Here is a 56,546-nt window from a genome sequence, read left to right on the forward strand (position 1 = left end):
ACGGGCAACCGCCGAGCATTTGGAACTGGTCCGGGCAGTGGCTCAGGACCACCCCGAGCGGGCCCAGAAACTGGCACTTGAACACATCAGGCGAAACATCTTCCACCTGATTGATACGAAACTCGTCCTCGGCTATGCCCAGTCGAGATCGAGAACCCCCCCAGCCACCCCCGATATCAGTTCCTCCTCTCAGGCATCGGCATCGTCCACTAGGCCAACAATTCAGGAGGGCCAATGAACTCCACCACTGAAGTCGCGCATGCTGCCGATGCCCTCACTTCCTGGATCAGCGGCGTTTCCACCGAGATCAAGAACTTGGCCACAGCCGTCGCCGCGTTGCTTGACCGAAATCTCGCGGGGAAGTCCAAGGTCAGCCGGGCGGCGCTGACCGGATTGGACGAACTCTCACAGAAGTTCCTGACGAAGAACACTTTCGCTGTCGGCGCCGGAACTTTCTTCGCCGCGGCCTCCGTCGAGGAGGGCGGCCACGCTTTCGAATGGTGGTTCCGCAAGGCATCCGGTGACCTTGGAAGACTGGATTTTGACATGACTCCAGGCAGCGCGCGGTACTACGACTACGAGAAGCTACCGTTTTTCTCGACCGCCGCTTCCACAGGTGAGCAGACGGTGTGGGGCCCGTACATCGACTACTCGGGCTTCGAGGAATACATCCTTACGTTCATGGCGCCGTTCTCGGTCCATGGACACTTTACGGGGGTGGCAGGGTGCGACATCCGGCTCACGGACCTGGAACCCATCATCATGCCGAATCTGCTTCTGATTCCAGGCGATGCCGCCCTCGTCAACGCCAGCAACCGTGTCATCCTCGGCAACTCCGGGATGTACCTGGTGGGTGAGCGAATCAAATCCGGATCACCGGACCAGCATCGAGTTACTCTCGATGTTCCGCACCTGGGGCTGTCACTGATTTACACCGCCAACCGTCAGACCCCTTGAACACAGAACGAGGCCGCTGGTCCCCAAAGGGCCCGGGTCAGCTCAGCCGAACAGGAATGCAGCTTCGTCGTAGCGTTTCTGCGAAACGGCCTTGAGGCCCCCAAGGGCTTCTTCGAAGCTCACCTGCTCGATCTCAGTGCCTTTCAGCGCCACCATGGTGCCCCAGAAGCCGTCAACCACAGAGTCGATGGCCGCCATACCCAGCCGGGTGGCCAGGACTCGGTCGAAGGCTGTGGGCACGCCGCCGCGCTGAATGTGGCCCAGGATGGTAGCGCGGGTTTCGATGCCGGTGCGGCTTTCGATCTCCGGGGCCAGCTGGTCTGCGATCCCACCGAGCCGGGGACGGCCGAAGGCGTCCAGCCCACGCTCGGAATGCGGGGATTCCATGTGCTCCGGAACAAACCCTTCGGCCACCACTACCAGCGGTGCCCGCCCGCGGGAGTGGGCTCCCTTCACCCACTGGGTGATCTGATCGATGCTGAGCTTCTGTTCCGGTATGAGGATGGCGTGGGCGCCGGCTGCCATGCCGGCGTGCAGTGCGATCCAGCCGGCGTGACGGCCCATCACTTCGGCGATGATGCATCGGTGGTGCGATTCGCCGGTAGTGCGCAGCCGGTCGATTGCTTCCGTGGCGATCTGCACTGCGGTGTCGAAACCGAAGGTGTAATCCGTGGCGTCAAGGTCGTTGTCCACGGTCTTCGGGACGCCCACGATCTTCAGGCCCGCGTCGGTCAAGCGCTTTGCGGCAGTCAGGGTTCCCTCACCGCCGATGGCGATGATCGCGTCGATGCCCAGCCGGTCCATGTGCGCTTTGATGACCTCGGGGCCGCCGCCGTTTGCGAACGGGTTGGTGCGCGAGGTGCCAAGAATGGTGCCGCCCTGCTTGGCGATACCGCGGACCATCGTGCGCGGGATATCGATGATGTCGCCCTCTACCACGCCGCGCCAGCCGTCAAGAAATCCAACGAACTCGAGACCGTGGACGGCAATGCCTTTAATAACGGCGGCGCGGATGACTGCGTTCAATCCGGGGCAGTCGCCACCGCTGGTGAGGATTCCGATTTTCATGTTTCGTCTCAGATCGTAGGAGAGGGTTTACAGGAGCGCGTCACGCCCCACGATCATCACGCCAGCGGCGGGCAAAATCTGTCTAACGTCAAGGGAGGCCGTGCGGTAACGAATGATGGCATCTTCGCGCCAGTAGCGAGATTAGGTCGCGTCGTCTTCCCCTCGTGGGGAAACAGGAGGCGCCGGTGCCCTACGGTGATCCCAGTCGAGCTTGTCAGGCCGGGGGCGTGCCCTCCGGCCTGACAAGCACTTTGACTAGGCCGCGTAGACCACGAAGAACTTGCGGATCCGCTCCTGGATCTCCCAGGTTCCCTTCCACCCGATGGGGAAGAAGGCAGCAGAGCCAGCCTCGAGGGTGACGGGCTCGCCGCCATCCTGAGTAACGATCATGCGCCCTTCGAGGACGTGGATGATTTCACCCCGCTCGACAAACTCCCAGCGAGACAGACCCGGCTGGGCCTCCCAGACGCCGGAACGGATGCCGTGGTCTTCGTCGATGAAGGGGACAGAAGAACGCACTCCGATCGGGTCGCCCAGCACCTCAGCGGAGGGCTGGCCGAGCAGAGACTCTTCGAGCTTCTCCTCGAAGCGCTCGAGGGGCCGGAAGGTTACGGTCATTGAAACTACCTTTCTGTTTTCTATTTTCTGTATCCAGGCATGGATCCCCGCGGCGATCCCCATCGCGCACCGTCAGGCCCCGGGGTTGCTCCCCTGGGCCTGACAGTGCACTTGACTAGGCCGCGAAGATCACGAAGAACTTGCGGATCCGCTCCTGGATCTCCCAGGTTCCCTTCCACCCGATGGGGAAGAAGGCAGCAGAGCCAGCCTCCACGGTGACGGGCTCGCCGCCATCCTCGGTAACGACCATGCGGCCTTCGAGGACATGGATCGATTCGCCCCGGTCCAAGAACTCCCAGCGTGAGAGACCGGGGTCGGCCTCCCAGACGCCGGAGAGAATGCGAGCATCGTCGCTCTTGAAGGGAATGGCGATTCGTGTCGGGATTTCGTCACCAATCACCTCGGCCAAAGGCGGGGCCAGCAGGGCTTCATCGAGTTTCCCCTGGAAGAGTTCTGCGGGCCGGAAGGTTTCGGTCATTGGGTTCGGCTTTCTGCTGAGAACATGAGGTGTGTGGGGGCTGTCAGGGTTGGGTCATTCGAGGTTGGCGTGGCGCGTCCAGAGTTCCTCGGCCTCGATATCGGTGTGATCCCACAGCGACTGGAACACGGCCTCGGTAACGATGAACAACGCCTGCTCAAACAACGACCCCGCGTACTGACGCGAAATATGCGAGCCGTGATCGGTCTTCTGCGCGGCCGGAATGATCACCAACGCATCGGCGAGCTTACCCAGCGGCGAATCCGCATTGGTGGTCAGCGCAGCGACACGCGCCCCGGCCTTCTTGGCGGTCTCGGCCGACTTGACCACACCCGAGGTCGTTCCCGACCCCGAAGCCACGATAAGCAGATCACCGGAACCGATCGCCGGGGTGGTGGTATCTCCTGCAACATGCACCTGCAGACCAAGGTGCATCAGCCGCATTGCGGCCATCCGCAGGACCAGCCCGCTACGACCCGCTCCAGCGAAGAACACCTGACCCGGCTGGGCGATGTTGCGAGCCAGGATAGCCACCTGCTCCGCGTTGACTTTGGCCGTAGTACTCGTGATCTCGTCCACGACCAGGGACAGGTTGCCAGCGATACTTTCCCGGTTAATTTCCGAGGCGATATGGGTGGTGCCGGACATGATGTTCTTCTCCTCCTCTAGAGGTGGGGCCTGACGTTCAATCGTCCTGTCATTTGCGGGTCGGAGGAACGCCAATTTGGGATGGTTTGATCTACCCGTTTGAGTAGGCTGCTACGTGGATCGTCCCGCACTTTACTGGAGGAACGAGCTCGCAGCGTTCGTTCTCCCCGCAAAAGTGACCATCGCCGCGAGCCTGACTCCGTGATCACCCGAAAGCCGCGGGATCCTCCTCGAATCGAACGCCGAGTTGCGTCAGCGCGTCTTCCAGTGCCCGCTGCACCGCCAGCGTGTCATCGAGTGGCATGACCGCACTCTCGGTGCGCCCAGCTTTGATCGCCTCGGTGACTTCGATGAGTTCGTGTGAAAACCCGTCTCCTAGCGCGGGAAGATCGAACTGTTCCGATTCGTGACCTTGTCGGTGCAGCACAAAAGAATTCGGGTGGTGAAAACGCGGCAGGATATCGATCCACCCCGTGGTGCCGAAGATCCGGGCGTGCCCGGGCATCGGGCTGTGCAACGAGCACATGAGTGTCGCCGTCCCACCCTCGTCGAAACCGAGCAGTAAGGTCGCGTCGGCATCCACCCCCGACGGTTCGAGCGAACCCAACGCCGAAACGGACGTCGGGTCTCCGAGCACCATCTGAGCAAACGACACCACGTAGACACCCAGGTCAAGGAGGGCGCCACCGCCCAGTTCGTGGGCGAAGATCCGGTCGGTGGGATCGAAGGATCGCGTCACGCCGAGATCGGCCTGCACCGACCGAACCGTGCCGATCGCACCGTCGGCAAGCAATTTGCGTGCGGCCACCACCGCTGGCTGGAAGCGGGTCCACATTGCCTCCATCGCGAACACATGGTGCTCGCGCACCGCGTCCACCAGCGATTCGGCTCCGGCGAGAGTGGCGGTGAAGGCCTTTTCCACCAGCAATGCCTTGCCGGCGGATGCAGCAGCAAGCCCGATGGCGTGGTGGTGCGTGTGCGGGGTCGCGATGTACAGCACATCGACATCGGGGTCGGCAATCATGTCCCGGTACGACCCGTAGCTACGTTCGATGCCATGTTTGGCGGCAAATGCCTTTGCGCGATCAGCGGATCGAGATGCGACTGCGAGGACTGTCGCGTCCGGCACGTGGGCAAAGTCGCCCACCATCTTCTCCGCGATCCGACCCGGCCCGACAATTCCCCAACGTATCGACATTTGATATCCGTTCTGTGTCAAAGAGCTTGCGAAGAATTATGCGCGATGGTTGCGCGCGCCGCGGAACGACCACGCCACGATCACCGCGGCGGCCAGTGAAAGCGCCATCGCGATCAGCGCTGTCGGCGCGATGCCGGAGTCGAACGCCGTACGGGCCGAATCCAGCAGGTGCGTTCCCGTTTCCGCTGGGAGCTCGGCGGCAACCGATACGGCGCCGCCGACGCTCTCGCCGGCCGCGCCGGCCTGCTCCGCAGTCAGCCCAGCGGGAATCTCGACGTTGCCGCGATAGAACGCGCTGAAGATAGTGCCCAGCGTCGCGGTGCCGACCACCGCCCCGAGCTCATAGGCAGTCTCCGAGACTGCCGACGCGGCACCGGCTTTCGTGGCCGGGACCGAGGCGACAATGGTGTCGTTGGACACCGTCTGTGAGACACCGACGCCGAGTTCCAGCACCACGAACGACACGATGACCGCGACCACCGTCAGATCGTGGCGGAACAGCATGATCATTCCGAACCCGGCCGCGACGAATACCAAACCGCTCACCATCAGCGACTGCGCGGAAAAGTGTTTGGCCGCCTTGACCACGGCGATGCCGGCGATCATCGACATCAACGCACCCGGCAGCGTGACCAGACCGGCTGCAAGTGGCGACAAGCCGAGCACCAGCTGCAGATGCTGAGAGACGAAGAACACGAACCCGATCAAGCCCACGATGGACAGGAAGTTCGCCAGCACCGATGAGCTGAACGGGCCGTAGGAGAACAGGCTCATGTCAAGCATCGGTGTGGCACTGCGGTTCTGCCGGCGCACGAACAACACGCCCGAGGCGATGCCGACCGCGAAGGCAAGCCCAACCAGCACAGAAAAGCCGTCGTGTGCAACGGTTTTGACGGCCCAGACGAACGGCAGCATCGCCGTGAACGACAGCGTCACGCTGAGCAGGTCGACGGGACCCGGACTCGGATCACGGGACTCGGGCACCAGGCGCGGGCCGAGCACCAGCAGGGGCAGCAGGAGCGGCACGGCCACCAGGAACACCGAACCCCAGTGGAAGTGCTGCAGCAGAGCGCCACCGACGATCGGACCCAGTGTGGTGCCGGCCGTGAAGCAGGACGCCCAGATGGCGATGGCGAGCCGGCGGGGACCGGCGTCAGTGAAGATGTTGCGGATCAGCGACAGCGTCGCGGGCATCAGCATCGCGCCGAACACGCCGAGGGCGGCGCGGGCGGCGACGAGGTACGCAGCGCTCGGGGCGAACGCGGCCAGGACCGACATCACGGTGAAGCCGCTGGCCCCGATCAGCAGGATCCGGCGCCGGCCGATCCGATCACCGAAGCTGCCCATGGAAACCAGCAGCGCGGCGAGCACCAGCGAGTAGATGTCCACGATCCACAGCTGGACCGACGCCGCGGGCCGGAAATCCTCGGCGATCATGGGTAGCGCGAAAGCCAGCACGGTGTTGTCGATGGCGATCAGTAGCACCGGCAGCATCAGGACCGCCAGCGCCACCCAGGCGCGTCTCGGGGTGGTGAGTGGCTGCGCCGGCGTGGCGTCGAGGAAGGCGGACATGAGGGGTAACTCCGATAGCCGAGAAAGAGGAAAAGCGTTGTGGTGGAGTGATATTCAGCTGCGCGGCAGGTGAATGGTGCCGGCGGTGAGGCTGTTCATGATGGCATCGACGATCTGGTGGCGCGGGGTGCCGTCCTGCTTGATGGCCTCGTAGCCGGCCAGTAGCAGCGCCCAGAACACCCGTCGGGCCCATCCGGGGGGATATTCGGGCCGCTGCGCCGACGCTCGCTCCAGTACCTCGGTGATCGCTTCGTCGCCGGTGTCCAGGTGGGCTGCCAGTTCTCGATCGGCCTGAATGGTCGGTTCGCTGTAGATGTAGAGCACGATGGGGCCGAGGTCGAGCTGGCTCTCCACCACCCGGCGCAGTGCCGCTTCGGCGGGTCCGTTGGTGGGCTCGGCGAGCTCGATCGCGGCGCTGCTGAGTGCGTGCACGTGATAGGCGACCGCGCGAAGCAAATCGGAGCGTTCCGGGTAGTAGCGGTGCAGCGTGCTGCGCCCGACATCCGCGGCCGCGGCGATTTCGGCCATGCTGGCGGCCGGGTGGTCGGCCAGCATGGCCATTGCGGCGTCCAGGATCGCCCTGCGGGTGCGCTCACGCGCTCCGCTGTGGGGGGCCACCTGGGTGTTCATGCATCAAAATATAGCACTATTGATCCGAAATGGGACATGTGTGTCCCATCACCGTGGGTGGTCAGTTCGGCGGGGCGAATCCGCCGGACTGGGGCGGTGGTGGCACGTACTGCGGCGCCTGCGGAGGTGGATATGAGGCCGGCGTGGGGGGAACGAGGCGGGCGACCTCGCGGCGGTGCCGTTCGGCGAGGACCGCGGCCAACACGTACTGCGGCGGCACGCCGGGTGGCGGGGGCGGCGAGATCCGGGTCGCGATCTCGTGTAGCACCCGGTGCCCCATCTCCTCGCGGATACGCGGATCCAGTTGATGCGCCCGCGACAGGAATTGCCGGGCCAGCTCGACCTGCTCAGGACCGAGCCCGGACAACTGCAGTGACGACGCCCACCATGCCAGCGTCGGCGGCATGGCCGGCGGCGGTGTCAGCTTGGGACCGCGCTCGCTGATCACCAGGGTGCCCGCGAAGATGTCGCCGATCCGCTTACCTTTGGGGGAGAGCAGGCTGCAGATCACCGCGGGACCGCCGGTGAACATGAAGATCTCGATGAAGCCGGACAAACCGCGAAACAGGGCCTGGCGGAAGCGTTCCGGGCTGCCGTCCTCGGCGACCACCCGCAGGCCCATCGCCATTTTGCCCAGCGAGCGGCCGCGCGTCGTGGTCTCCATGATCACCGGATAGCCGACCAGTGCCAGCAGTGTGAAGATGATCAGGATCGCCGCCGAAAGCGCGTCGTCGAGCTGGGTGAGGGTTATCGCCCACAGCACCACGCCCACGAGGTAGCCGGCAAGGATCACCAGAACGTCGATGATCGAGGCCAGGGCGCGCACCGGCAGCTGCGCGATCTGGACGTCGAGGATTACCGCATCCCCGGTCACTACCGGTCCGTGCTGGAAGGCCGGTTGGTAGGACATAGCGTCCCAACCTACCGATTACCATCGGCCGGGTGGATGTCGATGCGTTTGTGCTGGCCCATCGCGCCACGTGGGACCGGCTGGAGCAGTTGGTCAAACGTCGCAGGCGGTTGACCGGCGCAGAGGTGGACGAGCTGGTTGATCTGTACCAGCGGGTGTCCACTCACCTGTCGATGGTGCGATCGGCGTCGAATGATTCGGTTTTGGTCGGCAAGCTGTCGGGGCTGGTGGCCCAGGCCCGCTCCGTGGTGACCGGTGCCCACGCTCCGCTATGGCGGGAGTTCGTGCGGTTCTGGACGGTGTCGTTTCCGGTGGTGGCCTACCGCTCGTGGCGGTGGTGGCTCGGTACGGCGGCGGCGTTCATGCTGGTGGTGTTCAGCCTGGCCTTCTGGGTTGGCGGCAATCCCGAGGTGCACACGGCCGTCGGAACCCCAAGTGAGATCGACCAATTGGTCAATCACGATTTTGCGTCGTACTACAGCGACAACCCGGCGGGCTCATTCGCCGTGCAGGTGTGGGTGAACAACTCCTGGGTGGCCGCGCAGTGCATCGGGTTCGCGATCCTGCTCGGGTTGCCGATCCCGTACCTGCTGTTCCAGAACGCCGCGAATCTGGGCGTGATCGCCGGGCTGATGTTCGCCGCAGGCAAGGGCCATCTGTTCCTGGGCCTGATCCTGCCGCACGGGCTGCTCGAGCTCACCGCGGTGTTCCTGGCCGGTGCGGTGGGAATGCGGTTGGGCTGGACGGTGATCGCACCCGGGGATCGGCCGCGCGGGCAGGTGCTCGCCGAGCAGGGGCGGGCGGTGGTGGCGGTGGCAGTGGGGTTGGCGGCGGTGCTGCTGTTGTCCGGTCTGGTCGAAGCGATGGTGACGCCCTCGCCGCTGCCGACCGCGGTGCGTATCGGGATCGGTGTCGCCGTCGAGATCGCGTTCTTGACCTATGTCATCTACTTCGGCCGCAAGGCTGTGCGGGCCGGCGAGACCGGCGATATCGACGACGCCCCCGACATGGTCCCGGTCGGCTGATTTTTCTCCGCGAGCAGACGCGCAAGTACCCCGACACGCCGCGTCTGCGGGACCCGCATGTCTGCTCGCGCAATGAAAACTAGAGTTTTCCCGCCGCCTTCATCGCCAGATAGTGGTCGGCGAGCATCGGTGCGAGCTCTTCGGGCGCGGCGTCGACCACGTCAACTCCATTGCGCCGCAACCGGGTTGCGATGGCCCGACGATCGTTGCGGGCCCGTTCGGCCGCTGCGGCGTCGTACACTTGCGCGGCGTCGTCACGGCCGGCGGCCAACCGCTCGATCCGGGGATCGGCCACCGCGGCCACCAGCACCTGATGCTTTGTGGAGAGCTGTGGCAGTACCGTCATAAGCCCTTCGTCGAGCGCCGAGGAGTTGAGGTCGGTCAGCAGCACCACCAGCGCCCGCTGACGCACCCGCCGGATCACCGCGGCCACCATGGCCGCGGCGTCGGATTCCACCAGTGCCGGTTGCAGCGGAGCCATCGCCTCCACCAATTGGGCCAGCAGCCCCGTGCGCGACGCGTTGAACACCCCGGCGCGGGTAACCCGGTCGAAGGCAAGGAAATCCACATGATCGCCAGCCCGCGAGGCCAGTGCGGCCAGCAGCAGCGCGGCATCCATCGACCAGTCGAGCCGGGGCCAGCCGCTCGGATCGCCCGCGGTGGGATCCACCCCGACACGGCCCGCCGACGTGCGCCCGGTGTCGAGCACGATCACCACCCGGCGGTCGCGTTCCGGCCGCCAGGTACGCACCACTACGTCAGCACGGCGCGCGGTGGCCCGCCAGTCGATCGAGCGGACATCGTCGCCGACGACATACTCACGCAGGGAATCGAATTCGGTACCCTGGCCACGGATCAACACCGGTATGGCGCCGTCCAGTTCACGCAGCCGGGCCAGCCGTGACGGCAGATGCTTACGGGACAGGAACGGCGGCAGGATGCGCACCTGACCGGCTACCGACAGTGTGCGTTGACGGCCGGCCAGCCCCAGCGGGCCGATCGAACGCACCGTGACGAACTCCGATCGTTGATCCCCGCGCCGCACCGGACGCAACCGGGTGTTCAGCTGAACCTGTTGTCCGGCAGGGATGTCCAGCGGATGCGTGCGCGGTTCGGCGCCCGCACTGGGTGCCCACGCGTCGCGCAGACGTCCGCGCAGCCGATGACGTCCCGCATTGTGCACCGTCAATACCGCATCCACACTCTGGCCCAGCCGCCCCGTGCTGTCCCCGCTGCGTTGCATCCTCACCGCAGCCGGACTGCCGGCCAGCACCACATCGAGTGCTACCGCGAGCACCAGAAGCACCAGAAGTGCCGCGAAAACTGTTGCCGGCCATGGTGCCACCGCGATCGGCACAGTCGCGATCAGCGCGACGACACCGGCCCGGCGGGTGAGGATCATCAGCGCGGTACCGGGACGGCCGCGAGGATGCCGTCGAGCACACCGTCGGGTGTGGCGCCCTCCAGTTCGGCCTCGGGGCGCAACGCGATCCGGTGCCGCAGTGTGGAACGAGCCATGGCCTTGACGTCGTCGGGGGTGACGTAGTTGCGGCCAGACAGCCACGCCCAAGACCGCGCGGTGGCCAGCAGTGCGGTACCGCCGCGTGGGGACACCCCCAGTTGCAGGGCGGGGGAGTGCCTTGTGGCGCCGACGATGTCGACGATGTAGCCGAGCACCTCATCGGCCACTCGCACCTGGCGCACCGCCTCGCGACCCGCGGCCAGCTCGGCGGCGCCCGCCACCGGTCGCACAGCGGACAGGTCGCGGGGGTCGAAGCCGTAGGCATGGCGGCCCAGGATGGCGATCTCCTGATCTCGCGGTGGCAGCGGCACATTGAGCTTGAGCAGGAACCGGTCGAGCTGCGCCTCCGGCAGCTGGTATGTGCCCTCGTATTCGATGGGGTTCTGCGTGGCCGCCACGATGAACGGATCAGGCAGAGGCCGGGGGTGCCCGTCTATGCTGACCTGACGTTCCTCCATCGCCTCCAGCAGTGCCGCTTGGGTTTTCGGCGGAGTTCGGTTGATCTCGTCGGCCAGCAGCAGATTGGTGAACACTGGCCCGGCGCGGAACTCGAACTCGGCGGTGCGTGCGTCGTACACCAACGAGCCGGTGACATCGCCGGGCATCAGGTCCGGGGTGAACTGCACGCGTTTGAACTCCAACTGCAGCGCGGCGGCCAGGGTGCGTACCAGCAGGGTCTTGGCCACGCCGGGCACGCCTTCGAGCAGGATGTGACCGCGGCACAGCAGGGCGATGACAAGGCCGCTGACCACCGCGTCCTGCCCCACGACAGCCTTGGATATCTCATTTCGCAAGGACAGCAGGGCGTTTCGCGCCGCATCGGAATCAAGGGCGGGCTGAGTCACGACTGCGCGACCTGCCTTTCGATGTCGTCGAGTTGATGGGCCAGATGTAAGAGATCGGAATCGGTGTCAGGGGGTGGACCGAACAGCGTGTGGCCGACCACGCCGATGTCGCCACCCGTGCGCGCGGCGACTGCCGCGGCCACCGCCTGGGGCGCGGCGCCGGCTGTCAGCCCGAGTCGTGGCAGCAGTCGCGTGACGGTCGCAGACCGCAGAGCCTCGGCGGCGCGGTCGCGGGCCCGCCGGCTGCGGTACAGGCGACCGCGTCCCTCGACCGTCTCAGATGCCCGCACCACCACCGGTAGCGATTCGGAGACCAGAGGGCCGAGGCGCCGCGCGCTGGCCACCGCGAGAAGCGCCACCACCAAGCCCAGCTGCAGCACGACCCACCGCACCTGCGTGGGTAGTAGGGCGGAAATTCCTTTACCGCCCGTGGATTCACCTTCGGGATGCTGAGGCGCGTACCAGATCACCCGGGAGCGGCCGCCGGCCAGGTTCATTGCGAGTGCGGCGTTGCCGGCCTTGAGCAAGCCGCCGTTGGCCATGAAGTCCCCGGTGCCCACGACCGTGACGGTTCGACCACCGTCCTGGTAGCGGACCACCGCGCCCCGGTAGCAACTGGTCACCTGGGCGTCGTCGGCCGGCTGGAATGTGTCGGTCAGGCCGAGTTCGACATCGCCGGAGCGGGTGGCCTCGGCGAGATCACAATCGGGGTCCCCACCGCCGAACGAACTGGCCTTGCCCTGCTTGATTTTCGGGGCCAGCGCCTCCCTGGTCTTGCTGACCGGGGCAATGAGCAGCAAGTCTCCCGGGGCTTGCGCCAATTGATGCAGTTGGTCCTCGTCCGACAGATACAAGGTCTGCGCCGCCACCACGAGGGTGTCGGGCGCGGCTGCCCGCTGCACGTCGCCGATCGTATCGGCGGTGATCACCTCGATACCGTGCTGGCGCAGCAGTGCGACCAGAGCGTGTGCGCCGTCGGGCCCGGTTGCCTCGGGGTCAAGCCGGCCACCTGATCGTGGCGCTGTCAGGTAGGTGCTGGCCGCGGCCACCGCAACGATAGCCACGACCGCCAGCAGCACCCAGCGCGTCGTGCGCCAACGCGGAGTCATCGCACCGGTGTCCAGCCGACAGAGTCCCCGACCGCTGTGGCGGTGGCTGCGGACGCCCGACCGTGGTCGCGCAACCGGACGTCGAGATCGGCGACGGTCCGGTAGGCGGTCTCGCTGCCGGGCTGTTCACCGTAGGTGACGTCATTGAATATGCTCGCTGCGCTGAATAATTCACCCGACAGGTCGCCCAGCATGGCTGAGGCATCCCGGGCCAGCTCGGTGGCTGTGCGTCCGGGCACTGGGTCGAGAATCCCCGTTTCCTCCAAATGACGGGCCACCGCGCGCAATCGATGCCGGATAGCGGCTGCCCAATTGCCTTGCGCCGCATACTGCTCGGCCGTGCGGCGGTGTTCGGCCGCGCTGAGCGCCCGACTGTCGAACAAGGCGTACTGCTCGCCGCGGTTGGTCCGCATGGTGCGCCGTGCCGTCCGCACCGCAACCACAACGGCCAGCACCACCAGGATCGCCAGCACCGCGATGGTGAACCAGCCGCCCGGGATCTTCGAACCCTGCATCGCAAGGCGGTACAACAGGTCGGTCAGCCAGTCGAGGAACTGTTGGGTCGGTGAGGATCTCGGGTAGATCGGCTTGCTGAGCTCGTTTTGCGCAGCGTCGTGCGCGGCGTCGCGGTCGATATCGATGGCGCTCAACTCACCGGGTTCGAATCAGCCAGAGTTGGTCCGTGGACTCCGCGGGACCAACCGCGCCGGTCTGCAGTACCAGGTCGAATGCCTCGGCACGGATGCGCCGGTCGGTGTAGAGCAGGACGACGACACCGGCGTTGAAGGGCGCAGTGATGATCTGTCCGATGACGCCGCCGATCGCCGAGACGATGAGACCGGGAATCGAGATGCCGCCGGGTCCGGTACTCAGCAGCGCGCCCACGGCGCCGAATGGCACGCTGACCGCGACCGCGATCAGGTTGGCCACGATCGTGGCCAGCAGCCAGATGCCGAGCACGCGCCAGAAATCGGGCTTCACCAGAGCGAACGACCGTGCGACGGCGGCGAACACGCTCTGGTGCTCCAGCACGATCAGCGGCGGGGCGAACAGCAGCACGGTGACCGCGTAGATGAGGCCGACGATCGCCGCCAGCACCAGTGGGGCGCCGACGACGAACGCCGCGACGCCACCGCCCACCCCGGCGACCATGACGATGACGAGGGCGATGATCGCGCCCACCAGTCCGAATGCCAAGGCTTCCAAGGCGGTCAGGCCGATCAGCGCCCAGAATCTGCCGCGCAACCGTTGCCAGGCCTGTCCGATGGTGATGGTGCCGCCGAAAACCGCGCGCCCTACCACCACGGTGAGCATGCCGCTGAGCAGCACGCCGGCCAGCGCCGTGACGATGATGCCGGCGAAGCTCCCCGCCGAGACCAGCGCCAGCGCACCCGCGGACGGTGTATCGCCCTGCAGAGTCGAGTCGAAAGTGCTGAAGGTGGCCAACGGCCCGATCTGCAGCAGCAACGAGATGATTTGGGCCACTACGACGACGATGGTTGTCAGACCGAGCGTCGCCTTGGGGTTGGCCCGGATGTAGTTCACCGCGCCGTTGAAGATGTCCGAAAGGCTCAGCGGCCGTAACGGAATGACACCCGGCTTGAACGCCATCGGGTAGCCCGGCGGCGGCCCGTACGGCGGGTAACCGGGCGGGGGGCTGTACCCAGGCGGGCCGTAACCCGGCGGGGGACCGTAACCGTATGGAAGTCCATAACCGGGTGGTGGCGAGTAGCCAAGCGGGGGTCCGTAGCCCGGCGGGCCCGGCGGCGGCGGATACGGCGAATACCCGTCGGCGTCGTTGGTCATCTCTCCATCCTGTCGAGGACCGGCAAAATTGACAACGTGACCCATCGCCCGGCGGCGTAGGTTGTGGCCATGGCCGAACTCAAGGATCGATTGCGCGCGGATCTGACTGCGGCGATGAAATCGCAGGACAAGTTGCGTACCGCGACGCTGAGAATGGTGCTGGCCGCGATCCAGACCGAAGAGGTCTCCGGCAAGCAGGTGCGCGAACTGTCCGATGCCGAGGTGATCGCCGTGCTGTCGCGCGAAGCCAAGAAGCGCGGGGAATCGGCCGAGATCTACACCCAGAACGGGCGTGGTGAGTTGGCGGCCAATGAGCATGCCGAGGGCAGGGTGATCGATGAGTACCTGCCGACGCCGCTGACCGACTCCGAGTTGGCCGATGTCGCCGATTCCGCCATCGCCCGGGTGGCCGAAGACATCGGCGAGCGCCCGAGCATGCGCCAGATGGGACAGGTGATGAAGATCGCGACGGCGATCGCCGACGGCAAGGCTGATGGCGCGCGGTTGTCGGCGGCCGTCAAGTCCCGCCTGTAGGTGGGGGCTTTTCTCACCCCTGTCTGGCGAAGTAGCGCTCGCCGTCGGAAACCAGCCGGCCGAACGTCGCCTTGACCGCCGGGGCCAGCGCCTTGAACGGCAGCGTGAACGTCGGCTTCGGTTCGATCGCCACGATCCAGGTGAACTGTGTCCGCCTGTCACCGGCGGGCTCGATCAGGTAATCCTCGGCGAACCGCTGCAGGGTGGGAATGTTGGCGTGGTCGACGGCGAACGAGTACCGCCGGCCTTCCTCCCACCGGAAGAACGTCTCGTGCACCTTCACCACACCAGGCGCGAGCGCCACTTCGCGGGAGCTGCCGACCCCGAACGGCCGCGGCGAGAGCCAGGTGACCCGGGTGACCGACGGCCCCCAGGCGGCCAGCGACTCGTCGGAGGTCAGCGATTCCCACACCCGTTGCGGCGGTGCGGCAAACCGTTTGACGTAGCGGAAGATGTGCGGCGCCGTGGTGAAGAAATCGGGGTCGACAGATTTCAGCGTGAACCGGGGCATACCAATGAGCATGCCAGCAGCGCGGTCTGCTCGACCGTTGAAAGCAGCAAGGGCCCCGACCGGATTGCCTGGTCAGGGCCCTTGCCTGTCAGCCTAGTCGGCGTCGGCGGATTCGGCTTTCGCGTGCTTGGACTCTGTAGCCTTCTTCAGCGAGTCACGCAACTTTTTGGTCGCCGAACTAACCGGATTGTTGGTCTGCGCGCGGTGCTTGCCGACCTTCTGCGCGTCGACCGATTTCGTCGACTGCGCGTTCGTCGTGCGAGCTGTCGTGCTCTGACCGCTCTGTGTGGCTGCCCCACCGAAGCGGTTGTTGTTGATTGCGACGCCGGGACCGGACTGCGTGGGAGTCCGATCGTCGGCAAAGACCGAACCGGCGAACGCCAGCGGGCCGGGACCCGCTGCCACGGTGTTCCCGGTGCCGAAGACATTGAACCCGGCGTTGAAGTTGCCGGGTGTGGAATCACTCGCACCGGCCCTGATGACGTTCGCACCTCCCCCTACGTTCAGGGCGGCATTCACATTGCTGCCGGGTCCACCCGCAGACAGCTCGTTGGCTCCGCCGAGCACGTTGAGAGCCAGGTTCCGGTTGCTCCCCGGTCCCCCGGACGACAGCTCATTGCCATTGCCGGCAATGTTCCTCGCGCCGTTGAAGGACCCGCCTGTCGCCGTGATGGCGTTGTCGCTACCCAAAAAGTTGAGGGCCACATCCGACAAGCCGACTTGGGTGGTGATGTCGTTGTTGTCGCCGAACAGGTTTCGAGCGAGATTGCCGGAGCCGCCCTGTACCGTCACGGTGTTGTCGCTGCCGAAGATGTTCCTGGCCGTGTTCGCATTACCGGCTTGTATTGTCAGGTTGTTGTTGTCGCCGAAGGCGTTCCGGGCCCAGTTCGCCACACCACCGTTCACCGTGACGACATTGTTGTCGCCGAACACATTTCGCGCCCAGTTCACATATCCGGCCTGGGTGGTGACGACGTTGCCGTCACCGAGGATGTTGGTGGCGGTATTGAACAGGCTGCCTGTTGTCGAGACGGTGTTGTTGTCGCCACCGATGTTTGTGGCCCAGTTCGAGATGGCGCCCTCGGCCACAACGGAGTTGTTGCTGCCAAAGGCGCTGATGGCCAAGTTTAAGATCGACCCCCCGCCGGTAGCGGCCGTGTTGTTCATCCCCAGGGCGAATGCCCCGCCAACGGACCCTTCGGCGTGCGCCGACGCTCCGTCGCCGACGGCGACGGCCCAACTCAACAGATTGCTCGTGCAGTCGGCGCTGTTGCCGATGCCGAAGAATGACGCACAGGTCGCATTCGCGATGGGAACTGCCCCTAGCCCGACGGATGCGAACAACCCGCTTGCGACGGCTCCGGCGGCAATCGTGCGTGATGTTTTCACCGTGCTGTATGCATTCATTCTTATTCCTACCCATGATGAGACTGTCAGAGCGTCACGCTAGCGCGCAGTTGCCAAGACCGGCGCTAGTTGGCCGAAAACAACGACGGAATTGCCGTATCGCACGCTGTGGCTTACCCTCATCTGCCCACGCCGTGCGATACGGAATTGGTTCGTACTGGGCCTGAGATCGCAAATCGTCCACCCCCCGCACGCCGTTAGCGATCTGCGCCTGGTCGCCGTTAGGTGTCCAGTTCCCTGGCTTTGCCAGCGGCAGCTGAATATAGCGCAAGGCGGCGCTCAGCGCTGCGGCGACGACGAACAGCAGCAGGCCGAGCGCCACCAGAACCACACCACCGAAAAGCGGACCAATCCGGAGTAACCCGGGTATTCGAGGCATCGAGGATTCGCTGACTGCGATCCGCCGCCAAGACCGTTCTAGTGCCAACCACGGTAAGGGAATGCGCTGGCGTGCAAGGTATGTCGGCGAATCTGACAATGAGCATGCGAAGGGTTTTGCTCGCAAGGTCGACACGACGGAGTGGCTTGACGGCATTGCATTGTGTCGCGCCTGGTGCGGGAACGGTCACGGTCGGGAAGATGTATACGCAGTGGCTGAAAACACCAGCACACGTGAAGGATTCAACGAACGCCGCCCGGTCCTCGGCGTGGGCGGTGCATGTCCGCGATGCTTGGAAAATACCGCAGTTGCCGAGGTCAGGCGTCGTCGTCGGTGCGCTCCTGGATCACCACACTGATGGAGGGCGGTTCGGAGGCTCCGACGATCGAGGCATATCTCACCCACCAGCAGGTAGGCGTCTGCGGTACGCAGAGATGGCTGCGTTGCGGGTGGGGGATTTCGACATGCTTCGCCGACGGGTGAACCACGAGCGCCGTTCGGTGCCGTTCCTGAAGTTCCTCGTCGTCGAGCTGGCTACTCGGATGGAAGGCAAGGGCCCCGACGATCTGGAAACTATTGCGGACAGAAGGCGAACCAGCCTCGTAATACAACAAGGCCCTGACCGGGTCATTCCTGGTCAGGGCCTTACTTGCACTGTCGGGGTGGCGGGATTCGAACCCACGACCTCTTCGTCCCGAACGAAGCGCGCTACCAAGCTGCGCCACACCCCGCGTGAAGCCACGACAGCGTATCGCACCGGGGCGGTCGAAAGCCAAATCGACGTTCACGGTCCGCCGCGGGATGGATTAGGCGTGTCGGTGGCGTTGTACATACTGAACCCGCCGGCATGACTGGAGATCACCATGACCACCCTGGGCGCCACCTTTTACCTGGGCTTTTTCGCACTTGCAGCGTTGTGGCTGTTCGTGACGGCCGACAGCTCAGGACCAGGAGCCTGAGCGTTCGAACTCGGCCAGTACCGCTGCGGGCCCGGACGGGTCCAGTCCGTGGGCGCTCACCCAGTCGTCGTTGAAATAGGTGTCGGCGTAGCGGTCGCCGCTGTCGGCCAGCAGCGTCACCACCGACCCGCTCTTTCCGTGTTTGACCATCTCGGCGAGCAACCCGAATGCGCCCCACAAGTTGGTCCCCGTGGATGGCCCTACTCGTCGCCCCAGCACAGCGCTGACATGACGGGACGCTGCGACCGATGCGGCGTCAGGCACTGAAATCATGCGGTCCACAACGTCGGGTAGGAACGACGGCTCCACCCGCGGTCTGCCGATCCCTTCGATACGTGACGAGGCGCCTGTGACGATGTCTCTGCCCTGCGCGTAGGACGGGAAGAACGCGGAGTTCTCGGGATCGACTACGCAGAGCCGGGTCGCATGGCGTCGGTATCGGATGAACCGGCCGATCGTCGCGCTGGTGCCACCGGTGCCGGCCCCCACCACGATCCATTCCGGGATTGGGTGAGCTTCCAGCTCCATCTGCTCGAAGATCGACATGGCAATGTTGTTGTTGCCGCGCCAGTCGGTGGCCCGCTCGGCGTTGGTGAACTGGTCCAGGTAGTGCCCGCCGGTCTCGGCCGCGAGTCGTTGCGCCTCCGCATATACCTGGGACGATTCGGCAACGAAATGGCAACGGCCGCCTTGTGATTCGATGAGTGCGATTTTCGAAGCGCTGGTGGAGGCCGTCATCACCGCGATGAACGGCAAGCCCAGCAGCGCCGCGAAATATGCCTCAGAGACCGCCGTCGAGCCCGATGACGCCTCGATCACCGTGGTGTTCTCGCCGATCCACCCGTTGCACAGGCCGTACAGGAACAGCGACCGGGCAAGCCGGTGCTTGAGGCTGCCGGTGATGTGGGTCGACTCGTCCTTGAGGTACAACGCCACGTCGACGCTGTCGCTCCACGCCGTCGGCAACGGGTACCGCACCAGATGCGTGTCGGCGCTGCGGCGGGCGTCGGCCTCGATCAGCTGGACCGCATTGTCCACCCACTCGCGTGGCTGGCTGCGGGACGCCGTGGTCACCGTGCAGAGACGGTCGGTGAGGACGTGCCGGCACGACTGCCGACATGACCACCGCCTGTGGGCGCTGCGACCAGAGTCAGCAGCGTCGCCTCCGGGCGGCAGCAGAACCGCAGCGGGGCGTATGGGGAGGTGCCGATACCCGCCGACACGTGCAGCGCCATGTTGGCCCCCCAACGGGAGGCGCCCTTAGCCCGTGACCGGTCCAGATCGCAATTGGTGACGAGCGCGCCGTAGAACGGAAGGCACAATTGGCCGCCGTGGGTGTGGCCGGCCAGCACCAGCTGGTAGCCGTCGGCGGCGAACCGGTCCAGCACGCGTGGTTCGGGGGAGTGGGTCAGCCCGAGGGTGAGATTCGCGGCCGTGTTGGCCGGTCCGGCGATGGTGTCGTATCGATCCCGCTTGAGGTGCGGATCGTCGACGCCGGCGACCGAGATGTGTAGCCCGGCGACCTCGATGTCGCGATGGGTGTGGGTGAGATCCAGCCAGCCCCGCTCTGTGAAGGCCGCCCTCAGGTCCTGCCACGGCAGCGGCTCGCCGTGCACGCGGTGCTGGGGTTTGATCACGTAGTTGAGCGGGTTCTTCAACCGGGGCGCGAAGTAGTCGTTGCTGCCGAACACGAACAGCCCCGGCACCGAAAGCAGCTCGCTCAGCGACTGGACGACGGCAGGCACCGCCTTGGTGTGCGCCAGATTGTCGCCGGTGTTGACCACCAGGTCGGGCTCGAGCCGGGCCAAGTCGCGCAGCCAGGCCTGCTTACGTTGTTGACCCGGCCGCATGTGCAGATCAGACAGGTGGAGCACCCGTAGCGGCGATGAGCCCGGCGCCAGCACCGGCATGGTCGCTTCCCGCAGGACGAATGCATTGCGTTCGATGACGGACGCATACCCGATCCCGGCCACCAACGAGCCCGTGGCGACAGCGGCTGTCTTCTTGACTACCGAGGCTGCTGACATGGTGGCAGCCTACTGCCCGATGCTGTGCACTCACCGCTTCTTGGCCGGTCGCGGTCGGCAACCGCACATCACGATCTGACTGTCACGGCGGTGGCGGCGGCGGAGGTGGACCGAGCACCGGGACGGTGATCGGTGGCAGTCCGGGGATCTCCACGACCGTCTGGCCGAGGTCGGGCGGCGGGCCGCCGGGCATCGGCGGTGCTACCGGTGGAGGGGGTGGCGGAGGTGGTGGCGGCGGGACGCCGTTGCTGATCTGGATCGTGATGATCGAGCCGGGGATGGTCTGCCCACTGGGAGTCGTGCCGAGGACAGTGCCGTACTTGGCGTTGCTGTTGACCGAGTTGGTGCCGTCGGCGACCTGGAAACCGGCCTCCTTGAGCCGTTGTCGGGCCGAGTTCTCGTCCATCCCGTTGACAACGGGTACCTGCGAACCGGGCCCGCCGTCGACATACCGCGGATCGGTCGGCGGTAACGCGATCGGACCGAAGTTGTTGGCGATGGGCTTCATCGCGGCGAACCATGTGCGGGCCGGCTCGTTACCGCCGAACAGGTTGCCGGACCCGCACTGGCGCAGCGGGAACGAGCACAACTCGCTGGGCGTGGACGAGTCGTCATAGATGTAGTTGGCCGCGGCGTACTGATTGGTGAAACCGAGGAACGCCGACGATCGGTTGTCCTCGGTGGTGCCGGTCTTGCCGGACATCGGCAGATCCCACCCGACCGAGGCCGCCGCACCCGCCGAGGTGCCCGCGCCGCTGTCGTCCTTGCTCATCGCGTTGGCCAGGGTGTTCGCCAGGCCTTCGGGCACCACTTGCTCGCAGGTCTCGGTCGTCACCGACACCTCCTGGCCGTGGCGGTCGACGACTTTGTCGATCGGGTTGGGTGGGCACCACATACCACCGGAGGCCAGCGTGGCAGCCACATTGGACAGCTCCAGCGCATTGACCTCGAGTGGACCGAGTGTGAACGAGCCGATGTTCTGCCGCTTGACGAAGTCGGCGAGACTCTCGTTGCTGTCGGGGTCGTAGTCGCGTGCCGTGCCGGGCATGGCGTAGGACCGCAAGCCCAGCTTCACCGCCATGTCGACCGCGCGCGGCACTCCGACCTGCGATATGAGCTTGGCGAACGCGGTGTTGGGCGAGGTGGCCAGCGCTTCGGTGACGCTCATGGAGCCTCGGTAGTTGCCGGCGTTCTTCACGCACCAGGTTTCCTTCGGGCATCCCGGAGTGTCGCTACTGCCCAGGCCCTTGGCTTGGAAATACCCCGGCACCGGCAGGGTGGCGTTGATGCCCATCCCCATGTCCATGGCTGCCGCCGTGGTGAAGATCTTGAAGATCGAGCCCGCACCGTTGCCTGCGAGAGAGAACGGTTGCGGCTGCATGGTTTCGCCGGCGTCGGTGTTCAGGCCATAGGTGCGGTTGCTGGCCATCGCCACCACCGGGTGCGAGGTCTTGCCCGGCTTGACCACACTCATCACGCTGGCGATGCCGTCGATGCTGGGGCTGGCGATACTGTCGATCGCGGACTTGACCGGCACCTGTACATCGGGATCCAGGGTGGTCTTGATCAGATAACCGCCCTTGGCGACCTGCTCTTTGCTGAGGCCCGCCCGGGCCAGATACTCCAGCGCGTAATCGCAGAAAAACGCCCGGTCGCCTGCGGCGATGCAACCGCGGGGGAGTTGGTTGGGCTGCGGCAGGATGCCCAGCGGCTGCTCCTTGGCGGCCCGCAGCGCCTCGGCCTCCTGGGGAATGTTGTCGATCATCGTGTCCAGCACCAGGTTCCGACGGGCCAGCGCGCCGTCGGGGTTGGTGTAGGGGTTGAGCGTGCTTGTGGACTGCACCATGCCGGCCAGCAGTGCGGCCTGCTGCCAGTTCAGTTCGGAGGCGTTGACGCCGAAATAGGTCTGCGCGGCGTCCTGGATGCCGTACGACCCGTTGCCGAATGACACAAGATTGAGGTAGCGGGTGAGGATCTCGGGCTTGGTGAACGTCTTATCCAGCGTCAGCGCCATCCGGATCTCGCGCAGCTTGCGGGCCGGGGTGGTCTCGATGGCGGCGCGGCGCTCGGCGTCGGTCTGGGCGACGACCAGCAGTTGGTAGTTCTTCACATACTGCTGCTCGAGTGTGGAACCACCGCGAGTGTCGGTGTTGCCGGACAGATAGCCGGAGAGACCGGTCAGTGTGCCCTGCCAGTCCACGCCGTTGTGTTCGGCAAACCGCTTGTCCTCGATGGAGACGATCGCCAACTTCATGGTGTTGGCGATCTGGTCGCTCGGCACCTCGAACCGGCGCTGCGAGTAGAGCCACGCGATGGTGTTGCCCTTGGCGTCGACCATCGTCGACACCTGCGGCACGTCGCCCTCCACCAGTGCGGCGGAGCCGTTGGCGACAACGTCGGAGGCCCGGTTGGACATCAGTCCGAATCCGCCGACGACAGGGAACATGAAGGCGGCCACCAGGACGCTGGCCAGCAGGCAGCACCAGGCGAGCTTGATGACCGTGACCGTGGTAGGCGGTCGCGTCGGCTGGTCCGGCATGGGTATAGAGTAACGACGCTTCCGTGGGGGTTCACCGGCGAGCAGACCAACGGCGTTACCACGATCTCGCTGGGGAAAGGGCGGAAACGGTGGGAAGCCTTGTCAGACTGCACGGCCGTCCCAAAAAAGTGCCTCGCAAACTGTTGCGTTAATACCCTCTGACCACCTAGCTTGGACACACAGTGCGACCCAGGTAACACACACTGGCGCAATGTGGCGTAGATCGCATCAGCGTTCTACACCGGAGGGCTCACCGTTGACCATGACGGTCGAGGGTTGGAACGAAGGGATCGCTGGTGTCGGATTCAGGGGCTGTCACGCGCAAGACGACTACGGCCACGCCCAACCCTGCTCACAGTTTGGCACACGGAGCCGAAGCCGAGGCTCGGATTGCATGGGTGTCGCAGGCGCGTTGCAGGCAGGCTGATCCTGACGAACTGTTCGTCCGTGGCGCGGCTCAGCGCAAAGCCGCGGTGATCTGCCGGCACTGCCCGGTGATCCTCGAGTGCGGGGCCGACGCGCTGGACAACCGGGTCGAGTTCGGGGTTTGGGGCGGTATGACCGAGCGGCAGCGCCGTGCCCTGCTCAAGCAGCACCCCGAAGTAGTTTCCTGGGCCGACTTCTTCGCCGCCCAGCGCAAACATCGCAGCGCCGTTTAGCGCATCCCTCTAAGCGGGCTCTGCGACGCCGGTGATCTGATCGGCGATCGCCCGCAATGCTTCCAGATCCGACACGTCGAACGGCAGTGACGGCACCCCGACGATGGCGACGTGCGGATTCGCTCCGGTGAATCGGGACAACAGTCGCACTTCACGTTTCGCGGTATGGGCCCGGTCGGCGTGGATGCGCAGCACCGCGGCAGTCAACGATTCAGGATCGTCTGCCGCCAAATCCTCGGCAGCCTCTTCGGCCTTGTCGGCGTGCAGATCACACAGTGTGGGGTGGGTCCGGTTGAGAATCAATCCCGCCAGCGGCATGTTCTCCCCGGCGAGGCGGTCGACGAAGAAGGATGCCTCGCGCAGGGCATCGGGTTCCGCGGCCGACACCACGACGAACTGGGTGCCTCGGCGTTTGAGCAATTCGTAGGTACGGTCCGCCTTTTCGCGAAACCCACCGAAGGTGGCATCCAGGGATTGGACGAAACTTGCTGCGTCGGAAAGCATCTGAGAACCCAGCACGGTCGACAAGGCCTTCATGGCCACGCCCATCGCGCCGGTGACCAGCCGGCCGATACCGCGCCCGGGGGCCAGCAGCATCCGCCAAAGCCGGCTGTCCATAAAGCTGCCAAGGCGTTTCGGTGCGTCGAGGAAGTCCAGCGCATTGCGCGACGGCGGGGTATCGACGACGACGAGATCCCACTTGTCCTCGGCCAGCAGCTGACCGAGCTTCTCCATGGCCATGTACTCCTGCGTGCCGGCCAACGACGTCGCCACGGTTTGGTAGAACTGGTTCTCCAGAATGGAATCCGCACGGCCCGGCCCCGAGTACTGGATCACCATCTCGTCGAACGTGCGACGCATGTCGAGCATCATCGCGTGCAGTTCGCCGGTGACCTCGGGGGCCAGCGGGACCCGTTGCGGCATGTTGCCGAGGTCTTTGATGCCCAGTGCCTGCGCCAGTCGTTTGGCCGGATCGATGGTGAGCACCACGACGGTTCGGCCGTACTCGGCGGCACGCAGCGCCATTGCGGCAGCGGTTGTGGTCTTACCGACACCGCCTGCGCCGCAACACACTACGACGCGATTGGACGTGTCAGCCAGGATGGCGCTCATGTCGAGGGCAACTGGTTTGGTGCTCATGGTTATCGGACCCCCTGTTGGGCAAGTGCTTCGGCAAGCTCGTAGAGGCTGCCCAGGTCGATGCCGTCGGACAGCGCGGGCAGCTCGAGACGCGGAACGTCGAGCGCGTCGAGTTGCTCGGCGCTCTCCGCGCGGGCCGCGAGCCGCGTGGCATGCTGGATGGTCTCGGTGAGCAGACCGGCGAAATCGCTGTCGGACAACGTGATTCCAACCTTCGCCAGGCCCGCCCGCACCGCGTCGGCGTCGACGTCACCCTCGGCGGCCTTGGTCAGATCCTCGGGGGACAGGTAGGCGGGGATGGTGCGGTTGACGATGACGCTGCCGATTGGCAAGCCCAACTCGTCGAGCTCGTCGATGGCCTCGAGCGTTTCCTGAATGGGTAGTGCCTCCAACAAGGTCACCAGATGGATTGCGGTCTGTTCGGAGTGCAGCAGCTTGACCACACCGTCGGCCTGCGAGTGCACCGGGCCGCCCTTGGCCAGATCGGAGACGGCCTTGGTGACGTCGAGGAATCGCGAAATACGGCCGGTGGGAGGAGAATCCACGACGACCGCGTCGTAGGCGATGCGCTTGGCCTTCTGGCTCTTGTCGGTCCGCGTCACAATCTCTTTGATCTTGCCGGTGAGCAGCACGTCGCGCAGGCCGGGCGCGATGGTGGTGGCGAACTCGATGGCACCGATGCGGCGCATCGCCCGGCCGGCCAGGCCGAGGTTGTAGAACATGTCGAGGTACTCCAGGAACGCGGCCTCGATATCGATCGCGAGTGCGTTGACCTGGCCACCGCCGTCGGCGGTGGCGATCTTGACCTCCTCGTACGGCAGTGGCGGTACGTCGAACAGCTGCGCGATGCCCTGGCGTTCCTCGACCTCCACTAGCAGCACTCGGCGCCCACCGGCCGCCAGGGCCAAGGCCAGAGCCGCAGCGATGGTGGATTTGCCGGTACCGCCCTTGCCTGACACGAAATGCAAACGGGCCTTGGTCAGCCGCGACGGCCAGCCGACATGCTTGGCCGCGCTTTCTGTGGTTGCCACCAATGCATGCTAACTGGGTTATTTTGCTGCACCTCGCGTGCGCAGTTATTCGTGCGCGGTTGTTCGGTGCTCCTCACGTGCGCCGTTGTTATTGGTGCTCCTCACGTGGGCAGGTGTTGATGGTGCTCCTCGCGTGCGCAAGCTGAAGGGCGCGCCCGATAAGCTCAGGCCATGAGCGAACCAACCCGGTGGGAGTACGCAACCGTGCCGTTGCTGACGCACGCCACAAAACAGATTCTCGACCAGTGGGGCCACGACGGCTGGGAGCTGGTTTCAGTGTTGCCCGGTCCGACCGGTGAACAGCACGTCGCCTACTTGAAGAGGCCTAAGTGAGTGCTTCCGGCGGGCAGCGCAGCGACCGGGGGACCTGGTCGGAGCGGCTGGCCGAGCTGGGCATCGAGCTGCCCCAGGTGGTGGCGCCGCTGGCCGCCTATGTGCCGGCGACCCGGACCGGGAACCTGGTGTACACCGCCGGACAGCTGCCCATTCGAAACGGCGAGCTGGCGGCGACCGGCAAGGTCGGCGCCGAGGTGAGTCCCGAGGAGGCAAATTCGGCGGCCCGGCTCTGCGGGCTCAACGCGCTGGCTGCGGTGCACGCACTGGTCGGTATCGACTCCGTCGTCAAGGTCGTCAAGGTGGTCGGCTTTGTTGCGTCGGCTCCCGGCTTCGGCGGCCAGCCGGGCGTCGTCAACGGTGCCTCCGAGCTGTTCGGTGACGTATTCGGTGAGGCCGGGGCGCACGCCCGCTCTGCGGTCGGTGTATCGGATTTGCCGCGCAATGCGCCGGTGGAGGTCGAGATCATCGTCGAGGTCGCGTGAGCGACGATCAGGCAGGGGTCGCGTGACCCCTGGCGCCGATCCGCAGCACCCGGCGTACGGGCTGTTGAGGCCGGTGACCTCATCGGCCTCGGTGTTGTTGTGCAACAACCCGGGTCTGATGACCCTTGAGGGCACCAACACCTGGGTTTTGCGTGCGCCGGGCAGCGCCGAGATGGTCATCGTCGACCCCGGCCCGGACGACGACGAGCATATTGCGCGCATCGCCGAGCTCGGCCGGATTCCGCTGGTGTTGATCAGCCACAAGCATGACGATCACACGGGCGCCATCGACAAGCTCGTCGAAATCACCGGGGCCACGGTTCGATCCGTGGGCAGCGGGGTCCTACGCGGTCTCGGTGGTCCGCTGTCCGAGGGTGAAGTGATCGAGGCAGCCGGGCTGCGGATCGGCGTCATGGCCACGCCCGGCCATACCGCTGACTCGCTGAGCTTCGTGCTCGATGATGCCGTGCTGACCGCAGACACCGTGCTGGGACGAGGCACCACCGTCATCGACACCGAGGACGGCAGCCTCCGTGACTATCTGGAGTCGCTGCGCCGCCTGCAGGGGCTGGGTGCGCGCACGGTGCTGCCCGGCCACGGTCCGGAACTCGGTGACCTCGCGGCGGTGACCCAGATGTATCTGTCCCATCGCGAGGACCGGCTCAATCAGGTGCGGGGTGCGCTGAGGGAACTCGGTGACGACGCGACTGCACGCCAGATCGTCGAGCATGTGTATACCGATATCGACAAAAAACTGTGGCCTGCAGCCGAATGGTCGGTGCAGGCCCAGTTGGACTACCTACGAGATTGACGCTCGCGCTAGCGCGCTCGGCGGGCGAGGCGCTCGCTGTCGGAGATCAGTACGCTCTTGCCTTCCAGGCGGATCCAGCCGCGGTGGGCGAAGTCGGCCAGTGCCTTGTTGACAGTCTCGCGCGAGGCGCCGACCAGCTGGGCGATCTCTTCCTGCGTCAAATCGTGGGTCACCCGCAGTGCGCCGCCCTCCTGGGTGCCGAATCGCTGGGCGAGCTGCAGCAGCTGCTTGGCGACGCGTCCGGGCACGTCGGTGAAGATGAGGTCAGCCAGGTTGTTGTTGGTGCGCCGGAGACGACGGGCGAGCACGCGCAGTAGTTGCTCGGCAATCTCGGGCCGGTCGGCGATCCAGGCGCGCAGGGCGTCGCGATCCATCGACACCGCGCGCACCTCGGTGATGGTGGTGGCGCTCGACGTCCGGGGGCCCGGGTCGAAGATCGACAGCTCACCGAACATGTCCGAAGGACCCATGATGGTCAACAGATTCTCCCGGCCGTCGGGTGAGCGGCGGCCGATCTTCACCTTGCCAGAGATGATGATGTACAGCCGATCGCCGGGCTCGCCCTCAGCGAACACGGTGTGTCCGCGTGGGAAGTCGACAGGTTGCAGCTGCTTGGTCAGCGCCGATACGGCAGTGGGTTCGACCCCCTGGAAGATTCCGGCCCTGGCCAGGATCTCGTCCACGTTGTTCCTCTTAAGGTGTTTGGTGGTGTTGACCCTCTATTGACAACTCATGATCAGTCTAGAGGTGCGCGGTTTCGCGACTAGCCCACGCTACACACGATTGGCATGCCGAGTCGTGTGAAATCCGGGATTCGTGGTGTGCTGGCTGTACACCCGCGTCGGCAAACGGTCACCCTCGCGGTTGGCGGCCAACGACTCGATGGCCAGCTGCCCCTGTTGGAGCCGTCGCTGCAGACCGTTGATCGTGTCGCGTCGACCGGTCGGACGCTCGGTGGTAAGCCAGTTCTCGAGCCGGCCCAGCCCAATCGCCACCAGCATCAGCGCGGCGGGGATGAGCGCCACCAGCAACCACGACACAAGGGTGTAGTAAACACGGCGTAGGTCTCAGCGAGGTCACGAAATGCCATCAGGTCCGCTGCCTAGTGTGTCGGCCGGTGTCAGTACCCTGGCAAGGGTGAGCGCGGGTGCCGTCCGAACAGGGAAAACAACCCGTCCCAAGAAATGGGACACCGAGACGCACCTTGGCCTGGTTCGTCGCGCAAGACGTATGAATCGTGAACTGGCCCAAGCCTTTCCGCACGTGTACTGCGAGCTCGACTTCACCAATCCACTCGAGCTGGCCGTCGCCACCATCTTGTCGGCGCAGAGCACCGACAAGCGCGTCAACCTCACCACTCCGGCGTTGTTCCTCAAGTACCGCACGGCGCTGGACTATGCGCAGGCCGACCGTACCGAGATGGAGGAGCTGATCCGGCCGACCGGTTTCTACCGGAACAAGACCACCTCACTCATCAAGTTGGGCCAGGAGCTGGTTACCCGGTTCGACGGCGAGGTGCCGGCCACCATGGAAGAGCTGGTGACCCTGCCGGGCATCGGTCGTAAGACCGCCAATGTCATCCTGGGCAACGCCTTCGACATCCCGGGTATCACCGTCGACACCCACTTCGGTCGGCTGGTGCGGCGGTGGCGCTGGACCGCCGAGGAAGATCCGGTCAAGGTCGAGTTCGCGGTCGGAGAGCTGATCGAACGCAACGAGTGGACGCTGCTCAGCCACCGCGTGATCTTCCACGGCCGTCGGGTCTGCCACGCGCGCAAACCCGCGTGCGGTGTGTGCGTGCTGGCCAAGGACTGCCCGTCGTTCGGCATCGGCCCCACCGATCCGCTCATCGCTGCTCCACTGGTCAAAGGGCCGGAGACCGAACATCTGCTGGCACTGGCCGGGCTCTGAGGTCGGTCATGCGAGTCTCGACCCGGTGGACCATCGCGGTGCTGGTGGTCCTGGTGGCGTTGGGAACGGCGTTCTGGATGCAGATGCGCGACGTCCCCGCGACCGGTGTGGCGCCGGCAACCGCTCGCGACCACCGCGACGTTGACACCCCGGAGGCCCTGGCGGGTCCGCGCGCTCAAGCAGACCTGCCGCCGTGCCCGTCGCCCGGCCCGGGGCCGGGGCCGCAGGCGCTGGCCGGCATCACGCTGCAGTGCGCCGGTGACGGCACACCGGTCGACGTGGCTCGCGCGCTCGCCGGCCGCACCGTGGTGCTGAATCTATGGGCGTACTGGTGTGGTCCATGCGCCGACGAACTGCCTGCGATGGCCGAGTATCAGCGTCGTTCCGGGGATGACGTCCTGGTCGTCACGGTGCATCAGGACGAGAACGAGGCGGCCGGGCTGCTGCGGCTTGCCGACCTCGGGGTGCGGCTGCCGACCCTGCAGGACGGCCGTCGGCGCATCGCCGCCGCCCTGCGGGTACCCAACGTGATGCCTGCGACGGTGGTGCTGCGCGCGGACGGTAGCGTGGCCGGAATCCTGCCCCGGTCCTTCGCCAGCCCCGACGAGATCGCCGCGGCGGTCTCGGAGAAACTGGGTCCGCGAAATTAGGGCGAAGCTGACGCGCGAGCAGATAGGAGCAGCGGGTTGACTTCCAGGCTCGACGAGCTGAATCCAGATGCCGCACCGGCGTGGCTGCGACCTCTGGTGGACAACGTCGACGGGGTGCCCGAGGCATTTCGCCGGCGCGTGCCGCCGGACGTGTTGGCGAGCATCGTCGAGTTGGACAAGCAAGCCGTCAGGGCCGGGGCCCGTCGTGATGCCGCGGTGCTGGTGCTGTTCTCCGGGCCGGCGGACGTCTCGGCGCCCCAACTTCCCGGCGACGCCGATCTGTTGGTCACGGTCCGCGCCTCGACGCTGCGTCACCACGCCGGGCAGGCCGCTTTCCCTGGCGGCGCCACCGATCCCGTTGACGACGGCCCGGTGTCGACAGCGTTCCGCGAGGCATGGGAGGAAACCGGCATCGACACCGGACGGCTGCGCCCGCTGGCCACTCTTGAGCGCATGTTCATCCCACCTTCGGGATTTCACGTCGTTCCGGTGCTGGCCTACTCACCGGATCCTGGTCCGGTGGCCGTCGTCGATCCCTCCGAGACCGCGGTGGTCGCGCGGGTGCCGGTGCGCGCGTTCGTCAATCCGGAGAATCGGCTCATGGTCTGTCGGGAATCCAGCACCCGGCGGTTCGCCGGCCCGGCGTTCCTGCTCAACGAGATGCTGGTGTGGGGCTTCACCGGCCAGGTCATCTCGGCCATCCTCGATGTCGCAGGCTGGGCGAAGCCGTGGAACACCGGCGACGTACGGGAACTCGACGAGGCAATGGCGCTCGTGGGGCATCCGAGCGGCTACGGTGAAGCGCAACGTTGAACTGGAAGTAGATGACACCTTCGCTTTGGCTTGACCTCGCCATCATCGGCATCGCATTCATCGCCGCCATCTCCGGGTGGCGTTCCGGTGCGCTCGGCTCACTGCTGTCTTTCGTGGGCGTGGTACTCGGCGCGGTGGCCGGCCTCCTGTTGGCCCCGCACATCGTCAGCCACGTCGACGGGCCGCGGACCAAGCTGTTTGCGTCCCTGTTCCTGATCTTGGCGCTTGTGGTGATCGGCGAGATCGCCGGTGTGGTGCTCGGTCGCGCGGTGCGCAGTGCGCTCCGTAATCCACTGCTCCGGGTGCTCGACTCGGCGATCGGCGTGGCCTTGCAACTGGTTGCCGTGCTGGTCGCGGCCTATTTGCTGGCCACCCCGCTGACCTCGTCGGACCAACCGAACCTGGCTGCGGCGGTTAAGGGTTCGCGGGTGCTGACCGAGGTGGACAGTGTGGCTCCGTCATGGTTGAAGTCGGTGCCGACGCGACTCTCCAGCCTGTTGGACACCTCGGGATTCGATGTGTTGCAGCCGTTCGGCCGCACTCCTATCGTCAACGTCGACGCCCCTGACGCGAGCCTGGCCAACGATGCGGTAGTCGCAGCCACCCGGCCGAGCGTCGTCAAGATCAAGGGCGTCGCACCGAGCTGCCAGAAGGTGCTGGAGGGCAGCGGATTTGTGGTGGCGCCCAACCGGGTGATGTCCAATGCGCACGTGGTGGCCGGGGCGGACAGCGTGACTGTTGAGGTCGAAGGCAAATCCTACGACGCGAGCGTCGTGTCATACGACCCCAACGCCGACATCTCCATCCTGGACGTGCCCAACCTGCCGGCCGCCCCGCTGAGCTTCGCCGAAGAGGCCGCCCCGCAGGGCACCGACGCGGTGGTGATGGGTTATCCGGGCGGCGGCGACTTTCTGGCCACTCCCGCACGGGTCCGCGAGATCATCGAGCTCAAGGGTCCTGACATCTACCGGACCACCACCGTGACCCGTGAGGTCTACACCGTGCGGGGCACTGTGCGGCAGGGCAATTCGGGCGGACCGATGATCAACCGGTCGGGCAAGGTGCTGGGCGTCGTGTTCGGCGCGGCCGTCGACGACGCCGACACCGGATTCGTTCTGACCGCAAAGGAAGTCGAGCAGCAGCTGACCAAGATCGGCAATACCCAGCGGGTGGCCACCGGGACCTGCATCAACCCGTGATCAGCGGTCGCCGAGCTGTGTGAGGAACCTGCGCAGCTGCTCGTTGACCGTGTCCGGGTCCTCTTCGTGACCGTAGTGCCCGGTGCCGGCGAGTGACACGTAACGGCCGTGCGGAGCGTACTGCTGGGTTCGGTAGACCGGATCGGCCAGCACGTACGGATCGGCGTCACCCCGCACGTGCAGCACGGGCACGTTGATCGGTCGCTTCATCGACCGCATGAACCGCCGGCCTTCACCGCGCAACTGACTGCGCACCGCCCAGCGCTGGTACTCCAGCGCCGAATGAGCTGCGCCCGGGATCTGAATGGCCCGCCGCAGGTGGTGTATGGTCTCGGAAAAGTCTTGGCTGGCTTGCCATTTGGCGCCAGCCCGGCTGCGTACCAGACGCTCGAGTCCCTCGCCGTCGTGACGGGTCAACGCGCGCTCCGGCAGCATCGGCACCTGGTAGCGCATGAGTGAGGGCAGCAGGGCCCGTCCCTGGTCGCGGCGGGTCAGAGCCGACGCGCGCAGCGCCACCGGATGCGGCGAGCTGACAAGGGCGATGGCGCGCACCACCCGCGGGTGCAGCACCGCTGTCGCCCAGCACACCAGGCCGCCGTCGGCGTGGCCCATAAGCGTCGCGGTCTTGTGGCCCAGTGCGCGCACCAGGCCGGCGGTGTCACCGGCCAGGGTCCAGCCGTCGTAGCCGCGCGGTGGCTTGTCGCTGTCACCGTAGCCGCGCAGGTCGACCGCGACGACACGGGCGTCGGGCAGTCCGGTGAGCTGATGCCGCCAGGACCACCAGAATGAGCCGAACCCGTGCAACAGGATCACCAGCGGCCGGTCAGCGCCCGCGGTGTCCGAATTGCCCTCGTTCCCACGGTCGGGCTGCGAGCTCTCACCCTCCACCACATGGAATCGAATGCCGTTGGCGTGCACCTGCAGGTGCCGCCATGGCCCGTCGATCCGGGTGATCGACGGGTCGGGCGGGGGCATTACCAGCCCGAGGGGTCGGTCGGGGTCGGTTTGGCCTGTGCCGCCTCGGCCGTGGCCAGCGCTGCGGGCCTGTCGTGCCCGGGTGTCAGCGCCTCACGGGTCTCTTTCACCGATTCGATGGTCTGCTGCGGTCCGCGGATGCGTCGCACCTTGAGGAAGCCGAACAGCGCCAGTGCCACGGTGGTCAGCACCATGATCCCGAATACGATCAGGAACGCCGCCCAGCGGTACAACCAGGTGTCGAGCAGTTCCGCCACGAAGAAGAAGAAAAAGAAGGTCGAGTAGAACAGCACGACCAGCGCGGCGATGAAGAAGATGCTGCCGGTCAGGCCCTTCTTTACGTCGCGGGTGATCTCGGCCTTAGCCAGGGCTACCTCGGCGCGGACCAGTGTCGAGACCTGAGCGGTCGCATCTTTGACCAGATCCCCGATAGACGGGTCGGGCTTGGGCGCATGTGGGTCTACCAGCGGGATCGAAGTCACCGTTGCCGGAATGCCGGTCCTGCGGTCGCCGATGGTCACAGAAGCTTCCTCCCCGGGTCCGACGCCTGGTCGCCGTGATGTCGTCGCGGTTCATGTTGCCATGCGGTGGCTCGGATAACGATGCCGGCCGACATCTGGGCCCAAGCTAGGATGCGGGTATCCCTTGGTGTGCGGGTCGGGCTCGTCGATTGGAGGACACTTGGCGACCAGACGCCGCCGGAAGTTCGTTGTCGGGACACTGATCCTCGCGTTGGTCGCGTTGCTCACACCGGGAGTTGCACACGCCGATCCGGTGGTGCTCGGCGGAGGTTCGGGCATCGTGATCGACGGCGACACATTCTGCACGCTCACCACGATCGGGCATGACAATGCCGGCAGGCTGATCGGCTTCACCTCGGCGCACTGCGGTGGTCCGGGTGCAACAGTTGCGGCCGAGGACGCGACCGGGGCCGGACAGCTCGGCACCATGGTCGCCGGCAACGAGATGCTCGACTACGCGGTGATCCAGTTCGACCCGGAGAAGGTCACGCCGACCAACAACGTGAGCGGTTTCCAGATCGACGGTCTCGGCCCGGATCCGGTGTTCGGCCAGATCGCCTGCAAACTGGGCCGCACGACTGGCTATTCGTGCGGCGTCACGTGGGGGCCAGGGCAGGACCCGGGGACCATTGTCAACCAGGTGTGCGGTCAGCCCGGCGATTCCGGCGCGCCCGTCACGGTGGACAACAAGCTGGTCGGCATGCTGCACGGCGCCTACACCGACGATCTGCCGACCTGCGTGGTCAAGTTCGTGCCGCTGCACACGCCCGCGGTGACGATGTCGTTCAACACGCAGCTCGCCGACATCACCGCCAAGAACCGCCCCGGCACCGGGTTCGTGCCGATTCCGTAGCGGTCGGCGTTACTTGCTGGCGCGGATGGCCTCGAACACGCTGGGGTCGAGCAGCGTCGAGGTGTCGCCGAGTTCGCGGCCCTCGGCGACATCGCGTAGCAGGCGGCGCATGATCTTGCCGCTACGGGTCTTCGGGAGCTCGGGCACCACGTGGATCTCGCGTGGCTTGGCGATCGGTGAGATCTCCGTGGCCACCTGGACGCGCAGCTCCTCGATCATGTTCGCGGCGCCGCCATGGGCGCTTTCCTTGAGGATGACGAAGGCACAGATGGCTTGGCCGGTGGTCTCGTCAGACGCGCCGACGACGGCGGCCTCGGCGACGCCGGCATGCCCGACGAGGGCCGATTCCACTTCTGCGGTCGAGATTCGGTGGCCCGAGATATTCATGACGTCGTCGATGCGGCCGAGCACCCAGATGTTGCCGTCAGAGTCGTAGCGCGCACCGTCACCGGCGAAGTACCAGCCCTGCTCGGCAAACCGCGACCAGTAGGTCTCCTTGAACCGCTCCGGATCACCCCAGATGCCGCGCAGCATGGCCGGCCACGGCTGATCCAGCACCAGATATCCCGTGACGTGCTCGGCTTCGTCGGCGCCGGGCACCAGCTCGTTGCCGTTGTCGTCGACGATTTTGGCCGCGATGCCCGGCAGCGGGGTCATCGCCGAACCGGGCTTGGCGGCTGTCACGCCCGGTAGCGGGGAGATCATGATCGCTCCGGTCTCGGTCTGCCACCAGGTGTCGACGATCGGGGTGCGGTTGCCTCCGATGAACTCCCGGTACCAGCGCCAGGCCTCGGGATTGATGGGCTCGCCGACCGAACCCAGCAGCCGCAGGCTGGCCAGGTCGTGGCTCTCGGGCAGCACCCGACCCCACTTCATGAACGTGCGGATCAGCGTGGGGGCCGTGTAATAGATTGTGACACCGTACTTTTCGATGACCTCGAAATGCCGGTGCATGGTGGGTGACGCCGGGGTGCCCTCGTAGACCACCTGTGTGACACCGTTGGCCAGTGGGCCGTAGACGATGTAGGTGTGCCCCGTGACCCAGCCGATATCGGCTGTGCACCAGTACACGTCAGTTTCGGGCTTGATGTCGAAGACGTAGTAGTGGGTGTAGGCGGCCTGGGTCAGGAACCCGCCCGACGTGTGCACGATGCCCTTGGGCTTGCCGGTGGTGCCCGACGTGTACAGCAGGAACAGCGGCTGCTCGGCGTCGAACGCTTCCGGGGTGTGCTCAGGCGATGCGTTGTCCACCGTCTCGTGCCACCACAGATCCCGGCCTGCCGTCCAGTCGACGTCAATTCCGGTGCGCCGCACCACGAGAACGTTCTGTACCGACGGTTGATCGGCGACCGCCTCGTCGACCGCGGACTTCAACGCCGCGGCCGCACCACGGCGGTACTGCCCGTCGGTAGTGATGACAAGCTTGACTTGTGCATCCTCGATACGGGCCCGCAGTGCGCTGGCGGAGAACCCGGCGAAGACGACGCTGTGCATGACACCCAGGCGCGCGCATGCCAGCATCGCGACGATGGCCTCCGGCACCATGGGCATATAGATGGCGACCCGGTCACCGGCGGTCAGTCCGAGATCGGTCAGTGCGTTGGCCGTACGGCACACCTCGTCCTTGAGTTGGGCGTAGGTGATGTCGCGCGCATCGTCGATCGGTTCGCCGACCCAGTGGATCGCGACCCGGTCGCCGTTGCCGGCTTCGACGTGCCGGTCGACACAGTTGTAGGCGACGTTGAGCTTGCCGCCGACGAACCACTTCGCGAACGGAGCCTCCGACCAGTCCAGCACCTCGGCGAACGGGGTCTGCCAGGCCAGCCGGTTGGCCTGATCAGCCCAGAACGCGAGCCGGTCTTGTTCGGCCGCGGTATACAGGTCGCCCGTCGCATTGGCGTTGGCCGCGAAGTCGACGGGCGGGGGATAGGCTGACGGAGCTTCGGCGTGCGTCACTGGCGGGTTCGACATAGGTGTGAGCCTAGTCACCAAACGTTGCATGGGCGTTGGAGACTCACATCGCCGTCGGCTGGACGGCGCCCCCTGCTGCGCCGAACCGGCGGAATGACGGTCGGCTAGCGTATGTGGGCGTGAGCCAACGCGCGGAACCGAGCAATGCCGATCCACTCGCGCCCTTGGTTGAGCTGCCTGGCGTGGCCGAGTCCTGCGACGAGGCCAGGGCGGCGCTGGGACGGGCGCACCGGCATCGATTCAACCTGCGGGGCTGGCCGCAGACTGCCGGTGAAGCCGCGATGCGGGCGGCTCGGGCCTCGGCTGTGCTCGACGGTGGATCCATCCAGTTGGCGGCCGACGGCCAACCCGATCCGGTGACCGCCGGCGCGATCCGGGTGGCTGAGGCGCTTGAGGGCGGGGCGACGACACTGGTCGGGGTGTGGCAACGGGCGCCGTTGCAGGCGCTGGCCCGCCTGCATGCGCTGGCCGCCGCGGACCTCACCGACGAAGAACACCTGGGCCGGCCGCGGACGGACTCCGCCGTCGGGCGCCGGTTGGAGCTGCTCGCCGAAATCCTGACCGGTGGCTCGCGGGTGCCCGCGCCCATCCTCGCGGCCGTCGCCCACGGCGAACTGTTGACTTTAGAGCCGTTCGGCACCGCCGACGGAGTGGTGGCCCGCGGGTTGTCACGACTGGTGACCATCGCCAGCGGCTTGGATCCGCACGGCCTCGGTGTGCCCGAGGTGCACTGGATGAAGAAGTCGGGCGATTACCGTGCTGCCGCACGGGGATTCGCCTCGGGAACTCCCGATGGACTGACCGCATGGCTGCTGCTGAGTTCTGAAGCTCTGCATGCCGGCGCGCGGGAGGCGCTGCAGATCGCTCAGTCTGCCGCGGGTTGAGGGCTTCTCAACAATCTCTCCGACAATGTAAAGCTCTCCGACAATGTAAAGCGGGCGGCGTTCCGAACTATGTTCGGCGCGCCGCCCGCTAGCACGGATCCGGTTACCAAGCGTGCAGTATAGGTCGCGTGGGTGGCCTCGGCGTTCTTGTGATGCGCTGCGAATGCAACCTCACCCAAGAGGCCGTCGTATCCGTCCGCTTCTCGCAATTACGCAGGCCCGCAACACTTTTGCCTATTCCGCGGCGTGTGCTCCGCGTGGGTGCCGGGACCCGTGCTAGGGAGCCTGGTTCAGGAGATTTAGCCTTCTCTTCTGGCTATACCTTGGCCTCTCCAAGCTTCCGTGGTTCCTTTGTACTACGTGACCACAGTCACAGCAAGGCCCAAATTGAGCGAGTTTTCCGATCGTTACGACAAGACGTCGGTTATCGCCTGCGCTAGCTCAAAAAGCGAAGCGCCGCAACAGTGAATACGTCAGCGCGCCGGCCGCCAGCGCACTCATTCCGACCGCCGCGGTGGTGGCCACTGCGGCGCCCGACGGAGCGGGGATGCGGTCGCGCAGCGACACCGGCTTGGTGAACGTCAGCACCGGCCAGCCACGTCCGGCGGCTTCCTTGCGCAAGGCTCGGTCAGGATTGACCACGGTGGGGTGACCGACAGACTCGAGCATCGGGATGTCGGTCACCGAATCGGAGTACGCATAGCAGTGGTCGAGCGCATAGCCCTCGCGCGCCGCGAGTGCCCGGATCGCCTCGACCTTGCCCTCGCCATAGCAGTAGAAGGCGATCTCGCCGGTGTAGCGGCCATCCTCGACAACCATCCTGGTGGCCATCGCGTGGGTGGCGCCCAGTGCGCGCGCGATCGGCGCGACGACCTCCTCGCCGGAGGTCGACACCACGACGACGTCGCGCCCGCAGAGCTTGTGGTCGGCGATCAGCTCGGCGGCTTCGGCGAAAACCAACGGGTCGACGATGTCGTGCAGCGTTTCCCCGACGATCGACTTGACCTGTTCGACGTCCCAGCCCGTGCACATGTTGGTGACGTACGAGCGCATGCGGTCCATCTGGTCGTGGTCAGCACCCGACATCAGGTAGAGGAATTGGGCATAGGTCGATTTGAGGACGGCACGACGGTTCAACAGACCTTGATCGAAGAAAGGTTTGCTGAAAGCGAGCGTGCTGGACTTGGCGATCACCGTCTTGTCGAGGTCGAAGAAGGCCGCGGTGCGCACCGGGCGATCATCGTTCGACCCGGCTTGCGATGCGATCGACTCCCCGGCAGTCGGATCGGGTGCACTCACACGCGCCAGCATAGAGCCGGTGCCCGAAACCCTCCGGCCAAGCTGACAAACCGGCCGTTCACGGCACCTTTCGAGCCGAACCCTCTCACAGGTTGCAAGTTGTTAACTCGCAGCCGGATCTCTTGCGCGTTTTGGCAGTTCCGTGTGTATAGTGAGCATTACTCGGCTTATGCCGGGGTGTATCAGCCCGACCCCCCGGGGCTGATACACGACGACCTCCGCCTCCTCCCCCCCTGGCGGGGGTCGTCTCTTTTTGCGGAAGAATTCCTGCTTTTTGCGGCAGCGGGTGAGTTATCCCCAATCCCTTGTTGATCCACATTTTGCGGTTCGGTGCTGGCGGCTACACGACTTCGGCCAGAGGCTTGAGCCATGGCCAATTCGACGAACGCGGTGCTCGCGCTGATCGGCGATCCGGTGCTGCGCGATGAAGCTGCTCGAGTTGCCGCGGCCGCCGGGGTTTCGCTCGTTCACGTCGCCGAACCGTCCAGTCGCAAGGCGTGGATGGCGGCGGCGGCCGTGGTGCTCGATGTCGGCGCCGCGGTGCGCTGTGCGCAGCGGACCCTGCCGCGACGCGACCGGGTGACGCTGGTGAGCCCCGGCCAACCGCAGCCCGCGGACTGGCAGGCGGCGATCTCGGTTGGCGCGCAACAGGTGCTGACACTGCCGGCGCAGGATGCCGAATTGGTGGCCGTGCTGTCGGCCGCAGCAGTGGCCGATGACGGCAGCCGCGGGCCGGTCGTGGCTGTGGTCGGAGCCCGTGGCGGTGCGGGTGCCTCGGTCTTCGCCGCGGCACTGGCACAGACGGCCGCGGACTCTGGCCGCGCATTACTGGTCGACACCGATCCGTGGAGTGGGGGCATCGATCTGGTGATGGGCACCGAAGACGTGCCGGGCCTGCGGTGGCCGGACCTGGCCCTGCAGAGCGGCCGGCTGAGTTTCCCGGCGCTGTGTGACGCCCTGCCGCACCGGAATCTGGTCAGCGTATTGTCCAGTGGCCAAACGGGTGTCGATGTCGAAGCCGGTCCGCTCGCGGCGGTGATCGACGCCGGCTGCCGCGCAGGTGCGACCGTGGTCTGCGACGTACCGCGACGCTGCACCGTCGCGGTGGAGACCGCGCTGGACGCAGCCGATCTTGTCGTGCTCGTGACGCCTGCCGATGTGCGGTCCTGTGCCGCGGCAGCCGCGGCGCGTCCATGGCTGCTGGCGTGCAATCCCAACGCCGGTGTGGTGGTGCGTGGTCCGGCGCCGGGCGGGTTGCGATCGGCCGAGGTCGCGCGCATCGTCGGGCTGCCGTTGTTGGCCGCCATGCGGCCGCACCCCGGCATCACCGAGCTCCTCGAACGGGGCGGTCTGCGGATGCGTCGGCGTACACCGTTGATGTCGGCATCCCGTCGGGTATTGACCGTGTTGGCTTCGCATCCGGCGGGCGCGGTGGCATGACTGCATCGCTGATCGAACGGGTACGTGAGCGGTTGGCGACCGAGGCTGCACCGCTGACTCCCGGTGTGGTGGCCGCGGCAATCCGGGCCGAGTCCGGTGGGCTGCTTGGTGATACCGAGGTGCTGAGCAGCCTGCGGGTGTTGCAGACCGAACTGACCGGTGCGGGCGTGCTCGAACCACTGCTGGCGGCCGACGGCACCACCGATGTGCTCGTGACCGCGCCGGACGCGGTGTGGGTAGATGATGGTAACGGCTTGCGTCGCAGTGTTATCCGATTCGCCGACGAGGCCGCGGTGCGTAGGCTGGCGCAACGATTGGCTCTGCTGGCCGGGCGCCGCCTCGACGAGGCGCAGCCGTGGGTCGACGGTCAGCTCAGCGGACCGGGCGGGATCACGGTGCGGTTACATGCGGTACTACCGCCGGTGTCGGCCGGCGGCACCTGCCTGTCCCTGCGGGTGTTGCGGCCGGCCACTCAGGATCTCGACGCACTCACCGCATGCGGCGCGATCGCGGCAGACGGCGCAGAGTTGTTGCGCGGGATCGTCGGCGCCCGCCTGGCGTTCCTCATCTCCGGCGGAACAGGTTGCGGGAAAACGACATTGCTGTCTGCCCTGCTCGGTGCGGTGGCCGTTGAGGAAAGGATCGTCTGTGTCGAGGACGCCGCCGAACTTGCTCCGCCGCACCCCCACCTCGTGAAGCTCGTGGCCCGCGGTGCCAATATCGAAGGGATCGGTGAGATCACGGTGCGCGATCTGGTGCGGCAGGCACTGCGGATGCGGCCGGACCGGATCGTTGTCGGCGAGGTGCGTGGCGCTGAGGTCGTCGATCTGCTTGGTGCCCTCAACACCGGTCACGATGGTGGTGCCGGCACCGTGCACGCAAACAATCCCGCCGAGGTCCCGGCCCGGTTGGAGGCGCTCGGTGGGCTCGGCGGCCTGGGGCCTGCCGCGCTGCGCAGTCAGCTGGCTGCTGCCGTGCAGGTCCTGCTCCACGTCGGGCGGGATCGGGGCGGTCGGCGCCGGCTGTGCGAGATCGCTGTGCTGCAACGCCGCGTCGATGGCACTCTCGACGTGCTGACCGCGTGGCATGCCGACACCGGATCCGGTACCGGTGCACACCTTTTGAATCGGATGCTCGCCGAGCGGGGTGCGTCGTGACCACCGCCGCGTTGGCCCTCGCAGTGGCGTTGCTGGTGTGGCCCACGGCGCCGCGGCGGCTGCGTGAGCTGCCACACCCACCGCGGCGGCGGCCGTGGGCATTGGTGGTCCCGGTGCTGTTGGGGCTCGCGTGGCTGGTTCCGATTCCGGTTGGGGTGTCGGCGGGAACGATCGTCGGAACCGTGATGCTGCGGCATCGTCGACGCACGATGCGGGACCTGCGGATGGCCGAATCCGTTGCCCTGCAGTCGGCGCTGGAGGTACTCGTCGGCGAGCTCCGCATTGGAGCGCATCCGATGGGCGCGTTTACTGTTGCAGCAGAAGAGGTTTCAGGTCGAGTGGCCGATGGTATGCGCGCCGTGGCGGCCCGGGCCCGGCTAGGTGCCGATGTCGCGGCGGGGCTCGATGATGTCGCCGCGGGGTCGTCGCTGCCGATGCACTGGCAACGGCTCGCGGCGTGTTGGCGGCTTGCCGAAACACACGGTCTGGCCGTCGCCACGCTGATGCAGACCGCCGGTCAGGACATCGTCGAACGGGAGCGCTTTGCGGCGCGCGTCACCGCTGCGTTGGCCGGTGCACGCACCACCGCGGCCATGCTGGCCGGGTTGCCGGTAATCGGTATCGCGCTCGGGCAGTTGATCGGTGCGCAGCCCATTGCGTTCCTGTTGGCCCCCGGGATGGGCGGATGGCTGCTTGTCGGCGGTGTGCTGCTGGCATGCGCCGGCTTGGCGTGGTCGGATCGGATCGTGGCGGGAGTTCTGAAATGACCTTGGCGGCAGTGCTTCTAGCGGTTGCCCTGCTGGTGTCGACGGATCGGTCCGCGCGGCGGCTACGGACTCAACCGGCGGGTGCCGCGGTGCAGACACCACAGCGCCCATCGGCTGACGATCCGTTAGCCGCGGCGTCGACGTTCGAGTTGTTCGCTGCCTGTCTGGCTTCGGGAATGACCGTATCGGGCGCGGCCGCGGCCACCGCGCCGTCGGCGCCAGAGCCGTTGGCGGGGTTGCTCACCCGTTCCGCCGATCTGCTGGCGTTGGGGGCCGACCCGGCGACGGCATGGCCGAATGACGCTGGGCTGCAGGATCGCAACGCCGAAGCCTTGCTGAGGCTTGCCCGTAGGTCGGCCTCCTCGGGGACGGCGTTGGCCCGTGGCGTGGCCGAGCTGGCCGACCAGGCACGGCATGAAGCCGCCGCGGCGGCCGAGGCTGCGGCCGAACGGGCCGGCGTGCTGATCGCCGGGCCGCTGGGGCTGTGCTATCTGCCGGCCTTTCTGTGCCTGGGAATCATTCCCGTGGTGGCGGGTCTTGTGGGAGACGTTCTGAATTCGGGTTTGTGGTGACATCGGTACATAACGGGAGGAAAGATCATGGCGGGAAACGTGATTGCGCGTATCCGGATGCAGTTGACCTTGTTGGCGGTAGACGAGTCCGGCATGTCGACGGTCGAATATGCCATCGGGACCGTAGCCGCGGCGGCGTTCGGTGCCATTCTGTACACGGTGGTCACCGGGGATTCGATCGTGACGGCGCTGACCAACATCATCAGCCGCGCGCTCAGTACCAAGGTCTAGGTGATCGCGGTGCCGTCACTGTCGAGGCGGCTTTTGCGACAGCTGCGCTCGTGGTGGTCCTTTCACTGTGTCTGGCCGGGCTCAGCGCTGTGTCGATGCAGGTGCGGTGTGTCGACGCGGCGCGGGAGGCGGTCCGGCTTGCGGCCCGTGGCGATGACCGGCCGGCCGCCGAGGTGGCCCAGCGCATTGCACCACGACAAGCGGTGGTGCAGTTGCGCCGCGAAGGCGCTCTGGTGGTGGCCAGGGTCAGCGTGTCAGCCGCACTGCCGGGGCTCACCGTTTCGGCCGAGGCCGCCGCGGCGACCGAGCCCGGGGTGCGGTGAGACTGGTTCGGCCAGTGTGCTGGCCGCCGCGATGATCGGTGTGCTCGTCACATTCGCAGTGGCCGGTGCATGTCTGGGTGCCGCGGTGATCGCACGTCACCGAGCCCAGGCCGCAGCGGATCTCGGCGCGCTCGCCGTGGCGGGGGCGCTGGCCGCTGGTCCACAGGCGGCGTGTGCGAAGGCGGGCACGGTCGCGTCGGCGATGCGCGTCACGGTGGCGCAGTGCCGCGTGGACGACCTCGATGTGGTGCTCACGGTGCACGCAGAAGTCAGGCTCGGCCGCTGGGGCATCGGCCCGGCGAGTGCGGCCGCCCGTGCGGGCCCGGCAGGCGATGGATCGCTGCCGCTACGGTGAGGCGTGTGCTGAGGGTATGCGGACTCCGCAAGGTTTTCGGGGCTGGTGCTGCTGGGACGGTGGCGCTCGACGACGTCGAGTTGGCGGTGCCGACCGGTGCTTTCGCGAGCGTGCTCGGGCCGTCGGGCTCGGGCAAGACCACGCTGCTGCGATGTATCGCCGGTTTCGAGCGGCCCGACGCGGGCACGATCACGCTGGCAGGCCGCGAGCTGGTCACGCCGACCATCCACCTGCGGCCCCACGCCAGGGCAGTGGGGATCGTCCCGCAGGAAGGGGCGCTGTTCCCGCATCTGTCCGTGGCCGACAACATCGGCTTCGGCCTGAACGGACTGCCCCGGCGGGCACGTCGGGCCCGCGTTGAGGAGCTGCTTGAGATGGTCGGGCTGCCCGCGCTGGGGGAGCGCCGGCCCGACCAACTCTCCGGTGGCCAACAACAGCGGGTCGCGTTGGCCCGTGCACTGGCACCTGAACCGGAGTTGGTGCTCCTCGACGAGCCGTTCTCGGCGCTCGATGCGCAGTTGCGGGTCGAGCTTCGGGAGGAGGTCCGCGACCTGCTTCGGGCCACCGGGGCAACGACATTGCTTGTGACGCACGATCAAGCCGAGGCTCTGTCCCTGTCGGACCACCTGGTTGTCATGCGCGATGGCCGAGTGGTCGCCGCCGGAGAGCCCCGCACGGTCTACGACCATCCGGTGGACACGGAACTCGGCGGTTTTCTCGGCGAGGCGGTCGTGGTTCCCGGCCGGATCAACCGCGATGCAGACGGCGTCCATGCGACGTGTGCCCTCGGCCGGTTGCCGGTAGCCTCCTGGGGCGGCGGCGACGTGTGCGATGTGCTGGTTCGTCCCGAACAGATCGGACTGCGGGTGCGTACCGGTGCCGGCGCGTCCGCTGCGGTGATCGGCACCGTCCGCTCGACGTTGTACTTCGGTCACGACGCGTTGCTGCGCGTCACCGTGCCCGGGGTGTCGCAACCCGTGCCCGTGCGGGTGCCGGGACGGCAGCGCTACCGCGTCGGTGACCAGGCCGAACTCGACATCAGGGGCCCGGTGAGTGCGTATCCTCCGGCAGTTTACTGAGGTTCGCCTACCCTAATCTGTTAGGTTGGGGTTCGTTCGGTACTTGCCGAGCGTTCGATGATCTTCGCTGCAGAAGGGATCGCGCTGCCATGACCTTCCGACGCCTCCCCCGCGCGGGTGCCGTGCTGGCCTCGTTTGTGCTGACCGTGACCCTCGCCGCCTGCGGTGGCGGGCCGTCCGGCGGATCGCAGAATCAGGGTGACGTCACCCTGACCGTCTACAGCGATCAGCACGCTGACCTCGTCAAGGGATTGACCGAGGAATACACCAAGCAGACCGGCGTCAAGTTCAACATTCAAAACGACGCTTCCTTCGGTCAGATCCAGGCCGAGGGCGCTGCCACCAAGGCCGACGTGTTCCTCTCCGAAGATCCGGCGCCCGTGGCCGAACTCGGCGCGGCCGGACTCCTGAACCCCGTCGAACCCGCGACTCTCGCTCAGGTGCGCCCCGGCCTGAGTTCGGGCAAGGGACTGTGGGTCGCCTACGCGGCACGCGCCCGGGTGCTCTACTACAACCCCCGCGAGATCAGCGTCGATCAGCTGCCCAAGACGCTGAACGACATCATTGCGCCGCCGTACAAGGGAAAGTTCGCCTGGGCCCCATCGGGGGCGTTCGTGGCGACCACCCAGTACCTCATCTCCACCAATGGCGAACCCGCCACGCGGACCTTCCTCGAAGGCATCAAGGCCAACGGCGTCAATGAGCACAAGAACGGCAACGTCCGTGACACCGTCGAAGCCGGTAAACACGCCATGGGACTGTCGAATCACTACTACTGGTGGGTCCTGGCGAACGAGAAGGGCGGCCCGGACAAGCTGACCTCGAAGATCTACCACTTCCCCGAAGTGGATCCGGGCAACCTCATCCTGTCTTCCGGTGCGGGCGTGCTGAAGTCGAGCAAGAACGCCGAGGCGGCCCAGAAATTCCTGGCCTGGCTGACCTCGAAGGACGGGGGACAGCACCTCATCGCCACCGCGCCCGCCGACGTGTCCGAGGCCCAATATCCAGTCGCACCAGGCGTTTCCAGTTCTATCGCCGGTGATCTCGGTGAAATCCAGTCACCGCCTTTCGATATGGACCAGCTGGCCAACTCGTCGCAGGCCGAGGACCTGCTTAAGCAACTCGGTATGTCCGGCGGATGATTTCCGGTCGGTATCGGGCCCGTCCGACGGCGGCTGCGCTGTGCGCGGCCGCCGTCGGTGTCATCTCGCTCGTACCCGTTGGCTATCTGTTTCTCACCGGAATCTCGTTGGCGGACATCGCCGAACAGTTCCGCTATCCGGCGACGGCCGCTGCGTTGTGGCAGACGATCGGCCTGACGTTGTTGATCTGCGCGTTGACCGCCGTGCTCGGGGTCGTCTGTGCGTTGCTCGTGGTTCGCACAACCCTGCCGTATCCCCGGCTCTTCACCGTGGTGTTCGCGATGCCGTTGGCTGTGCCGGGATTCGTCGCCGCCTACGCCGCGTACTCCACCGAACTCACGTACGCCCCGAGGCTGGGGTTCGTGACCAGCTTCGGCGGTGCGGCGCTGGTGATCGCCCTGACGTTGTATCCGTATGTGTTCCTGCCCGCCGTCATTGCGTTGCGCAACATCGACCCGGCACTGGAAGAGGTTGTCGCGAGCCTGCGGCGGCGTCGGAGCGCCGTGCTGGTCGAGGTCATCCTGCCGGGTCTGCGCCCGGCGCTCGCTGTGGGTCTGCTGATCGTCGCCCTGCACGTGCTGGCCGAGTACGGTGCCATGGTCCAGCTCGGCCGCAGCACCCTGACCACCAAGATCATGGCCGAGATGATCGACTATGCCGACTACCGGTCGGCGCGCTCGCTGTCGCTGGTCCTGATGGCACTGGCGGCGGCCGTGCTGCTGTTCACTCAGATCCTCAACGGGCACAACCGAAGTGGCGACGTCGCGCGCGGCGTCGCGCGGCCCCCGCGGCGCATTTCCCTCGGATGGGTACGCGTACCCGCGGTGATACTCAGTCTTGCCGTGCTGTTGGCCGCGGTGGGGCCCACGGTGTACATGACGGTGCGTGGCCTGACGGTCTCCGGCCGGACGGTCCGGGTGGACTGGGGAGTGGTCGGCACCGCGGTGGGCACCACGCTGAGCTACGCCGTCGCCGCCGCACTGGTAGCGACCGTGATCGCTCTTCCGGTCAGCTGGTCGGTGGTGCGCAGGCCCGGGTTGGCCGCCACGTTGAGTGAGCGTGCGGTCTGGCTCGCGCATGCCATCCCGAGCGCCATCCTGGCGTTGGCGCTGGTGTACCTGGCCATCCGGCTCGTTCCGGCCGTCTACAAAACTCCGGTGGTGCTGATCGCCGCATACGTGGTGCTGTTCGTGCCGCTGGCCGTCGCCAACCAGCGCGTCGGACTCGACGCCGCGCGCCGCACCTACGACGACGTTGCGGCGTCCCTCGGCGCCACACCCGGCCGAGCGTTCGTGCGGGTTACGTTGCCACTGGCCATGCCTGGGTTCATCGCGGGGGCACTCTTGGTCGCGTTGGACGCCAGCAAGGAACTCACCACCACGCTGATCCTGATCCCGTTCAATGCCCACACCCTCTCGACTGAGCTGTGGGCCACCACAAACGGAGAATCACTGGACTTCAGCGCTGCCGCTCCGTACGCGGGCATGTTGGTGCTGCTCGGTATCCCTCCGGTCTACTTTCTCGTCCGGAACACGTTGCGCCACACCAATACGACGCCGAATACGCACATCCTCGAAAATCGGTTGCTCGAAACCGCTTCTTAGCTAATCTCATCGAGGTCGGCGGCGGCGAGCTCGGATTCGGTCGGTAGTCGCAATGCCACCAGACCGGCGAAGGTGCCCGGTTCGAGCTCGATTCGGTTGATGGTCAGGTGGATCGGAAGCCAGCCGCCATCAACCCTGCGCATCCGTAGCACCGCGGAGGCCATGCCGCCGGCGAATTCGATTGTCATTGCGGCCATGTGGCGGGCATCTGCGGGGTGTACCCGCGAGGTCCCGCCGTCGCGGCTGCGCCAATCGATGAAAGGTGCCGGTTCATCAAGCCACTTCAACAACTTCCAGTTCTTGAGGTCGATCAGCGCTCTGTGCACGCCCGGACGGGCGAGCCCGTCGAGGATGCGTTGTGCCAGGTAGTCGGCGGCGATCGCCTGGCCGTCACGTTCGCTGCGCCAGTTCATCGCGCGGCAGATCAAGTGCTCTGTGCCGTCGTCCTCGGATTCGTATGCCACGCGAGACACAAACCCGACGGTGATCGGCTCGCCCCGGAAATCGGTGACATCCCACGTGGTGCAGAGGGTGTTGCCGGGCTCCGGTTTTATTGTCATCGACAACACTTTTGTTTCGCTGGCGTTGAGATCCCTTGTGGGCAGGTCGTCGGCAAACGCCCGACCATGGGTGACCTCGGTGTCGGGATTCATCCCGCTGTTGCGGATGGATTCCGCGGTATCGGTGGCGACTGCGGTCGTAAGGTCCCATTTCAGCGGACCGGGGATGGGTCGTTCAGGTGGCTCGACGTCGACTGGACCGATCCAGACGTGTACGCCGTGGATCCGTCCGTCGGACATCCTCACCAGCTCGGTGCGGATCACGCGATCGTTCTTCGAGGTGATGGTGCTGAGGCCTTGACCTGCACGCATGGTCTCCCCGATCGCGCTCTGGATCGCTGTCAGGTTGGGGTTGCGGCGCAGGAACACACTGATCGGAACGAGGTTCTTCGTCTGAGAACCTCTGGCGACCACGGCGGGTTCGCTGCCCAGTGTCTCCACGAGCAGCCAGTCGTGGGTCATGGCGGGCATTTTACCGATGGGTGGTTTGCGCATCGTTGTCGCCACAGCAACGACGAAATCTGTTGCGATCGGCCCCGCGGCACCGTCATGTATGACCTATGAACAGGCAGTCAGGTTGCGAACATGAGTGGATTCAAGTAATTTGCCACTGCACCCGAGCCTGGGATTGAGAACGGATCGCGTTGTCCGACCGTTCGTTGCAAAGTCTGTGTGTTTCGGCGTGCCCGCCCGGGTAAAGAGTTGTCGATCCGTGCAGTCGACTGTCGAGGGGTCGGTCGTCGTCACGGTTCGGATCACTCAGGCACTATTCAGCGCGCCGAGCACCAGGCGAAGTACCCGCACCGCGCCGGCTTTGTCGAGCGGATCGTTACCGTTGCCGCACTTCGGTGATTGGACGCAGGACGGACAACCGTGCGGGCACTCACATGCCTCGATCGCCGCGGCCGTCGCGCCCCACCAGGTGCTCAACTGGCGGAAGCCGCGGTCGGCGAATCCCGCCCCGCCCGGATAGCCGTCGTAGACGAAGATCGCGGGCAGTCCGGCAACACCGGCCGGACCCACCGGCGTTGACACTCCACCGATGTCGCCGCGGTCGCAACTGGCCACCAGCGGCAGTAGGCCGATCGCGGCATGTTCGGCGGCATGAAGTGCCCCCGGCGTCGCCAACGCATCAATACCGTTGCGCTCCAATGCGTCCGGTGTGATTGTGCACATCACCGCCATGGTTTCCAAGGTGCTTGTGGGCATGTCGAGTTCGATGAAATCGATCACCTCGCCGTCGATCCCCCGCCGGAGATAGCCGACCACGCTGTTGCTCACCGATACCGGCACGAGCCCCACCGTCACCGGACCGTATGTGCTCCGTTCGCCGGGGCCGGTGACGGCAATGTCGGTGACCTCCCGGGCGTAGGTACGGTAAGCGGGGTCGGCGGCGTGCACGAATGCGATGCCGTCTTCGAAATCCAGCGAGTCGACCAGATAACTGTCGCCCTGGTGCAGATACACCGCGCCGGGATGTATCGACGAGGCCGCCTGACCGGCTCCGGTGCTGCCCAGCATCCGGCCGGTGTCGGCTTCCAGGATGGCGATCTGCCCGCCGATGGAGCCGCGGATGTCCACCGCGGGATGCGGATCGGCGCCGGGAGTGGGGAAGTAGCTGCCCGCCCGCCGGCGCAGCAAGCCATCGTCGATGAGCGCCGCAGCCACCGGTTCGGCGTCCCATCTGCGCACCTCGGCGTCGGTCAACGGGAGTTCGACTGCGGCGCACAGCAGTTGGGGCCCGAGCACGTAGGGGTTGGTCGGGTCGATGACCACCCGCTCGATCGGCCTGTCCAACAGCGCGCCCGGATGGTGCACGAGGTAGGTGTCCAGCGGGTCGTCGCGCGCGATCAACACGATCAGTGCGCCCTGCCCGCGCCGCCCGGAGCGCCCGGCCTGCTGCCAGAACGACGTGACCGTGCCGGGAAAGCCGGCCAGCACCACCGCGTCCAGGCCTGCGATGTCGATCCCGAGCTCGAGCGCGTTGGTGGTGGCCACCCCGCGCAGCCGTCCGTCGGCCAACGCGCGTTCCAATTCTCGCCGGTCCTCGGCGAGATAACCGGCCCGGTAGGACGCGACCCGCTCGGCCAGCTCCGGTGCGGTTTCTGCCAACCGAGCCCTGGCGCCCAGCGCGGTGAGCTCGGCGCCTCGGCGTGACCGTACGAAGGTGAGGGTGCGGGCACCCTCCTCGACCAGATCGGCCATCACCCGGGCGGCCTCGGCGCCGGCCGAGCGCCGCACCGGTGCGCCGTTCTCGCCCACCAGATCGGGCAGCAGCGCCGGTTCCCACAGGGCGATGGTGCGCGCCCCCTGAGGAGATGCGTCGTCGGCCACGGCTGCGACGGTTTGGCCGATCAGCTCGGCGGCGGTGTCGGCCGGTGCGGAGGTGGTGGCGCTGGCAAAGATCACCGTCGGAGTGGCGTCGCTGGGCGAGTACCGCTCGCACAGCCGCAGCAGCCGACGCAGCACCATCGCCACATTCGATCCGAAAATACCGCGGTAGTAATGACATTCGTCGACAACCACAAACTTCAGATTGCGCAGGAACACCGCCCAGCGGGCATGGTTGCGCAATAGCGACAGATGGATCATGTCCGGGTTGGAGAAGATCCACCGTGACCGTTCGCGGGCGAAGCGGCGCACCTCGGTGGGGCTGTCGCCGTCGTAGGACACCGGCGCGACATCCCGCAGTGCGGTGACGCTTTCGGTCAGGGTGTGCGCCGTACGCAGCTGGTCGTGGCCGAGCGCCTTCGTCGGGGACAGGTACAGCACGCGGGCCCGTGGATCTGTGGCCAAGGTGGACAGGATCGGCAGCTGGTACGCCAGTGACTTGCCTGACGCGGTGCCCGTCGAGATGACCACATGCCGGCCGTCGTGAGCCAATTGGGCCGCGGCGAGCTGGTGCGCCCACGGCGCGGTGATACCGCGATCATGGAACGCCCGCACCACATCTGGATCCGCCCAGGGCGGCCACTCCGCCGGGCGGCCCGGACGCGGCGGTAAGTCGGCGACGTGACGCAGGGGGTGCTCATCGGCGGGCGTGCCCTCGACCGCGCAGGCAAGGAGTTCCCGGCCAAACCCCTGTTGCTCCTCGCGTCCGCGGCCGAAATCCGACCCCCGATCCGACACCCCGTGACCTCCTGAAACGCGCTCCGGGACGCGCCGCCCGGCTTTGTAAACGAATTGTTCACCACACAGTGCACGCCGAGACTGTCGCACCAGCGGAGAACGTGATTGACTAATCACGGTCGCAGCTTCTGTGTTTGTTACTCGCACTCGCAGGATCGTCGTTGCGATCGCGGTTCCTGCGAGGGTTGTAGGTCGGGTCAGTTCCGACGACACACGCGTTGGTATGGCGGTCGGAACGGGCCCGGTACGCCGGAAGTCGGTGGACCGCACCCGGTAAGAAGAGAAGGAAAGAACGAAAGATGCCACAGGGAACTGTGAAGTGGTTCAACGCGGAGAAGGGCTTCGGCTTCATCGCCCCCGAGGACGGCTCTGCCGACGTGTTTGTCCACTACACGGAAATCCAGGGTAGCGGTTTCCGCACCCTGGAGGAGAACCAGAAGGTTGAGTTCGAGGTCGGCCAGAGCCCCAAGGGGCCGCAGGCCACGGGTGTTCGGGCCGTCTGAGCCAACCCAAACCTGACAGGGCACCCCCGCGACAGTCCCACATCGGACATCCGCGGGGGTGTTCTGCTTTTCAAGGTCTGCTGGCTTACTGTCGATTTGTGAGCCAGCTGTCCTTCTTCTCGGCTGAGTCGGTACCGCCTACGGTCACCGATCTCACCGGGTTGCTTGCCGGCCCGGGGCAGATCGTGCTGGTGAACGTCGACGGTCAGCAGGCGGCCCGCATCTCGGTCGTGGTGGACGAGTCCTGGCGGGCCGGCGGGCTGGCCGAGATGATGCGCCAGGCCGGTCTTGCACCGGAGATCACGCATACGGACGAGAACACCCCGTTGGTGCGCACCGCGGTGGACCCACAGCTGCTGCCGATCGCCCAAGAGTGGACCAGGGGCGCGGTCAAGACGGTTCCGGTGACCTGGCTGCCCGGTGCACGTGAGCTGCGCGCGTGGGTGCTCGCGGCGGGAACGCCTGAAGCCGACGACCGTTATCTGCTGGGCCTGGACCCGCATGCGCCCGATACCCACGCACCGCTGGCAGCGGCCATGATGCGGGTGGGCATTGCCCCCACGCTGATCGGCACCCGAGGCTCGCATCCGGCGTTGCGGATCAGCGGGCGGCGAAGACTGTCGCGCCTGGTAGAAAACGTCGGGGAACCCCCGCAGGAGGTTGGTGCGTTAGCGCACTGGCCGCGTATTTAATGGTTGTCCACAGGGCAGTCAGTTTGCGTAGGCTCGCGCAGAATGCGAAATTGTCAGTTGGCCTGCACGTCGGGGCCGTTGACAGAAGTGGAGCGTAGGCACAGTTGGCTGGCGATGACCCTAAGAGGGCCAGTAGCGGTAGAACCGGGAAGATCCGGCGACTCGTCATTGTCGAGTCGCCGACAAAAGCACGCAAAATAGCCAGTTACCTGGGCTCCAACTATGTTGTCGAGTCCTCGCGCGGCCATATTCGGGACTTGCCGCGCAACGCCGCAGACGTTCCGGCGAAGTACAAATCCGAGCCGTGGGCCCGGCTGGGGGTCAATGTCGACGACAACTTCGAGCCGCTCTACATCGTCAGCCCGGACAAGAAGACCACGGTCGCCGAGCTCAAGGGCCTGCTCAAGGACGTCGACGAGCTCTATCTGGCCACGGACGGTGACCGCGAAGGCGAGGCGATCGCCTGGCACCTGCTGGAGACGCTGAAGCCGCGCGTCCCGGTCCGCCGGATGGTGTTCCACGAGATCACCGAGCCCGCCATCCGCGCCGCCGCCGAGAACCCACGCGACCTGGACATCTCCCTGGTCGACGCGCAGGAGACGCGCCGCATCCTCGACCGGCTGTACGGCTATGAGGTCAGCCCCGTGCTGTGGAAGAAGGTCGCGCCGAAGCTGTCGGCGGGCCGTGTGCAGTCCGTGGCGACCCGCATCATCGTCAACCGTGAGCGTGAGCGCATGGCGTTCCGCAGCGCCGGCTACTGGGACGTCACCGCCGAGCTGGACGCGAGCGTTTCGGATCCGGAGGCGTCACCTCCGAGGTTCACCGCCAAGCTCAACACCGTCGACGGTCGTCGCGTGGCCACCGGCCGCGATTTCGATTCGCTCGGCCAGGTCCGCAAGCCCGACGAGGTGCTCGTCCTCGACGAGGCCGCCGCATCTGCTCTGGCGGCTGGCCTGCGCGGTGCGCAGCTGGCGGTCAGCTCGGTCGAGCAGAAGCCGTACACCCGCCGCCCGTACGCCCCGTTCATGACCTCGACGCTGCAGCAGGAGGCCGGGCGCAAGCTGCGGTTCTCCTCCGAGCGCACCATGAGCATCGCGCAGCGCCTGTACGAGAACGGCTACATCACCTACATGCGTACCGACTCGACGACTTTGTCGGAGTCGGCCATCAATGCTGCGCGCAATCAGGCCCGCCAGCTCTACGGCGACGAATACGTGCACCCGACGCCGCGGCAGTACACCCGCAAGGTCAAGAACGCCCAGGAGGCCCACGAGGCCATCCGGCCGGCCGGTGACGTGTTCGCCACGCCGGGCCAGCTGCACGCGCAGCTTGACGCCGATGAATTCCGGCTCTACGAGCTGGTCTGGCAGCGCACCGTCGCGTCGCAGATGGCCGACGCCCGCGGCACGACGCTATCGCTGCGCATTTCCGGTCAGGCCGCGAGTGGCGAGCAGGTGGTATTCAACGCGTCGGGCCGCACCATCACGTTCCCGGGCTTCCTCAAGGCCTACGTGGAGAGCATCGACGAACTCGCCGGCGGCGAGTCCGACGACGCCGAGAGCCGGTTGCCCAACCTGACCCAGGGACAGCGGGTCGACGCCGCCGATCTGAGCGCCGACGGCCACACCACGTCGCCGCCGGCGCGCTTCACCGAAGCCTCGCTGATCAAGGTGCTCGAAGAGCTCGGCATCGGTCGGCCGTCGACGTACAGCTCGATCATCAAGACCATCCAGGACCGCGGCTACGTGCAGAAGAAGGGCAGCGCCCTGGTGCCGTCCTGGGTCGCGTTCGCCGTCGTCGGCCTGCTCGAACAGCACTTCGGCCGGCTCGTGGACTACGACTTCACCGCGGCCATGGAGGACGAGCTCGACGAGATCGCCAACGGCCAGGAGCGACGTACCAACTGGCTCAACAACTTCTACTTCGGCGGCGAGCATGGCGTCGAGGGCTCGGTGGCCCGCGCCGGTGGGCTCAAGAAGCTGGTAGGCGTCAACCTCGAGGGCATCGACGCTCGGGAAGTCAACTCCATCAAGCTCTTTGACGATTCCGAAGGGCGAGCCATCAATGTCCGGGTGGGCCGCAACGGGGCGTACCTGGAGCGCATGGTCATTGATCCTGAAGCTCCCGACGGCGCCTTGAAGCCGCAGCGCGCCAACCTCAAGGACGAGCTGACGCCCGACGAGCTGACTCTGGAACTGGCCGAAAAGCTCTTCGCCACACCGCAAGAGGGCCGCGTGCTGGGTGTCGATCCGACGACCGGGCACGAGATCGTGGCCAAGGACGGCCGGTTCGGTCCCTACGTCACCGAGATCCTGCCCGAGCCCGAGGAACCCGACGATGGTGCCGCCGGCGCGACGGCGAAGAGGGGTAAAAAACCGACCGGACCCAAGCCGCGCACCGGGTCACTGCTGAGGTCGATGGACCTGGAGACGGTGACGCTCGACGATGCGCTGAAGCTTTTGTCACTGCCGCGGGTGGTGGGTGTGGACCCGTCGAACAACGAGGAGATCACCGCGCAGAACGGCCGTTACGGGCCGTACCTCAAGCGCGGCACAGATTCTCGCTCGCTGGCCAACGAGGAGCAGATGTTCACCATCACCCTCGACGATGCGCTGAAAATCTACGCCGAGCCCAAGCGTCGTGGCCGCCAGGCCGCGTCGACCCCGCCGCTGCGAGAGCTGGGTAACGACCCGGCATCCGGCAAGCCGATGGTGATCAAGGACGGCCGGTTCGGCCCGTACGTCACCGACGGCGAGACCAATGCGAGCCTGCGCAAGGGTGACGACGTCGCCTCCATCACCGACGAGCGGGCTTCCGAGCTGTTGGCCGACCGTCGGGCCCGCGGGCCGGTGAAGAAGGCCGCCAAAAAGGCGCCGGCCAAGAAGGCTCCCGCCAAGAAAGCGCCGGCGAAGAAGGCAGCGGCCAAGAAGGCTTGAGCAAAAGCCGCGTGCTCATACCCCGGATTCGGGCGAATTCTCCGACACGAGTTGGCGGTCGAGTTCGGCCGCCGTCACCAGGTTCACCGGGCGGGCCAGCTGGGTGGGCGCGGTGCGGCCGCGCAGTTCGACGATCTCGCCGACATCCCAGCACAGCGCCTCGGCGTCGAGCGCACCGCTGACCGCGATGGCCGAGGCCAGCACGTGGCCCTCCTCCAGCTTGGCGAGCTCGGTCAGGCGGGCCGCCTCGTTGACCGGGTCGCCGATCACGGTGTATTCGAACCGAGCTTGAGCGCCGATGTGGCCGGCGATCGCACGGCCGGCCGAAACCCCGATCCCGAACTCGGCTTCGGTGCCCAGCACGCTGAGCAGCTCATCGTGCAGTTCACGGGAGGCCGCCAGGGCGGCGCCGCACGCGTCGGGATGCTCGATCGGCGCACCGAAGATGGCCAGAGCGGCGTCGCCCTGAAACTTGTTGACGAACCCGCCGTGCCGATTGACGGTGTCGACCACGACCCGGAAGAACTCGTTGAGCAGGTTGACCACCTCGGAGGCGGGAATGGTCGACGCCAGATGCGTCGACCCCACCAGGTCGATGAACAGCACGGCCACGTCGCGCTCCTGGCCGCCCAACTCTGTGCCACGCTCGAGCGCCCGGCGGGCCACGTCCTCGCCGACGTAGCGGCCGAACAGGTCACGCAGCCGCTGCCGCTCGGCCAGATCACGCACCATGTCGTTGAACCCGGCCTGCAGCAGGCCCAGCTCACTGGCGTCGTAGATCTGCATGTGCGCGTTGTAGTTGCCGCGCTGCACCTCGCCGAGCGCCCACCGCAGTTGACGTAGCGGGTCGGCGATCGACATGGCCACCAGAACGGTGCCGGCGAGCCCGATCACCAATGCGGCGATGGCCAGCAACAGCAGCGGGGTGGTCAGCTGATCGGCAGTCGTGGTCAGGATCGAGAACTTGCTGGCCACCAGGGCCAGCACGATCGAGAGCAGCGGCACCCCGGTGGACAGCACCCAGGTCAGCACCTGACGCAGGATGACGCCGGGGGCGTGGAAGTTCTCCGGTACACCGCCGCGCAGCGCGGCCACGGCCACCGGGCGCAGCACACGTTCGGACTGCAGGTAGCCGATGATGGCGGTGGCGGTGGCGCCCAGTGCGGTGGCGACCGCGACCACGGGCGCAGACCGGCTCGCCACCGGCCAGCTGGCCGCGATGAACACGACCGAACCGAGGCACCAATTGGTGACGCTGATCAGTGTCCGGTAGAACGGCATCCGCAGCGCCCGGGTGCGGGCCAGCTCCGTGATGGCGGGGTCGCTGTCGGCCAAGAGGGTGTCGCGGCGCTGCCAGCGGATGACCGGCAGCAGCAACCGTAGGCTCAGGTAGGCGCCGACGGTGAACGCGACGAAGAGGTAACCCAGGAACACCGCCAGGTTGGCGGCGGGCAGGTCCTGCAGCTGGATGCGGTCCTCGGACGGCAGGGCGAATCGCAGAAAGCCGAGAACGAACAGCGCGCCGATGATGTCGGACTGCAGCATGCCCAGCGTGAACACCGGCCACGGGGTGCGCGCCACCCATCGGACGAATGCGGTGATTCGCCCCATCGGTTCTGGCCCGGCAGTCACCCGTTCACCGTATCGGTCCCGGGGGATGTTCAGCGCTGCCGTACACCGGTTGTGTCGGCCTGACCACTACTGTTGGCGGTGATGAGCGGGGTGTTTTCGCGGCTGGTCGGCCAGCACGCGGTCGAACAGGAGCTGGTGGCGGCCGCC

57 protein-coding genes, 1 tRNA gene and 1 pseudogene (2 of these 59 running past the window's edge) are annotated in these 56,546 nt (G+C 66.2%); 28 read left to right on the forward strand and 31 right to left on the reverse strand.

Annotated features, from left to right (window positions below; translation table 11 throughout):
* Positions 1 to 238 carry the 3' portion of a FadR/GntR family transcriptional regulator gene (locus B133_RS0119700; protein ID WP_036419449.1) on the forward strand. The gene continues 605 nt to the left of window position 1, outside the view, so only the last 238 of its 843 coding nucleotides appear in the window; its start codon lies beyond the left edge, outside the window; its stop codon occupies positions 236 to 238.
* Entirely contained in the window at positions 235 to 957 is a 723-nt protein-coding gene (locus tag B133_RS0119705; RefSeq protein WP_018603507.1) for a cache domain-containing protein, read from the forward strand. Before B133_RS0119700 ends, B133_RS0119705 begins: the two co-directional genes overlap by 4 nt.
* 42 nt (positions 958 to 999) lie before the next feature.
* Here B133_RS0119705 and B133_RS0119710 read toward each other — a convergent pair whose 3' ends face one another.
* From B133_RS0119710 to B133_RS0119745, 8 genes are all read right to left on the reverse strand, one after another.
* A complete protein-coding gene (locus B133_RS0119710; protein WP_018603508.1) occupies positions 1,000 to 2,025 on the reverse strand; it encodes an ATP-dependent 6-phosphofructokinase in 1,026 nt (341 codons plus the stop codon).
* Positions 2,026 to 2,280: 255 nt separating this feature from the next.
* Positions 2,281 to 2,643, reverse strand: coding sequence for a cupin domain-containing protein (locus tag B133_RS0119715; protein WP_026256656.1), 363 nt, complete (start codon positions 2,641 to 2,643; stop codon positions 2,281 to 2,283).
* A 115-nt stretch (positions 2,644 to 2,758) separates the two neighbouring features.
* A complete protein-coding gene (locus B133_RS0119720) occupies positions 2,759 to 3,121 on the reverse strand; it encodes a cupin domain-containing protein (RefSeq protein ID WP_018603510.1) in 363 nt (120 codons plus the stop codon).
* Positions 3,122 to 3,175: 54 nt separating this feature from the next.
* On the reverse strand, positions 3,176 to 3,769 hold the full coding sequence (hxlB, locus tag B133_RS0119725) for a 6-phospho-3-hexuloisomerase (RefSeq protein ID WP_018603511.1): 594 nt from the start codon (positions 3,767 to 3,769) through the stop codon (positions 3,176 to 3,178).
* A 205-nt stretch (positions 3,770 to 3,974) separates the two neighbouring features.
* Positions 3,975 to 4,967, reverse strand: coding sequence for a Gfo/Idh/MocA family protein (locus B133_RS0119730; RefSeq protein ID WP_018603512.1), 993 nt, complete (start codon positions 4,965 to 4,967; stop codon positions 3,975 to 3,977).
* Positions 4,968 to 5,003: 36 nt separating this feature from the next.
* A complete protein-coding gene (gene lfrA / locus B133_RS0119735) occupies positions 5,004 to 6,539 on the reverse strand; it encodes an efflux MFS transporter LfrA (protein WP_018603513.1) in 1,536 nt (511 codons plus the stop codon).
* 54 nt (positions 6,540 to 6,593) lie between these two features.
* The gene (locus B133_RS0119740) at positions 6,594 to 7,169 is read right to left on the reverse strand and encodes a TetR/AcrR family transcriptional regulator (RefSeq protein WP_018603514.1); all 576 of its coding nucleotides are present in this window, start codon (positions 7,167 to 7,169) and stop codon (positions 6,594 to 6,596) included.
* A 61-nt stretch (positions 7,170 to 7,230) separates the two neighbouring features.
* Positions 7,231 to 8,079: an RDD family protein gene (locus B133_RS0119745; protein ID WP_018603515.1), complete on the reverse strand. Its 849-nt coding sequence runs from the start codon at positions 8,077 to 8,079 to the stop codon at positions 7,231 to 7,233.
* A 32-nt stretch (positions 8,080 to 8,111) separates the two neighbouring features.
* On the opposite strand from B133_RS0119745, the gene B133_RS0119750 reads away from it, so the two are divergent.
* Positions 8,112 to 9,104 (forward strand): stage II sporulation protein M, encoded by a 993-nt coding sequence (locus B133_RS0119750; RefSeq protein ID WP_018603516.1) that lies wholly within the window; start codon positions 8,112 to 8,114, stop codon positions 9,102 to 9,104.
* 79 nt (positions 9,105 to 9,183) lie between these two features.
* Here B133_RS0119750 and B133_RS0119755 read toward each other — a convergent pair whose 3' ends face one another.
* From B133_RS0119755 to B133_RS0119775, 5 genes are read right to left on the reverse strand one after another with little or no spacing between them, the layout of a single operon-like run.
* Complete coding sequence (locus B133_RS0119755) at positions 9,184 to 10,506, reverse strand: DUF58 domain-containing protein (RefSeq protein WP_018603517.1); 1,323 nt, start codon at positions 10,504 to 10,506, stop codon at positions 9,184 to 9,186.
* Entirely contained in the window at positions 10,506 to 11,471 is a 966-nt protein-coding gene (locus B133_RS0119760) for a MoxR family ATPase (protein WP_018603518.1), read from the reverse strand. The genes B133_RS0119755 and B133_RS0119760 overlap by 1 nt, the downstream gene beginning before the upstream one ends.
* Entirely contained in the window at positions 11,468 to 12,580 is a 1,113-nt protein-coding gene (locus tag B133_RS0119765; protein WP_018603519.1) for a DUF4350 domain-containing protein, read from the reverse strand. The genes B133_RS0119760 and B133_RS0119765 overlap by 4 nt, the downstream gene beginning before the upstream one ends.
* Positions 12,577 to 13,230 (reverse strand): DUF4129 domain-containing protein, encoded by a 654-nt coding sequence (locus tag B133_RS0119770; protein ID WP_018603520.1) that lies wholly within the window; start codon positions 13,228 to 13,230, stop codon positions 12,577 to 12,579. Before B133_RS0119770 ends, B133_RS0119765 begins: the two co-directional genes overlap by 4 nt.
* A 1-nt stretch (position 13,231) precedes the next feature.
* Complete coding sequence (locus B133_RS0119775; protein WP_026256658.1) at positions 13,232 to 14,386, reverse strand: glycerophosphoryl diester phosphodiesterase membrane domain-containing protein; 1,155 nt, start codon at positions 14,384 to 14,386, stop codon at positions 13,232 to 13,234.
* Between the two features lie 69 nt (positions 14,387 to 14,455).
* On the opposite strand from B133_RS0119775, the gene B133_RS0119780 reads away from it, so the two are divergent.
* Positions 14,456 to 14,920, forward strand: a complete 465-nt coding sequence (locus B133_RS0119780; RefSeq protein ID WP_026256659.1) for a GatB/YqeY domain-containing protein — start codon at positions 14,456 to 14,458, stop codon at positions 14,918 to 14,920.
* A gap of 13 nt (positions 14,921 to 14,933) precedes the next feature.
* Here B133_RS0119780 and B133_RS0119785 read toward each other — a convergent pair whose 3' ends face one another.
* The 7 genes from B133_RS0119785 to ponA2 all read right to left on the reverse strand — a co-directional run bounded on the left by B133_RS0119785 (position 14,934) and on the right by ponA2 (position 22,742).
* Positions 14,934 to 15,431: an SRPBCC family protein gene (locus B133_RS0119785; protein ID WP_018603523.1), complete on the reverse strand. Its 498-nt coding sequence runs from the start codon at positions 15,429 to 15,431 to the stop codon at positions 14,934 to 14,936.
* Positions 15,432 to 15,524: 93 nt separating this feature from the next.
* Positions 15,525 to 16,838 carry a hypothetical protein gene (locus tag B133_RS0119790; RefSeq protein ID WP_018603524.1) on the reverse strand — a complete coding sequence of 438 codons (1,314 nt, stop codon included), beginning with the start codon at positions 16,836 to 16,838 and terminating at the stop codon, positions 15,525 to 15,527.
* 696 nt (positions 16,839 to 17,534) lie between these two features.
* A complete protein-coding gene (locus B133_RS25055) occupies positions 17,535 to 17,831 on the reverse strand; it encodes a hypothetical protein (RefSeq protein WP_026256660.1) in 297 nt (98 codons plus the stop codon).
* Positions 17,832 to 17,874: 43 nt separating this feature from the next.
* Positions 17,875 to 17,948: transfer RNA gene (locus B133_RS0119800), tRNA-Pro, on the reverse strand.
* 210 nt (positions 17,949 to 18,158) lie between these two features.
* On the reverse strand, positions 18,159 to 19,250 hold the full coding sequence (locus tag B133_RS0119805) for a PLP-dependent cysteine synthase family protein (protein WP_018603525.1): 1,092 nt from the start codon (positions 19,248 to 19,250) through the stop codon (positions 18,159 to 18,161).
* Positions 19,247 to 20,203, reverse strand: a complete 957-nt coding sequence (locus tag B133_RS0119810; RefSeq protein WP_018603526.1) for a metallophosphoesterase — start codon at positions 20,201 to 20,203, stop codon at positions 19,247 to 19,249. Before B133_RS0119810 ends, B133_RS0119805 begins: the two co-directional genes overlap by 4 nt.
* Before the next feature lie 82 nt (positions 20,204 to 20,285).
* Positions 20,286 to 22,742 (reverse strand): transglycosylase/D,D-transpeptidase PonA2, encoded by a 2,457-nt coding sequence (gene ponA2, locus B133_RS0119815; protein ID WP_018603527.1) that lies wholly within the window; start codon positions 22,740 to 22,742, stop codon positions 20,286 to 20,288.
* Between the two features lie 359 nt (positions 22,743 to 23,101).
* On the opposite strand from ponA2, the gene B133_RS0119820 reads away from it, so the two are divergent.
* Complete coding sequence (locus B133_RS0119820; RefSeq protein WP_165606267.1) at positions 23,102 to 23,401, forward strand: WhiB family transcriptional regulator; 300 nt, start codon at positions 23,102 to 23,104, stop codon at positions 23,399 to 23,401.
* Between the two features lie 9 nt (positions 23,402 to 23,410).
* On the opposite strand, the gene B133_RS0119825 is transcribed toward B133_RS0119820, so the two are convergent.
* Together B133_RS0119825 and B133_RS0119830 are read right to left on the reverse strand one after the other, a co-directional pair.
* On the reverse strand, positions 23,411 to 24,541 hold the full coding sequence (locus B133_RS0119825; protein ID WP_018603529.1) for an ArsA family ATPase: 1,131 nt from the start codon (positions 24,539 to 24,541) through the stop codon (positions 23,411 to 23,413).
* A gap of 2 nt (positions 24,542 to 24,543) precedes the next feature.
* A complete protein-coding gene (locus B133_RS0119830) occupies positions 24,544 to 25,575 on the reverse strand; it encodes an ArsA family ATPase (protein ID WP_026256662.1) in 1,032 nt (343 codons plus the stop codon).
* Positions 25,576 to 25,743: 168 nt separating this feature from the next.
* Between B133_RS0119830 and B133_RS24135 the strand changes: the two genes are divergently transcribed.
* From B133_RS24135 to B133_RS0119845, 3 genes are read left to right on the forward strand one after another with little or no spacing between them, the layout of a single operon-like run.
* Positions 25,744 to 25,905: a DUF4177 domain-containing protein gene (locus B133_RS24135; RefSeq protein ID WP_018603531.1), complete on the forward strand. Its 162-nt coding sequence runs from the start codon at positions 25,744 to 25,746 to the stop codon at positions 25,903 to 25,905.
* Entirely contained in the window at positions 25,902 to 26,390 is a 489-nt protein-coding gene (locus B133_RS0119840; protein ID WP_018603532.1) for a RidA family protein, read from the forward strand. Before B133_RS24135 ends, B133_RS0119840 begins: the two co-directional genes overlap by 4 nt.
* Before the next feature lie 22 nt (positions 26,391 to 26,412).
* Positions 26,413 to 27,201 carry an MBL fold metallo-hydrolase gene (locus tag B133_RS0119845; RefSeq protein WP_018603533.1) on the forward strand — a complete coding sequence of 263 codons (789 nt, stop codon included), beginning with the start codon at positions 26,413 to 26,415 and terminating at the stop codon, positions 27,199 to 27,201.
* A gap of 8 nt (positions 27,202 to 27,209) precedes the next feature.
* On the opposite strand, the gene crp is transcribed toward B133_RS0119845, so the two are convergent.
* Both crp and B133_RS0119855 read right to left on the reverse strand, forming a co-directional pair.
* A complete protein-coding gene (gene crp / locus B133_RS0119850) occupies positions 27,210 to 27,884 on the reverse strand; it encodes a cAMP-activated global transcriptional regulator CRP (protein WP_003883807.1) in 675 nt (224 codons plus the stop codon).
* A 90-nt stretch (positions 27,885 to 27,974) separates the two neighbouring features.
* A complete protein-coding gene (locus B133_RS0119855; protein ID WP_018603536.1) occupies positions 27,975 to 28,241 on the reverse strand; it encodes a hypothetical protein in 267 nt (88 codons plus the stop codon).
* A 190-nt stretch (positions 28,242 to 28,431) separates the two neighbouring features.
* On the opposite strand from B133_RS0119855, the gene nth reads away from it, so the two are divergent.
* From nth to marP, 4 genes are read left to right on the forward strand one after another with little or no spacing between them, the layout of a single operon-like run.
* A complete protein-coding gene (gene nth / locus B133_RS0119860; protein ID WP_018603538.1) occupies positions 28,432 to 29,112 on the forward strand; it encodes an endonuclease III in 681 nt (226 codons plus the stop codon).
* A gap of 8 nt (positions 29,113 to 29,120) precedes the next feature.
* Positions 29,121 to 29,762 (forward strand): TlpA disulfide reductase family protein, encoded by a 642-nt coding sequence (locus tag B133_RS0119865; RefSeq protein ID WP_018603540.1) that lies wholly within the window; start codon positions 29,121 to 29,123, stop codon positions 29,760 to 29,762.
* Positions 29,763 to 29,798: 36 nt separating this feature from the next.
* Entirely contained in the window at positions 29,799 to 30,575 is a 777-nt protein-coding gene (locus B133_RS0119870; RefSeq protein WP_018603541.1) for a CoA pyrophosphatase, read from the forward strand.
* A gap of 11 nt (positions 30,576 to 30,586) precedes the next feature.
* Complete coding sequence (gene marP / locus B133_RS0119875) at positions 30,587 to 31,774, forward strand: acid resistance serine protease MarP (protein ID WP_018603543.1); 1,188 nt, start codon at positions 30,587 to 30,589, stop codon at positions 31,772 to 31,774.
* Here marP and B133_RS0119880 read toward each other — a convergent pair whose 3' ends face one another.
* Positions 31,775 to 32,749, reverse strand: a complete 975-nt coding sequence (locus B133_RS0119880; RefSeq protein ID WP_018603545.1) for an alpha/beta fold hydrolase — start codon at positions 32,747 to 32,749, stop codon at positions 31,775 to 31,777. It abuts the gene before it with no gap.
* On the reverse strand, positions 32,749 to 33,270 hold the full coding sequence (locus B133_RS0119885; protein ID WP_018603547.1) for a phage holin family protein: 522 nt from the start codon (positions 33,268 to 33,270) through the stop codon (positions 32,749 to 32,751). The genes B133_RS0119880 and B133_RS0119885 overlap by 1 nt, the downstream gene beginning before the upstream one ends.
* A gap of 199 nt (positions 33,271 to 33,469) precedes the next feature.
* Here B133_RS0119885 and B133_RS0119890 point away from each other — a divergent pair, with 199 nt between their 5' ends.
* Positions 33,470 to 34,123 carry a S1 family peptidase gene (locus B133_RS0119890; protein WP_051088147.1) on the forward strand — a complete coding sequence of 218 codons (654 nt, stop codon included), beginning with the start codon at positions 33,470 to 33,472 and terminating at the stop codon, positions 34,121 to 34,123.
* 9 nt (positions 34,124 to 34,132) lie between these two features.
* Here B133_RS0119890 and acs read toward each other — a convergent pair whose 3' ends face one another.
* Entirely contained in the window at positions 34,133 to 36,094 is a 1,962-nt protein-coding gene (gene acs, locus B133_RS0119895) for an acetate--CoA ligase (protein WP_018603552.1), read from the reverse strand.
* A 119-nt stretch (positions 36,095 to 36,213) separates the two neighbouring features.
* On the opposite strand from acs, the gene B133_RS0119900 reads away from it, so the two are divergent.
* Positions 36,214 to 36,978: a hypothetical protein gene (locus tag B133_RS0119900; protein ID WP_018603554.1), complete on the forward strand. Its 765-nt coding sequence runs from the start codon at positions 36,214 to 36,216 to the stop codon at positions 36,976 to 36,978.
* 441 nt (positions 36,979 to 37,419) lie between these two features.
* Here B133_RS0119900 and B133_RS0119905 read toward each other — a convergent pair whose 3' ends face one another.
* Positions 37,420 to 38,289, reverse strand: coding sequence for an HAD-IB family hydrolase (locus B133_RS0119905; protein ID WP_018603556.1), 870 nt, complete (start codon positions 38,287 to 38,289; stop codon positions 37,420 to 37,422).
* Between the two features lie 357 nt (positions 38,290 to 38,646).
* Between B133_RS0119905 and ssd the strand changes: the two genes are divergently transcribed.
* From ssd to B133_RS0119955, 10 genes and pseudogenes are all read left to right on the forward strand, one after another.
* Complete coding sequence (gene ssd, locus B133_RS0119910) at positions 38,647 to 39,717, forward strand: septum site-determining protein Ssd (protein WP_018603557.1); 1,071 nt, start codon at positions 38,647 to 38,649, stop codon at positions 39,715 to 39,717.
* Positions 39,714 to 40,874 (forward strand): TadA family conjugal transfer-associated ATPase, encoded by a 1,161-nt coding sequence (locus B133_RS0119915; protein WP_018603559.1) that lies wholly within the window; start codon positions 39,714 to 39,716, stop codon positions 40,872 to 40,874. The genes ssd and B133_RS0119915 overlap by 4 nt, the downstream gene beginning before the upstream one ends.
* On the forward strand, positions 40,871 to 41,641 hold the full coding sequence (locus B133_RS0119920; RefSeq protein ID WP_018603561.1) for a type II secretion system F family protein: 771 nt from the start codon (positions 40,871 to 40,873) through the stop codon (positions 41,639 to 41,641). The genes B133_RS0119915 and B133_RS0119920 overlap by 4 nt, the downstream gene beginning before the upstream one ends.
* Positions 41,638 to 42,213 (forward strand): type II secretion system F family protein, encoded by a 576-nt coding sequence (locus tag B133_RS0119925; protein ID WP_018603562.1) that lies wholly within the window; start codon positions 41,638 to 41,640, stop codon positions 42,211 to 42,213. Before B133_RS0119920 ends, B133_RS0119925 begins: the two co-directional genes overlap by 4 nt.
* 27 nt (positions 42,214 to 42,240) lie before the next feature.
* A complete protein-coding gene (locus B133_RS0119930) occupies positions 42,241 to 42,444 on the forward strand; it encodes a DUF4244 domain-containing protein (protein WP_018603563.1) in 204 nt (67 codons plus the stop codon).
* Positions 42,445 to 42,494: 50 nt separating this feature from the next.
* Complete coding sequence (locus tag B133_RS0119935; protein ID WP_018603564.1) at positions 42,495 to 42,767, forward strand: TadE family type IV pilus minor pilin; 273 nt, start codon at positions 42,495 to 42,497, stop codon at positions 42,765 to 42,767.
* Positions 42,768 to 42,777: 10 nt separating this feature from the next.
* Positions 42,778 to 43,122 (forward strand): annotated as a pseudogene (locus tag B133_RS0119940) (Rv3654c family TadE-like protein); the annotation flags it as partial.
* Positions 43,119 to 44,201: an ABC transporter ATP-binding protein gene (locus B133_RS0119945; protein ID WP_369751471.1), complete on the forward strand. Its 1,083-nt coding sequence runs from the start codon at positions 43,119 to 43,121 to the stop codon at positions 44,199 to 44,201. The pseudogene B133_RS0119940 and the gene B133_RS0119945, both read left to right, overlap by 4 nt.
* Positions 44,202 to 44,290: 89 nt before the next feature.
* Positions 44,291 to 45,343: an extracellular solute-binding protein gene (locus B133_RS0119950; protein WP_018603569.1), complete on the forward strand. Its 1,053-nt coding sequence runs from the start codon at positions 44,291 to 44,293 to the stop codon at positions 45,341 to 45,343.
* Positions 45,340 to 46,947, forward strand: coding sequence for an iron ABC transporter permease (locus B133_RS0119955; RefSeq protein WP_018603570.1), 1,608 nt, complete (start codon positions 45,340 to 45,342; stop codon positions 46,945 to 46,947). Before B133_RS0119950 ends, B133_RS0119955 begins: the two co-directional genes overlap by 4 nt.
* Here B133_RS0119955 and B133_RS0119960 read toward each other — a convergent pair.
* Positions 46,944 to 47,969: a PAS domain-containing protein gene (locus tag B133_RS0119960; RefSeq protein ID WP_026256665.1), complete on the reverse strand. Its 1,026-nt coding sequence runs from the start codon at positions 47,967 to 47,969 to the stop codon at positions 46,944 to 46,946. The genes B133_RS0119955 and B133_RS0119960 overlap by 4 nt on opposite strands.
* 297 nt (positions 47,970 to 48,266) lie before the next feature.
* Positions 48,267 to 50,636 (reverse strand): DEAD/DEAH box helicase, encoded by a 2,370-nt coding sequence (locus B133_RS0119965; RefSeq protein WP_051088071.1) that lies wholly within the window; start codon positions 50,634 to 50,636, stop codon positions 48,267 to 48,269.
* Between the two features lie 299 nt (positions 50,637 to 50,935).
* Here B133_RS0119965 and B133_RS0119975 point away from each other — a divergent pair, with 299 nt between their 5' ends.
* The 3 genes from B133_RS0119975 (at position 50,936) to topA (ending at position 54,767) form a co-directional block, all read left to right on the forward strand.
* Complete coding sequence (locus B133_RS0119975; RefSeq protein ID WP_006243848.1) at positions 50,936 to 51,139, forward strand: cold-shock protein; 204 nt, start codon at positions 50,936 to 50,938, stop codon at positions 51,137 to 51,139.
* Positions 51,140 to 51,237: 98 nt separating this feature from the next.
* Entirely contained in the window at positions 51,238 to 51,831 is a 594-nt protein-coding gene (locus B133_RS0119980) for a hypothetical protein (RefSeq protein ID WP_018603574.1), read from the forward strand.
* A gap of 104 nt (positions 51,832 to 51,935) precedes the next feature.
* Entirely contained in the window at positions 51,936 to 54,767 is a 2,832-nt protein-coding gene (topA, locus tag B133_RS0119985; RefSeq protein WP_026256666.1) for a type I DNA topoisomerase, read from the forward strand.
* A gap of 15 nt (positions 54,768 to 54,782) precedes the next feature.
* Here topA and B133_RS0119990 read toward each other — a convergent pair whose 3' ends face one another.
* Positions 54,783 to 56,378, reverse strand: coding sequence for an adenylate/guanylate cyclase domain-containing protein (locus B133_RS0119990; RefSeq protein WP_018603576.1), 1,596 nt, complete (start codon positions 56,376 to 56,378; stop codon positions 54,783 to 54,785).
* A gap of 102 nt (positions 56,379 to 56,480) precedes the next feature.
* Here B133_RS0119990 and B133_RS0119995 point away from each other — a divergent pair, with 102 nt between their 5' ends.
* Positions 56,481 to 56,546, forward strand: the beginning of a protein-coding gene (locus B133_RS0119995) for a DNA polymerase III subunit delta' (RefSeq protein WP_018603577.1). Its footprint extends 1,155 nt past the window's final position; only the first 66 of its 1,221 coding nucleotides appear in the window; it begins with the start codon at positions 56,481 to 56,483; its stop codon lies off the right edge, out of view.

It is taken from the genome of Mycobacterium sp. 155, from assembly GCF_000373905.1.
Classification (GTDB): Bacteria; Actinomycetota; Actinomycetes; order Mycobacteriales; family Mycobacteriaceae; genus Mycobacterium.

Excerpts from the sequence above, each read along its gene's own strand:
- B133_RS0119705 (WP_018603507.1), top strand. The coding sequence starts at position 235 with ATGAACTCCACCACTGAAGTCGCGCATGCTGCCGATGCCCTCACTTCC.
- B133_RS0119710 (WP_018603508.1), bottom strand. The coding sequence starts at position 2,025 with ATGAAAATCGGAATCCTCACCAGCGGTGGCGACTGCCCCGGATTGAAC.
- B133_RS0119715 (WP_026256656.1), bottom strand. The coding sequence starts at position 2,643 with ATGACCGTAACCTTCCGGCCCCTCGAGCGCTTCGAGGAGAAGCTCGAA.
- B133_RS0119720 (WP_018603510.1), bottom strand. The coding sequence starts at position 3,121 with ATGACCGAAACCTTCCGGCCCGCAGAACTCTTCCAGGGGAAACTCGAT.
- hxlB (WP_018603511.1), bottom strand. The coding sequence starts at position 3,769 with ATGTCCGGCACCACCCATATCGCCTCGGAAATTAACCGGGAAAGTATC.
- B133_RS0119730 (WP_018603512.1), bottom strand. The coding sequence starts at position 4,967 with ATGTCGATACGTTGGGGAATTGTCGGGCCGGGTCGGATCGCGGAGAAG.
- lfrA (WP_018603513.1), bottom strand. The coding sequence starts at position 6,539 with ATGTCCGCCTTCCTCGACGCCACGCCGGCGCAGCCACTCACCACCCCG.
- B133_RS0119740 (WP_018603514.1), bottom strand. The coding sequence starts at position 7,169 with ATGAACACCCAGGTGGCCCCCCACAGCGGAGCGCGTGAGCGCACCCGC.
- B133_RS0119745 (WP_018603515.1), bottom strand. The coding sequence starts at position 8,079 with ATGTCCTACCAACCGGCCTTCCAGCACGGACCGGTAGTGACCGGGGAT.
- B133_RS0119755 (WP_018603517.1), bottom strand. The coding sequence starts at position 10,506 with ATGATCCTCACCCGCCGGGCCGGTGTCGTCGCGCTGATCGCGACTGTG.
- B133_RS0119765 (WP_018603519.1), bottom strand. The coding sequence starts at position 12,580 with ATGACTCCGCGTTGGCGCACGACGCGCTGGGTGCTGCTGGCGGTCGTG.
- B133_RS0119775 (WP_026256658.1), bottom strand. The coding sequence starts at position 14,386 with ATGACCAACGACGCCGACGGGTATTCGCCGTATCCGCCGCCGCCGGGC.
- B133_RS0119780 (WP_026256659.1), top strand. The coding sequence starts at position 14,456 with ATGGCCGAACTCAAGGATCGATTGCGCGCGGATCTGACTGCGGCGATG.
- B133_RS0119785 (WP_018603523.1), bottom strand. The coding sequence starts at position 15,431 with ATGCCCCGGTTCACGCTGAAATCTGTCGACCCCGATTTCTTCACCACG.
- B133_RS0119790 (WP_018603524.1), bottom strand. The coding sequence starts at position 16,838 with ATGAATGCATACAGCACGGTGAAAACATCACGCACGATTGCCGCCGGA.
- B133_RS0119810 (WP_018603526.1), bottom strand. The coding sequence starts at position 20,203 with ATGTCAGCAGCCTCGGTAGTCAAGAAGACAGCCGCTGTCGCCACGGGC.
- ponA2 (WP_018603527.1), bottom strand. The coding sequence starts at position 22,742 with ATGCCGGACCAGCCGACGCGACCGCCTACCACGGTCACGGTCATCAAG.
- B133_RS0119825 (WP_018603529.1), bottom strand. The coding sequence starts at position 24,541 with ATGAGCACCAAACCAGTTGCCCTCGACATGAGCGCCATCCTGGCTGAC.
- B133_RS24135 (WP_018603531.1), top strand. The coding sequence starts at position 25,744 with ATGAGCGAACCAACCCGGTGGGAGTACGCAACCGTGCCGTTGCTGACG.
- nth (WP_018603538.1), top strand. The coding sequence starts at position 28,432 with ATGAATCGTGAACTGGCCCAAGCCTTTCCGCACGTGTACTGCGAGCTC.
- B133_RS0119865 (WP_018603540.1), top strand. The coding sequence starts at position 29,121 with ATGCGAGTCTCGACCCGGTGGACCATCGCGGTGCTGGTGGTCCTGGTG.
- marP (WP_018603543.1), top strand. The coding sequence starts at position 30,587 with ATGACACCTTCGCTTTGGCTTGACCTCGCCATCATCGGCATCGCATTC.
- B133_RS0119880 (WP_018603545.1), bottom strand. The coding sequence starts at position 32,749 with ATGCCCCCGCCCGACCCGTCGATCACCCGGATCGACGGGCCATGGCGG.
- acs (WP_018603552.1), bottom strand. The coding sequence starts at position 36,094 with ATGTCGAACCCGCCAGTGACGCACGCCGAAGCTCCGTCAGCCTATCCC.
- B133_RS0119905 (WP_018603556.1), bottom strand. The coding sequence starts at position 38,289 with ATGCTGGCGCGTGTGAGTGCACCCGATCCGACTGCCGGGGAGTCGATC.
- ssd (WP_018603557.1), top strand. The coding sequence starts at position 38,647 with ATGGCCAATTCGACGAACGCGGTGCTCGCGCTGATCGGCGATCCGGTG.
- B133_RS0119915 (WP_018603559.1), top strand. The coding sequence starts at position 39,714 with ATGACTGCATCGCTGATCGAACGGGTACGTGAGCGGTTGGCGACCGAG.
- B133_RS0119925 (WP_018603562.1), top strand. The coding sequence starts at position 41,638 with ATGACCTTGGCGGCAGTGCTTCTAGCGGTTGCCCTGCTGGTGTCGACG.
- B133_RS0119930 (WP_018603563.1), top strand. The coding sequence starts at position 42,241 with ATGGCGGGAAACGTGATTGCGCGTATCCGGATGCAGTTGACCTTGTTG.
- B133_RS0119950 (WP_018603569.1), top strand. The coding sequence starts at position 44,291 with ATGACCTTCCGACGCCTCCCCCGCGCGGGTGCCGTGCTGGCCTCGTTT.
- B133_RS0119955 (WP_018603570.1), top strand. The coding sequence starts at position 45,340 with ATGATTTCCGGTCGGTATCGGGCCCGTCCGACGGCGGCTGCGCTGTGC.
- B133_RS0119960 (WP_026256665.1), bottom strand. The coding sequence starts at position 47,969 with ATGACCCACGACTGGCTGCTCGTGGAGACACTGGGCAGCGAACCCGCC.
- B133_RS0119975 (WP_006243848.1), top strand. The coding sequence starts at position 50,936 with ATGCCACAGGGAACTGTGAAGTGGTTCAACGCGGAGAAGGGCTTCGGC.
- B133_RS0119990 (WP_018603576.1), bottom strand. The coding sequence starts at position 56,378 with ATGGGGCGAATCACCGCATTCGTCCGATGGGTGGCGCGCACCCCGTGG.